This window comes from Streptodolium elevatio (assembly GCF_053592165.1).
Window position 1 is genome coordinate 57,213 of sequence record NZ_JBSFVE010000016.1, and the last position, 56,699, is coordinate 113,911.

The following is a 56,699-nucleotide window of genomic DNA, read 5'->3' on the forward strand; positions in this document are numbered from 1 at the left end:
CGCGACGCCGACCGACGGCCGCATCAACACCGTGATGGACGCGATCCGGGCCGGTGCCACGCCCGAGGAACTGTTCGAGTCCACCCGCATCGACCCGTGGTTCCTCGACCAGCTCTACCTGGTGCACGAGGTCGCGGGCGAGGTCGCCGAGGCGCGCGAGCTGACCCCCGAACTGCTGCGCCTGGCCAAGCGGCACGGGTTCTCCGACGCGCAGATCGCCGCCATACGGGGACTGCGCGAGGACGTCGTCCGCGAGGTGCGGCACGCGCTGGGCGTACGGCCGGTCTACAAGACGGTCGACACCTGTGCCGCCGAGTTCGCCGCGAAGACCCCGTACCACTACTCGTCCTACGACGAGGAGACGGAGGTCGCGCCGCGCGAGAAGGCCGCGGTGATCATCCTCGGCTCCGGGCCGAACCGCATCGGGCAGGGCATCGAGTTCGACTACTCGTGCGTGCACGCCGCGTTCGCCCTCGCCGACGCCGGCTACGAGACCGTCATGGTCAACTGCAACCCGGAGACGGTCTCCACCGACTACGACACCGCCGACCGCCTGTACTTCGAGCCGCTGACGCTGGAGGACGTCCTGGAGGTCGTGCACGCCGAGGAGGCGGCCGGACCGGTCGCGGGCGTGCTCGTGCAGCTCGGCGGGCAGACTCCGCTCGGGCTCGCGCAGGCGCTCAAGGACGCGGGGGTGCCGATCGCGGGCACCTCGCCCGAGGCGATCCACCTCGCCGAGGAGCGCGGCGCGTTCGGCCGGGTGCTGCACGAGGCCGGGCTGACCGCGCCCAAGCACGGCACGGCGTTCTCGTTCGAGGAGGCCAAGGCCATCGCGGACGAGATCGGCTACCCGGTGCTGGTGCGGCCGTCGTACGTGCTCGGCGGGCGCGGCATGGAGATCGTGTACGACGAGGAGTCGCTCGCGACCTACCTGGAGCAGAACGCCGGCCTCGTCTCCGACCACCCGGTCCTGGTGGACCGCTTCCTCGACGACGCCATCGAGATCGACGTCGACGCGCTCTACGACGGCGAGGAGCTGTACCTCGGCGGCGTCATGGAGCACATCGAGGAGGCCGGCATCCACTCCGGCGACTCGGCGTGCGCGCTGCCGCCGATCACGCTGGGCGGCTTCGACATCAAGCGGCTGCGCACCGCCACGCTCGGCATCGCCGAAGGCGTCGGCGTACGCGGGCTGATCAACATCCAGTTCGCGCTGGCCGGGGACATCCTCTACGTGCTGGAGGCCAACCCGCGCGCGTCGCGCACCGTCCCGTTCGTCTCCAAGGCAACCGCGGTGCCGCTGGCGAAGGCCGCCGCGCGCGTCTCGCTCGGCGCGACGATCGCCGAACTGCGCGCCGAGGGCCTGCTGCCCGCCGAGGGCGACGGCGGCACGCTGCCGCTGGACGCGCCGATCGCGGTCAAGGAGGCGGTCCTGCCCTGGAACCGCTTCCGCGACGAGTACGGGCGCGGCGTCGACACCGTGCTGTCCCCGGAGATGCGCTCGACCGGCGAGGTCATGGGCATCGACGCGTTCTTCGGCACGGCGTACGCCAAGTCGCAGGCCGGCGCGTACGGCGCCCTGCCCACCAAGGGCCGCGCGTTCGTGTCCGTCGCCAACCGCGACAAGCGCTCGATGGTGTTCCCGGTCAAGGCGCTGGTGGACCTCGGGTTCGAGATCATGGCGACGCAGGGCACCGCCGAGGTGCTGCGCCGCAACGGCGTCACCGCCACCGTGGTGCGCAAGCACAGCGAGGGCCCCGGCCCGAACGGCGAGCCGACGATCGTGCAGCTGATCCACGAGGGCGGCGTCGACCTCATCGTCAACACGCCGTTCGGCACCGGCGGCCGCCTCGACGGCTACGAGATCCGCACCGCCGCGGTCACCCGCGGCATCCCCAGCATCACCACGATCCAGGGCTTCGCCGCCGCGGTGCAGGGCATCGGCGCACTGGTCGCGGGCGACATCGGGGTGCGGTCGTTGCAGGAGCACGCGGAACACCTGATCGCCGCGCGAGAGAGCTGACCTGATGGCGCAGGGGTCCTCCGGAGAGTCGTCTGGGGGACCCCTTCGCATGCCGCCGTCCGACCGAACGCCCGTGCACCGTACGTCCGTCCGCCGGACGCCGGTCCGCGGCACGCCCGTTCCCGCGCCGCTTCCCCCGACGAGGACCCCGAGGCCATGAGCTACCCCCTCTTCTTCAAGTACGTCTTCCGCAACCTCGACCCCGAGCAGGCCCACCACCTGGCCTTCGGGGCGATCCGGGCGGTCGGCCGGGTGCCGGGCGGCCGCGCCGCGACCGCCAAGCTGCTGGCGCCGCGCGACCCGGCGCTCGCGGTGCGGGCGTTCGGCATCGACTTCCCCGGCCCGTTCGGCCTGGCGGCCGGCTTCGACAAGAACGCGGTCGGCATCGACGACCTGGGCGCGGTCGGCTTCGACTTCGTCGAGATCGGCACGGTCACCGCCCAGGCCCAGGCGGGCAATCCGAAGAAGCGGCTGTTCCGGCTGGTGGAGGACCGCGCGATCGTCAACCGCATGGGCTTCAACAACGACGGTGCCGCCGTGGTCGCGGCCCGGCTGCACGCGCGCGGCCCGCGGCGCCCCAAGCGGCCGACCGTGCTGGGCGTCAACATCGGCAAGACCAAGGTCGTCCCCGAGGAAGGCGCGGTCGCCGACTACGTCGCCTCGACCGAGAAGCTCGCCCGGTACGCCGACTACCTCGTCGTCAACGTCTCGTCGCCCAACACCCCGGGGCTGCGTGACCTCCAGGCCGTCGGCCACCTGCGCCCGCTGCTGGCCGCCGTACGCGACGCCGCGGACCGCACGGTCATGTCGCGCCGCGTCCCGCTGCTCGTCAAGATCGCGCCGGACCTCGCGGACGAGGACATCGACGCGGTCGCCGACCTCGCGGTGGAACTGGGGCTCGACGGCATCATCGCGACCAACACCACGATCGGCCGGAGCGGCCTGGCGTCGGCGCCCGAGGAGGTCGAGGCGTGCGGCGCGGGCGGCCTGTCCGGTGCGCCGTTGAAGGCCCGGTCCGTCGAGGTGCTGCGCAGGCTGCGGGCGCGCGTCGGCGACGGCATGGTGCTGATCGGCGTCGGTGGCGTCGAGACCGCGGACGACGTGTGGGAGCGCCTGGAGGCCGGCGCCACGCTGGTGCAGGGCTACACGGGGTTCATCTACGCGGGGCCGTTCTGGTGCCGCACGATCCACAAGGGGCTGTCCGCGCGGCTGCGCGCGTCGGGGCGTACCTCGCTGGCCCAGCTCACTGCCGCGGCACGGTGAGCCGAACCCCGCGGTCGGCGGGGATTTGCGAGGATCCGCGGGATTACGCTGCCAAAAGCGGCAAAAACCTCAATCTGAAGGTCGACTCGAGAGTGAGACTTTGATGGTGCAGCCCTTCGGCGCCCGCCTGCGCGCCGCGATGGACGAACGCGGCCCGCTGTGCGTCGGCATCGACCCCCACGCGGCGCTCCTCCGGGGGTGGGGCCTCGACGACGACATCGACGGGCTGGAGGCGTTCACCCGGACCGTGGTCGAGGCGCTCGCCGGCCAGGTCGCGGTCCTCAAGCCGCAGAGCGCGTTCTTCGAGCGCTTCGGCAGTCGCGGCATCGCGGTTCTGGAGCGCGCCGTCGCCGAGGCACGCGCCGCGGGGGCACTGGTGATCATGGACGCCAAGCGCGGCGACATCGGCTCGACCATGGCCGGCTACGCGGCGGCATACGTCGACAAGAACAGCCCGCTCGCCTCGGACGCCGTCACCGTCAGCCCGTACCTCGGCTACGGCTCGCTGCGCCCGGTCCTCGACCTCGCCGAGGAGCACGGCGCCGGCGTCTTCGTCCTCGCCCTGACCTCCAACCCCGAGGGCAGCGAGGTGCAGCGCGCGACCGCGGCCGACGGGACCAGCGTGGCGTCGGTGATGCTGCGCCACATCGCCGCCGAGAACGCCAACGCCCCGGTGCTCGGCTCGGTCGGCGCCGTCGTCGGCGCCACGCTCGGCGACGTCGGCGTGGACCTCGACATCCACGGCCCGCTGCTCGCCCCCGGCATCGGCGCCCAGGGCGCCACCCCGCAGGACATCCCCACGGTCTTCGGTGACGCCGCACGCAACGTCGTGCCGAGCGTCAGCCGCGAGATCCTGCGCCACGGGCCGTCCCACGAGGCCCTGCGCGAGGCCGCCCGCCGGTACGCCGACGAGTGCCGGGCCGCCATCGGCTGAGAGTCCCGTCCGCGGATTCGGCACGGCGTGGGCCCATCGTGGGCTCAGGACGGGCTCAGAAGCGCCCGTCGGGGTCGCGGCGCACGACGGCGAAGCCCACCCCGGCCACCGCGACCGCGGCGATGAGAGCGCCACCGGAATAGAGGATCAGGTTCGTGCCGTCGGTCGCCCCCGAGGCGGCCTGCGACTTCGAGGGCCACAGGCCCCGTCCGGACGTCGCCGCGGCCGGGCTCGGGGCGCCGGAGCCGGTCGAGCCGGCGGCGAGGCCGGCGGTGCCGCGCGACGACGTGTCCCCGACGGTCCCGGAGTCCGCCCCGGACGCCCCGGCGGCCGCGGTGTCCGTCGCGGTACGGGCGTCCGGCACGGTCCGCGGGTTCGCGGGCGCCGGCGCCGCGGGCACCTCGATGCGGCCGCTCTGGTTGCCGTAGCGCATGTCGACGTACGGGTGCCCGTCATCGACCAGCAGGTAGTGCCAGCCCGACGTCGGGCTGGCCAACGGCCCGTTCCGGCCCGGTGCCAGCACGCCCACCCAGCCGCCGCCGGCCGTGCGGATCGTCGCCGAAGGGCTTCCGGCCTCCGACGAGACGGTGATGTTGTCGTCGTACTCGGTCACGTAGACGCTCTTGCCGGGCGCCGACGACACGCGTTTGGCGCCCAGTTCGCCGGGGGACCGCGTCGGCTGCTCCGCGACGGCGCTCTCGTCGGCAGTCGCGGTGGAGGACGGCGCCGCGGTTGCCGCCACGGCCGGAGCCGGCGAAGCGTCCACCGCGCTCGAAACCGCGACCCCGGTCGAAGGAGTCGACGCGCCCGCGGTCGGGGCGGTCAGGAACACGGCCGCCGACATAGCCGCGGCCGCTCCCGTCGTCGCCGCAAGCCGGGCGGCGATACGGCGGCTGCGCTGCGGCGACATGGTGCCCTCCCGAGGGGGTGACGCGGCCCGGTGCCGCGGCGACGCCTCGACGGTACGGGCCGCGAACCACCCCGAAACGCGCTGCGACCAGGGCGATTCGCGACTGCCGGAAGGCCGATGGGCGGCTGTTACACGACCGACGCCTTGCTGACGCATATGGGCGCACCGAGGCGACAAATGGCGATATTCGGTCATGATGTGACACGTGATGATGCGCTCCAACGCCCGCCGGAGACCGCCCTCCCGGCCCGCGTCCCCGCCGCGCGCGGGACGTCCCCGCACCTCCCGGTCGCGTGTCCGCGCGACCGTCGCGGTGGTGCCCGCGGTCCTCGCGGCGGGCCTGTTCGCGGCCGCCTGCGGCGACGGCACCGGCGTCGTCGACGCGGGTGAGGCGCGCAAGGTGGTGCCGCCCCCGACCGCCCAGCCGCTGTGGGCCGACCAGACCGTCCCGGTGCCGCCGCAGGAGCCCGCGGCCACACCCTCCCCGGGGGCGACGACGCCGGAGCGGCCCGCGCCGACGCCCGTGCCGGTCGCCGTACCCGCGGGGGACGACGTTCGCGGACTCGACGCCCGCGCCGTCATGACGGCCGACCCCCTGGTCGACACCGACGCGAAGACAGAGGTGCGGCGCTGCCCGGACGCGTGCGGATTGCGCCCGCCGGTGTACCGCGACCTGACCGGGGACGGGCGGCCGGAGCTGATCACCTCGGTCACCGACCGGCGCGGCGGGACCGGCACGTACGCGTACACCATCGCGGGCGGACAGATTTTCGACATCTTCTGGTACTTCGGCGACCACTATGCCGTCGACGGCCTCGGCGAGGACCTGGTCGTCCGACAGGCGGTCGCCGCACCCGGCGACGCGCGCGAGAACCCGAGCCTGCTGTACCGCACCCGCTTCCGCTGGAACGGCCGCGAGATGGAGCCGATCGGCACCGAGACCGAGTTCCGCCGGCAACCGCCCCTGGTGTCCAACGGCGGTAGCCCGTCGGCGAGTCCATCGGCCACCACGACCCCGGGAAGCACCCCGTGAACGACGCCCCCGGCGACCCCCGCGTCCTCCTCGCCGAGGACGACGACGTCATCCGCGAGGCCACCGCCCTCGCGCTGCAGCGGTACGGATTCCAGGTCGGCACCGTCGCCGACGGCCTGACCGCCCTGGAGGTCTTCCGCACCGATCCGCCCGACGTGGTCGTCACCGACGTGATGATGCCCGGCCTCGACGGCGTCGGGCTGACCCGGCGGATCCGGGAGAGCAGCACCGTCCCGATCATCATGGTCACCGCCCGCGCCGACCCCATCGACATGGTGTCGGGCCTGGAGGCCGGCGCCGACGACTACATCACCAAGCCGTTCGAGAGCGCCGTCCTCGTCGCCCGGATCCGGGCCGTCCTGCGCCGCGTCGGACCGTCGTCGGCCGCCGCCGGTGCGTCCGACCCGGCGCCGACGACTGCGGAACCCCCGGAGCAGGCGCCGCGGCCACCGTCGGGAGTGCGCGTCGTAGGGGACCTGGAGGTCGACACCGACGCCCTCCACGTGCGCGTCGACGGCAGTCCCGTACAGCTCACCCCCACCGAGATGCGCCTGCTGCTGGAGTTCAGCGCCGTTCCCGGCATCGTGCTCGACCGGGACACGCTGCTCGAACGCGTATGGGACTACCAGTGGGGCGGCGACACGCGCGTGGTCGACGTCCACGTGCAGAGGCTGCGCGGCAAGATCGGCGCCGACCGCATCGAGACGGTGCGCGGCTTCGGCTACAAGCTGCGGCGATAGCGGTGCCCGACGACATGGCCGACCGCCGGTCGCGGCGGCCGATCCGCGGCTTCCGCCCGTCCATCCGGCTGCGCATCGCGGTGGCGATCGCGGCCGTCTCCTGCGTGGTCGCCTCCGTGCTCGGCCTGCTCGTGCACGAGACCTCGCAGCGGCAACGGCTGGACCGGGGGCGGGACATCGCGCTGGCACGGTTGGACGCGGCGCTCAGCGCCTACGGCCGCACCGGCCAGGTCAGCGGCCCCGGCGCCGCGGTCGACGACCCCGAACTGCCGGCTGCGCTGCGCCGGGTGCTGGCCAAGGGCCACCAGGGCACCGTGCTGGTCCGGGGGCCGGTCGGCCAAGAGGTCTGGGCCGCCGCGCCGGTCGAGGACCACGTGGTCTCGACGCGGCTCGAATACGCCCTCGTCGCCGGCTCCGGCGCCGACCTCGACCGGGCGATCGTCGCCTCCGCGCTGTTCGCGGTCGGGGTGACGGTGCTCGTCGGCGTGGCCGCGTCCGCCGGCATCAGCCGTCGCCTGCGGCACGTGCAGCGCACCTCGCGGCGCATCGCCGACGGCGACCTCGACGCGCGCGTCGGCCGGATCGGCGGGCGCGACGAGGTCAGCGACCTGGCCGCGTCGGTGGACCGCATGGCCGAGGCGCTCCAGGAACGCCTCCGGTCCGAGCAGCGCTTCACCGCCGATGTCGCGCACGAACTGCGTACGCCCCTGACCGGCCTGGTCACCGCCGCGGAGCTGCTGCCCGCGTCCCGCCCGACCGAGCTGGTCCACGACCGCGTGCGTGCACTCCAGGCGCTGGTCGAGGATCTGCTGGAGGTGTCGCGGCTCGACGCCGCGGGGGAGACCGCCGAGGTACGCGCCTTCCGCCTCGGCGCCGCGGTCCGCCGCGTGGTCGCCGCCGCGGAGGCGGCCGGCGCCGGGCCGACCCGGTTCGAGCTCGTCGAGGACGCCGTCGTCGAGACCGACGGCCGCCGCCTGGACCGGATCCTCGGGAACCTCGTGGTCAACGCGCACCGGCACGGCGCGCCCCCGGTCGAGGTCGTCGTCGGCGGGCACACCGTGACCGTGCGGGACCACGGGCCCGGCTTTCCGCCCGACCTGCTGGACCACGGGCCGCAGCGGTTCCGCTCGGGCCACCGCGAGCGCGGGCGCGGTACGGGCCTGGGCCTGACGATCGCGATCGGGCAGGCCCGGGTGATCGGCGCGGAGCTGGACTTCGGCACGGCCGTCGGCGGCGGGGCGCTCGCGGTGCTCGTGCTGCCGGGCCCGCAGGACGACGGCCCTGCCCCGGAATCGGGAGAGAAGTATCCGTAGTGCGTCGCCGTCGCGTCCCGTCGCGTCGTCGGTGAGTGGTTCCACAGGTTAAGGACCGCTCGCAGTTTTGTTCCTTTTATTGCGAAGTATCGGTTCTTCAAGGCCGAACGTGCTGTCGATTCGTCCGCCAAAGATGCCCTGGGGTGGTCTTTTCGGCAGATTCGGACGACGCGGCGCGTTCCGCGGACTAGGCTCCCTCACAAGCTCACTCGGTCGAGCGTTTCGCGTTGCCGCGGGCGCTGTGACCAGCTAGGTTCCACAGTTGCGGTGGCCCAAGAGGGGCAACCGCGGCCCATAACCATCCGGTGTATCGAAGTCCGAGGTGACACGGCGTGGCTCTTCCGCCCCTGACCCCCGAACAGCGCGCAGCCGCGCTCGCGAAGGCCGCTGAGGCTCGGCGGGAGCGTGCCGCGGTGAAGAACCGCCTGAAGCACTCCAACGCCTCGCTGAGCGAGGTGATCAAGGAGGGCCAGACCAACGACGTCGTCGGGAAGATGAAGGTCTCGGCTCTGCTCGAGTCCCTCCCCGGCGTCGGCAAGGTGCGCGCCAAGCAGCTGATGGAGAAGCTGAACATCTCCGAGACCCGTCGCGTGCGGGGCCTCGGGTCGAACCAGATCGCGTCGCTCGAGCGCGAGTTCGGCGGGAAGTAGTCCCCGCTGTGGGACCACGTCCTTCCGGGCCCGGCACATCGCGACCGGCCTCAGCAGAACGGCACTGAGAACAGCACCATGCACGACTCACAGCAGCAGCGTCGGCTCACCGTGCTCTCCGGCCCCTCCGGGGTCGGCAAGAGCACGGTGGTCGCGCATCTCCGCGGCCAGCACCCCGAGGTGTGGCTGTCGGTGTCCGCGACCACCCGCAAGCCCCGGCCCGGTGAGATCGACGGTGTGCAGTACCACTTCGTCGACGACGAGCAGTTCGACAAGCTCGTGGCCGCCGACGAACTCCTGGAGTGGGCCGAGTTCGCGGGGAACCGCTACGGCACGCCGCGCCAGGCGGTCCTGGACCGCCAGGAGGCCGGCGTCGCGACCCTGCTGGAGATCGAACTCGAGGGGGCCCGGCAGATCCGCCGGGCGATGCCGGACGCACTCCTGGTCTTCCTCGCGCCGCCTTCCTGGGACGAGCTGGTCCGCCGGCTGGTCGGACGCGGCACCGAGTCGCCGGAGGTCATCGAGCGCCGCCTCGCGCAGGCGAAGGTGGAACTGGCCGCGGAGTCCGAATTCGACGTGACACTCGTGAACACGTCCGTCGAGGATGTCTCACGCGAACTGCTAGCCTTGATGAACGTTTCCTGAATCGATAGAGATCCCTGTCGTCGTGTGGTGCACGCCCACGGCCGAGGGTCGTTAGGGAAGGCCCCCGCCTTGTCAGTCACCTCCTCCGCGCCCGAAGGCATCATCAACCCGCCGATCGACCAGCTCCTCGAGGTCACCGACTCGAAGTACAGCCTGGTCATCTACGCGGCGAAGCGTGCGCGGCAGATCAACGCGTACTACTCGCAGCTCGGCGAGGGCCTGCTGGAGTACGTCGGCCCGCTCGTCGACACCCACGTGCACGAGAAGCCGCTCTCGATCGCCATGCGCGAGATCAACTCCGGCATGCTCACCGCGGAGCCCATCGAGGGCTGAGGCCCTCCGCGGCCCGCGAGGCCGCCCGGTTCACCGCCGCGCCCGGTCCGCCCCTATGTGGGCAGGCCGGGCGCGACACGTTTCGGGATCGGCACGGCACCCGCTCTTGACCCCGTCGCCTGCCTGCCCTATTCCTGACGGCATGTCAGATCAACGGGCGCTACCCGTCGACACGCTGCTGGACGTCCCGCTGCACCAGGCCGCCGAGCGTTCCCGGGAACTGCGCGACGCGGGCTTCGACGGGGTCTTCACCTTCGAGGGGCCGCACGACGTCTTCCTGCCGCTGGTGCCCGCGGCGGCCGAGGGACTCGACGTCATGACCAACATCGCCGTGGCCTTCCCGCGCAGCCCGGTGCACCTCGCGCACGCCGCGTACGACCTGCACCTTGCCTCGCGGGGCCGGTTCCGGCTCGGCCTCGGCACCCAGATCAAGGCACACGTCGAGCGCCGCTACGGAGCGGTCTGGTCGCGGCCGGTCGAGCGCATGGCCGAGACGCTGCGCGCGGTGCGCACCGTGCTCGACTGCTGGCAGACCGGGGAGCGCCTGGACTTCCACGGCGACTTCTTCGACCTGACCCTGATGCCGCCGACGCTGTCGCCCGGGCCCAACCCGTATGGCACCCCGCCCCTGCTCGCGGGCGGCGTCGGGCCTCGCATGCTGCGCATGGTCGCCGCGACCGCGGACGGCCTGCTCGTGCACCCGTTCAACACCGACGCGTACCTGCGCGGACACCTGCTGCCGTCGGTCGAGGCCGGACTCGGCGAGGCCGGGCGTACGCGCGACGACTTCGCGGTCGTCCTCGACGTCATCGTGGCCGCGGCCCGGACCGAGGAGGAGCACGAGCGCGCGGTGGCCGGGGCGCGCGCGATGGTCGCGTTCTACGGATCGACCCCCGCGTACCGGCCCGTTCTCGAAGCCGAGGGGTACGGCGACCTGCAACCCGAACTGCACGCCCTGGTCAAGGCCGGGCGCTGGGCGGACATCCCGGCGGCCGTCGACGACACCCTCCTGCACCGCCTCGTCGCGGTGGGCACGCCGACCGAGGCGGCCCGCATCCTCGGTGAGCGGGCCGCGCTCGCGGGTGCCGACCGACTCGGCTTCTACCTGCCCTACCGCGCGGATTCGGAATGCGTCGCCGAGGTACTGGACGCGCTGCGCAAGCCCGGCACGTGACGGCGCACGCCTCGAAGAGCCCGCGGCGCGGCGGGCAGCGTCCCTGAACGAATCGGCTGCCCAAGCCGCTCGGCTGCCGAAACGGCTCGGCTGGCGAAACGGCTCGGCTGGCGAAACGGCTCGGCCCCGCCGCCCGGGACAAGTCCGGGAGGCGGGGCCGAGCCGTTCACCTGATGCGCCGCACCGCCGGTCAGTCGAGCGCGCGGACCGTGCGGCCCAGTCGGGCCAGGTCGCGCAACCGGCGCTCGTACGTCCAGCCCAGCAGGATGAGCAGCGCGCCGGCGCCGGCGAAGATCCCCCAGCGCGGGAGCGCGTGGTACGCGGCCAGCACCGGGGACGTCAGCTGGAACACCGCCAGGACCGCGAGCGTGCCCACACCCATGAGCAGCGGGGCCTGGAGCCGGAAACGGGCCCCGACGACCAGGCTCGTGAGCGCCGCGGCACCGAGCAGCGCGGGCCGCAGTGCGGCGTCGTCCGAGATCGCGAGCGGCAGGGACGGCAGCAGCGTGAGCGCGAGGCCCGCACCGTACGCCGCCCACGAGTGCAGCTCGGGCCTGCGCCCGCGCAACCACCGGCCGCCCGCGAGCAGCAGCACGCCGGGCAGGACCGTGTACGGCTCGGGCTCTGCCACGCCCGCCGTACCGAGCCCCGTCCAGTACGCCGCGAGCAGCAGCGCCGCCCCCGTGCCGGCCGAGGCCCGGCGCAGGTCCGTCATCCCCGGCACCCGGGACGGGACACCGCCCGCGAGAACCCCCGCGGCCCCGGTGACCAGCAGCGCAAACCACGCCAGTTCGGGCCTGGTGCCCACGACGCCGAAGAACCCGGCGCCCGCGGAGCACACCAGCACCACGACCACGGCGACCGGCAGCGGCACGATCGACGCGCGCAGGTGCGGGACGAGGACGTACGGCGCCGACGCGACGCACACGACGAGCAGCGCGACCCGGCTGTCCGGCGCATCCGCGGCCATGGCCGCGAACACCGTCGTCAGCACCAGCAGCGCGGCCAGGACCGGCGGCCACAGACCCGGCGCGGCCGAACGCCGGGCCGGCATGCGGCAGGCGGCGGCGAACGCCGCGACGGCCACCGCCACCGTCCGGGCGCGCTCGTCGCCGAGCGAGTTGAGTACGGCGGCCGTCAGGCCGAGCGCCGCAAGCGCCTCGACCGTTCCGGCCAGGAGCACGCGGTCGGGGACGGCGCCCTTCACCAGGGACACGCGGCGGGTGTGCGCCGACGGGCCCGCGGCCAGGATGAGCCCGGCGGTCGCGGCTGCCGCGACGGCCGACCACGAGGCCGACGCCCCGGCCGCGTACGCGCCGACGGCCGCGGTGGAGACCGCCCCGGCGGCGGCCGCCCCGGCCCACGTGGGCCGGCGTTCGGCCGCGTCGGCGAGCACACCCACCAGCGCCGCCGCGGTGACCGCGCCCCGCGCGGTCACGAACGCCCGCTCGTCGGGATGCGCCATCGCGGCGGCGCCGAGTGCCCAGGCGCCCGCGACGCCGACGACCGGCCAGCCCAGGGCCGGCCGCCGCCGCGCGACGGGAACCCCGGCCGCGACCAGCGCCGAGGCCGCGACCGCCAGACCCGCCGCGATCACCGGACCGTCGACACCGCGCCAGGCCGCGGCCATCGCGGCGTCGGTGAACAGCATCGCGGTGGCCGTCCCGGCCAGGGCGGGCCGCAGTGTCGCCGGAACCGCGGCCGCCAGCCCGACGAGCACCAGCGCCCCCGGCCCCCACACGGCGACCGAGACCGCCTCGTCCGCCAGCGACCAAACCGTGCCGAGCGCCACCAGGGCGAAGCCCGCCGCCCGCGCGGAATGCGCCTGCCAGGCGATCGGGAACAGCCGGCCCGCCGCGGCGGTGAGCCCGGCACCCGCGACCACCTGGTACGCGATCGCGACCGGCATCGGAACGTCGAACACGAAAGGCGCGACCACGAGTTCGGAGACCACCGTGATCAGCCCGAGCATGCGCCACCAGGCCCGGCGTCCGAGCTGGTGTGCCGCGACGCCGACGGTCAGCGCCACCGCGACGATGATCACCGAGGGAGCGGCACCCGGTTCCCAGTGCCCGGACGGCGTCAGGACGTCCCGGGCGCCGGTCCAGCCCCCGTCCTCGGCCGACCACGGGTGCGACAACCAGGAAACGGGTCCGAACAGCGCCGAGGCCACGGACACCACGGCCGTCACCGCGCCGACCGCGAACGGCAGCGAGAGCACCACCAGCGGGCCGGCCCGGTACGCCCGAGGCACCGCGTGGACCAAGGCCACCAGCACGAGCATGAACACCGACAACGCCGCGACGGCCCATCCCGTGGAGATGTCGGAGCCCGAACCGTCGTCGTCCGTCAGGGCCGCGCTCAGCAGGAGCGTCGCGCAGAACGCCACCGTGGCCGCACCCGAGGCGACGTGCCGGATCGCGCCGAACGCGCGCATCACCCGCGCCACGAAGCCGGCTGTCACGGCCACCGTGACCATGGTGATCGCGGCCGGGCCGCGGCCCGCCTCGGACACCGCCAGCCCGAACGCCGCAAGCCAGTACGCCGCCGAGGCCAACAGCGCGGTGCGAACCGCGGGCGACTTGGGCAGCGAGCGGGCCGGGGCGGCGTGGCCGTCGGCCTTCACCGCGGCGTCGACCGGCGTACGGAACGCCCAGTGCAGCAGCGCCACTTCGGCCGCCGCCTGGGCGGTGAACCCGATTGCCAGAGGCAGCAGCGAATCGCGCGACTCGCCGATGTGCCCGGCCAGCAGCGGAACGGGTGCCTGCAGCAGCAGAGCAGCGGACACCCGCAAGGTGCGAAGGCCCAGGACCATGCTTCCGGCCAGGGCCGCGCCGCCGACGGCGGCCACGGTCACGGCGGAGACCAGCAGACCCCCCGAGCCGCGTACTCCTCCGAGGTCGGCGGCGTAGGCCGCGTAACCGTCGAGCAGGCCCAAGGCCACCGCGACCACGCCCAACGCCTCCGCGGTGAGGGGCAGGTCGCGGCGCTCGGCGACGGCCGTACCGGCCGCCGCGGCGACCAGCATCAGCGCCATCACGATCGCCCGCCCGCCGGTGCCGGTGCGCTGCCAGGTCATCGCGACGAAGACGATCGCCGCGATGATCAGGAACAGCACGCCGGTGCCCAGGATGAGACGTGCGACCCGGCGGCGCCCGACCTCGACGGCCGGGGCGGAGCCGGGGGCGGCACCCGGACCGGCACCCGTCCCGTGCGCGGCCGGGGGCCGGGCCGCACTGCGGTTCCACGGCGCTTGGCCGGACGGCCGAGGCGGAGCGGCGGCCGGACTCAGAGCCGCGGCGGCCGCCGCGGCCGCCTGAGCGGTCGGCGCAGTAGTAGAGGCAGTAGCAGAGGCAGCAGTAGGTGTCGTGGTGCCGGCGGCCGCGGTCGCCGACGCGCGGGTCACCGGCAGTGCCCCGAACACCTCGCGCCGCCACCGTCCGCCGCGCTGCGCGGTGGGCACCGGCTGCACCGGCGGGTGTGTCGCGGTGCCGACCGGCATGCGCGGCGGCCCAGAGGTCCCCGCGGCGTCGTCGCCTGTCCCTGCGCCCGCCCCCACGGCAGGCGGGGACGCGGGCTTGGGCACCGGGACGGTGGCGGCACGCATGCGGCGCAGGATCACCGTCCGCTTTTCCAGCAGCCGCTTGGCGTCAGTGCTGACGGTCCACAGCTCCGCGGCCAGCGGGCCGGTCAGCGGAAGCGCGCAACGCTCGCACATCGACGGCCTTGGCGCGGGCAACGGGCCCGTGCAATCCGGGCATCTCGCGGGATCCGCGAGCAAATTGATGTCGATCATCGAAGTCTCCCCCGGTACGCACGCGGGTGTGTGCGCACGCTGGTCGCGGTCGTCGGACCCTTCTCGCGGGCGATCGACCGCGCCCGAAAACGGAGTTCCCCGCTCCGTGCCCCCAGCGTCGCGCGGCACGCGACGCCGGGCCATCCGCGTTCGTACTCAGAAGCGGTACTCGGTGTTCCTGCCGGATTCCCCCCGACGACATCTGCGACGCACCCGCGAGCCCGCCGGTTCGCCGGGCGCATCCGGGCGTCGCTACGCTCGAAAGCCGTAGGCACGGACAACATGCATGAACCCACCGGCCCCGTGCGCGGCAGATGCAGGAGAAGCGATGACCCAGCAGCGTCCCCGTGTGGTCCTCGGCGTCGCCGGCGGCATCGCCGCGTACAAGGCGTGCGATGTCCTGAGGCGGTTCACCGAGTCCGGGCACGAGGTACGCGTCGTGCCGACCGCGAGCGCGCTGAAGTTCGTGGGGGCGCCGACCTGGGCGGCGCTCTCCGGGCAGCCGGTGGCCACCGACGTGTGGGACGACGTGCACGAGGTGCCGCACGTGCGCATCGGGCAGTCCGCGGATCTCGTCGTCGTCGCCCCGGCGACCGCGGACATCCTGGCCAAGGCGGCCCACGGCCTGGCCGACGACCTGCTCACCAACACGCTTCTCACGGCACGCTGTCCGGTGGTGTTCGTGCCCGCGATGCACACCGAGATGTGGGAGCACCCCGCGACCCGCGAGAACGTCGCCACGCTGCGCCGGCGCGGCACGATCGTGCTGGAGCCCGCGGTGGGCAGGCTCACCGGCAAGGACACCGGCAAGGGACGCCTGCCCGAGCCGGAGGAGATCTTCCGGACCGCCCGGCGCGCGCTGCTGCGCGGCAACCAGGCGCCCGACCTGGCAGGGCGTCACATCGTCGTCTCGGCGGGCGGCACGCGCGAGCCGCTCGACCCGGTCCGGTTCCTCGGCAACCGATCGTCCGGCAAGCAGGGGTACGCGCTGGCCCGCACCGCCCTCGCCCGCGGTGCCCGGGTCACCCTGATCGCCGCCAACGTGGGCCTCCCGGACCCCGCGGGCGCGGACGTCGTGCCCGTCGGCACCGCCGTCGAACTGCGCGAGGCCGTCGTGAAGGCGGCCGCCGACGCGGACTGCGTGGTGATGGCGGCGGCGGTCGCCGACTTCCGGCCGGTCGCGTACGCCGGCGGCAAGATCAAGAAGACCGATGCCGAGCCGGACCCCATCGCGCTGGTCAAGAACCCGGACATCCTCGCCGAGATCTCGCGCGAGCGCGCCCGTCCCGGCCAGATCGTCGTGGGCTTCGCCGCGGAGACCGACGACGTGCTGGCGCACGGCCGCGCGAAGCTCGCCCGCAAGGGCTGCGACCTGCTCGTGGTCAACGAGGTGGGGGAGACCCGTACGTTCGGCGCCGACGGCAACGAGGCGGTCATCCTGGGCGCCGACGGCGGCGAGGCCCCGGTGCCGTTCGGCCCCAAGGAGGACCTGGCCGACGCGGTGTGGGACCGGGTCGCCGCGCTGTTCGGCCCGCCGGCGGGCTGATCCGGCGTCGCGGGCGCCGCGGCACGCCCGGCCCGCTGTTCGGCGCGGCTCCCGGTCTCCGTCGGCCCCGCGTGCTTGGCGGCCGCTGCCGACAGGGAGTGAGGAACGCCACGTCATCCACGTGGCTGGACGGCTGCTACGTCGGCGCCCCCCTTCGGGCTACACTCGGGCCAGAATTCCGGCGGCACGTGCTCCAACCTGCGCGTAGTCGTCAGCCAGCAGCCGCTGCAAACCTCAGGGAGCGAAGTGTCCCGTCGACTGTTCACCTCGGAGTCCGTGACCGAAGGTCACCCGGACAAAATCGCCGACCAGATCAGCGACTCCATCCTGGACGCGCTCCTCAAGGAGGACCCCAAGTCCCGGGTCGCCGTCGAGACGCTGATCACCACCGGCCAGGTCCACGTCGCCGGCGAGGTGACCACCAAGGGCTACGCGGACATCCCCACGATTGTCCGCGACCGTGTCCTGGAGATCGGCTACGACAGCTCGAAGAAGGGCTTCGACGGCGCATCGTGCGGCGTGTCGATCTCCATCGGCTCGCAGTCCCCGGACATCGCGCAGGGCGTGGACGACGCCTACGAGGCCCGGGTCGAGGGCGACGAGGACGAGCTCGACCGCCAGGGCGCGGGCGACCAGGGCCTGATGTTCGGGTACGCGTGCGACGACACCCCCGAGCTGATGCCGCTGCCGATCACGCTCGCGCACCGCCTGTCGAAGCGCCTGTCCGAGGTGCGCAAGAACGGGACCATCCCCTACCTGCGCCCGGACGGCAAGACCCAGGTCACCATCGAGTACGACGGCGACCGCCCGGTCCGGCTGGACACCGTGGTCGTCTCCTCGCAGCACGCCGCCGACATCGACCTCGAGTCGCTGCTCGCCCCCGACATCCGCGAGTACGTCGTGGAGCCGGAACTCGCGAACCTCGGCATCGAGACCGAGGGCTACCGCCTCCTGGTCAACCCCACCGGCCGCTTCGAGATCGGCGGCCCGATGGGCGACGCCGGGCTGACCGGCCGCAAGATCATCATCGACACGTACGGCGGCATGGCCCGGCACGGCGGCGGCGCCTTCTCGGGCAAGGACCCGTCCAAGGTGGACCGCTCGGCGGCGTACGCGATGCGCTGGGTCGCCAAGAACATCGTCGCGGCCGGCCTCGCCCGCCGCTGCGAGGTCCAGGTCGCGTACGCGATCGGCAAGGCCGAGCCGGTCGGCCTCTTCGTCGAGACCTTCGGCACCGAGACCCTTCCGGTCGAGAAGATCCAGACGGCCGTCACCGAGGTCTTCGACCTGCGTCCCGCCGCGATCATCCGCGACCTCGACCTGCTGCGCCCGATCTACACCGCGACGGCGGCGTACGGCCACTTCGGCCGCGACCTGCCGGACTTCACCTGGGAGCGCACCGACCGCGTCGACGCCCTGAAGGCGGCGCTCGGCCGATAGGCCCCGCCCCCCGGTAGGCCCCGGCCCCGGAACCCACGTTCGCGACGGCAACCCGCCAAACCATCACCTGGTCTGGCGGGTTGCCGTCGTTTGGCGTATACCGGCAGGTGACCCGCCCAACGCAAGGCGCAGGGTGCCACGCGCGGACTTCCCCGCGCGGATTGGACAGCGCGAGGCAGCAGTCTCCCCAAGTGTCCGGCCGTCGGCCGTAGTCGCGTGCACCGGTGGTGTACCTGTGGTGGAGGGACGCTTGAGCGGCGGACGCGCGTTGCTGGAGCGTCGGAGCAAGCATCGCTCGAATCCCCTGAAGGCAATCCGGCGTTAACATCCGGGGCCGAGAACGGCCCTTGACTCAAGCTACGATTCCCGGCATACGCTTCGTGCCGTGACCAACTTTCGGGGGAAAGATGACGACACCCGGCACCGGGAGACCGCCGCAAGACGCCTGACCGCCACGGCGTCCAATTCGCGGGCGGCATAAGGGCCGTCCAGGGGTGCTCCGCCCCGGAATCCGAAACACCGACGATCCGCGGTCGCCGCATGCGCGCGCTGCCGCGGCCGGTCGGCATGCGGGGTCGTGATGCGCTGAACCGCTACCGCGTCCAGGTCCGACCTGGTGGGCCGTGACCCTGCCGCCACCCCGAACTCCGTTACCCCAATGGCGTGTTGCGACCGCCCTATGTGACGACGATGTCGAGAAGGCGAAGGCTCTCATGGAATTCGGTGTGCTCGGCCCGCTGCGGATGACCGCACAGCGCATCTCGTACGTCCCCACCGCACCCAAACAACGCCAACTGCTGGCGTTGCTCCTGTTCAACGCCAATCAAGTGGTCTCCACGAGCTCGTGCATCGAGGAGTTGTGGGAGTCCGCACCTCCCGCGAGCGCGCTCTCGACGCTCCAGACGTACGTGCTCCAACTCCGCCGCGCCCTGCGCGGCGTGCCGCACATCGGCAGTCTCCAGGACGCCCGCAAGACCCTGGAGACCCGGGACGGGGGCTACCTCCTCGTGGTGCACCCGGGCGAGCTGGACCTGCACGTGTTCGAGCGGCTGGTGAGCCACGGGCGGACGGCGCTCGACCACGACGACGACCGTACGGGCTCCCGCTTACTCGGCGAGGCACTCGGCATGTGGACGGGCGCGGCGCTGGCGGATGTCCAGACCGGGCCGATCCTGCAGAGCTACCTCACCGGCCTTGAGGAACAACGCATCTGCGTCCAGGAACAGCGCATCGAGGCCGACCTGCGTCTCGGCCATCACCACGAACTGCTGGGCGAGCTGAGTGCGTTGGTCACCCAGAACCCCACCCACGAGAACCTGCACGCGCAGCTGATGCTAGCGCTCTACCGGTCCGGGCGGCCCGCCCAGGCCCTGAGCGTGCACCGCCGGCTGCGCCAAGTCCTGCACGACGAACTGGGGTTGGAACCCTCGCCGCGCATGCGCCGGCTGCACCAGGCGGTGCTGGCGTGCGACCCGGTGCTCGACATGCCCTCGCAGGCCCGCGGGCGCCTGTCGCTCGACCTCCCCGCCCGGGCCGGCTGACGGGTCGTGCCGGACGGCCCCGCGGTTCGGACCGGGCCGTCCGGCCCCGCCTCGAGCGGGGTTCCGGCCAGCCTCCAGGGCTCGTTGCCAGGCTCGACCGCAGGTGCCGCGCCGCGGCGCCGGAGCCCCAGGGAGGAGAACCATGACGCAGACCGCTCCGAGCGCGGTCCGGCCGGCGGTGGTGACGCCCGAGCTGTATCTCTCGGTCCAGCAGTTCTACGCACGGCACATGCAGGCCGTCGACGACGATAACGCCGAGGTGTGGGCCGACGACTACACCGAGGACGCCGAGTTCGACACCGACGCGCTGCCCGCGCCGTTGTTCGGCCGCGGGACGATCCTCGCCCGGCTCGCGAAGGCCGGCGCCGCCCTGGCGGAACAGGGCGTCACCAGGCGCCACTTGATGAGCATGCTGACGGTGCATCCCGAGTCCCCGGACAGCGCCGAGGGCGACGTCGGCGCGGACGCCGGGGACGGCGCGGACGGCGGCGAGCCGGTGGTCCGGCAGGTGCGCACCCGGTCCAGCTTCCTGGTGCTGCACAGCAGCCCCGGTACGCCGACCACGGTGTTCCGCAGCGGAATCTGGGAGGACACCCTGGTGCGCAGCGAGGGCGGCCCGTGGCGGATGCGCCGTCGCCGGGTCGCCGGCGACGGGGCGGCGCACGGCGCGGAGCGCGGCGTCGCGTACGGCAGCGCCGCGGTCGGGCCGGCGCAGGGGTCGACACAAGGGCCGGCACGGTGAAAGGCCCCCGCCCCAACCTGAGTTCCGTGCCGCCGGACACGGTGCCCGGGCCGCTGCCCAGGGCGTGCGTGGACCCGGCGTCCACCGCGCCGCTGCTGGACGCCGCCCGGGTGGTCGCCGCGATCGCCGCCCGGCACGCGGCCGCCTCGGACGTCCGGCGCCGCCTGCACCCCGAGGTCGTCGAGGCACTCGTCGAGGCGGGCTTTGCCGCGCACTTCGCGCCGACCCGGTGGGCGGGCCGGGCGGGGTCGTTCGGCGAACTCACCGCGGCGGTGGCCGTGGTCGGCGAGGGATGCGCATCGGCTGCGTGGACCGCGTCGCTGTGGGCATACACGGCCCGGTTCGCGGCGTACCTGCCGGCCGAGGGACAGGCGGAGATCTGGGAGAAAGGCCCGGACACCTGCGTGGTCAGTGCGCTCGCCCCGACCGGCGACGTGCGCGCGGTGCCAGGCGGCTGGCAGTTGTCGGGGCGCTGGCCCTACACCAGCGGCGTGGACTTCTCCGACTGGGCGCTCGTACGCGGTCCCGGTGTGCCGGGCGGCGATCCGGGCCGCTTCTTCGCGCTGCCGCGCGACGCGTACGACATCCAGGACACGTGGCACAACGTCGGCATGCGTGCCACCGGCAGCAACACGCTGGTCGTCGAGGACGTGTTCGTGCCCGAGCAACGCAGCTTCCTGGTGGCCGACATGGTGGGCGGACAGGGCTCCGACTCGCCGGCCCGCTGCCACAACGTGCCGCTCCTCGCCGTCAACGGGCTCACCTTCGCGGCGCCGGTGCTCGGGTCGGCGCGCGGGGCGCTGGTGTCGTCCGCGCGGTGGCTCGCCGACAAGCAGGACGTCCACGGCCGACCGGTGGGGCGCTCGCCGGCCGTCCAGACGGCGGTCGCCCGCGCGGCGGGCGAGATCGACATCGCGGAGATGCTGCTCGGACGGATCGCCGCGGGGGCGGACGACGACGCGGCGGTCACCGGGGCGCAGGTCGCGCGCAACGGCCGCGACGCGGCGCTGGCGGTGGAGCTGATGACGTCGGCCGTCGACCGGCTCTTCCGCAGCGGCGGCACGCGCGCCCAGTCCGACTCGCACCCGTTGCAGCGGGCCTGGCGGGACGTGCACGCGGCGGGAAGCCACGTCGCGCTCCAGTTCGACTCGGGCGCGGAGGCCTTCGTGGACCATCTGCTGGCGTCGGTGTGAAGACGCGTGCGGGGTGGCGGGCCGCGTCGGCCCCGCCACCCCGCACGCACGTCCGCACCCGGTCAGCGCGAAGGCAGGTCGTCCCGTACGACGGTGCGCGACCGGCTGGCCAATTCACCGTCCACGCGAACGAGTTCGTCCTCGACCACGCAGGTCGGCTCCCACCGCGTCGAGCCGTCCGAGGCGGTGATGCTGATCGCCGCGTAGTAGTTCGTGCGGATCCCGCCGTCCGCCTCGGGCGTCACCCGCAGCATGTCGAACCAATGCCTCGGCTGGGCCCCGTCGAACCGGTCGGAGGCGGCCTCGGACGCCTTCGCGATGATCTCGCGCCCGCACACCTCGGCCCGGCCGCCCGCCGGACGGAAGACGCCGTCCGGCAGGAACGTGCCGGCGAAGCCCTCGAAGTCCCCGTCGTCCAGCATCGCGATCTGTCGTGCGTAGAACATCTGGACCTCCACGTACAGGTCCCCGCTGACCGCCGCCATCGTGTGCCTCCTCGGCTCGCGCCCCGCCGACTGCGGTGGCATCTCCGGCGAGCCTGCCGGGTCGGCCTGGAAACGTGCTCGAATCCCGAGCGACGCCCGACGGACGGGCTCCATCCGCGCTCCAGCCCCGCTCCACCCGCGCCGATGACAGTGGTCCGCGAGCCGTCGTCGCCGAGGAGGCACGCGCATGACCACGTACGAGACCGAGCACCGGATCACCGTCGCCGCGCCACCCGACACCGTGTATGCACTGCTCGCGGACGTCGCGGGCTGGCCCCTGGTGTTCGGCCCGACCCTGCACGTCGAGGTGCTCGAACAGCAGGGCACCAGCGAGGAGTTCGCGATCTGGGCGACCGCCGGCGGCGAGGTGGCGCAGTGGACGTCGCGCCGCACGCTCGACCCGGTGGCCCGGCGCATCCGCTTCGACCAGCAGACGCCGCGCGCCCCGCTCGCCGCGATGGGCGGCGAGTGGATCGTCGAACCCGAGGGCGACGGAACGCTCGTGGTGCTGACGCACGACTTCACGATGCGCCCGGACGCGGCGCTGGGACCGGACGCCGTGCATGCCGTCGTCGACGCCAACAGCGAGGCCGAGCTCGCGGCGCTGCGCCGGCACGCGGAGCAGGACGAAGCCGCCGACCTGCTCCTGGAGTTCGAGGACACGGCGGACATCGACGGGTCCGCCGAGGCGGTCCACGACTTCCTCTGGCGCGCCGAACGGTGGCCCGACGCCCTTCCGCACGTCGTCGCACTCGAACTGGCCGAGGACGCCGACGGGGTGCAGACCATGGACATGGACGTACGGAACCACCGCGGCGAACAACACTCGCTGCGTTCCATCCGCATCGGCCGCCCCGGCCACCGCATCGTCTACAAGCAACTCGTCCTGCCCCCGGTCGCCACCGCCCACTTGGGCGAATGGACCGTGACCGGCACGGCACACGGCGCCCGCGCGGTCGGCCGGCACCGGATCGTCCTGGAGCCGGCGGGAATTGCCACGGTCCTCGGCCCCGACACGGACCTCGCGGCGGCCAAGGCCGCGGTCCGCGAGGCGATCGGCGGGAACAGCCGCACCACGCTGCGGCGGGCGAAGGAGACCGTCGAGTCCCTGGCACGGGCCCCGCGGGTCTGAGCGCGAACGCGCTCGTGCGCGGGAGTGGAACGACCCATCACGACCACCGACCACCGACCACCCGTCACCGATCACCGATCACCACCACCGGTCGCCCGCTCGGCGACCGGTGGTCACCACCGAGAGGAATCCGCCGTGGGACTCGACAACAGCGCGCTCGCCCCGCCGCGAACGGAGGAAGTCGCCGACGGGGTATTCGCGTACGTCCAGCCCGACGGCGGCTGGTGCGTCAACAACTGCGGGATCGTCACCGATGGAGGCGAGACCGCGCTCATCGACACCGTCGCCACCGAGGAACGCGCGGTACGCCTGCGCAAGGCCGTCGCCGACGTGGCCGGGGGCGGTCCCGGCGTCGTGGTGAACACCCACCACCACAGCGACCACACCTTTGGCAACCATCTCTTCGCCCCCGACGCGCTGTTCGTCGCGCATGAGCGCACCCGCACCGAGATGACCGCCGCGGGACTCGGCCTCACGCAGTTGTGGCCGGACGTCGGATGGGGCGACGTACGCGTGACCCTGCCGTCGCTGACCTTCCGCGACCGCGCGACGCTGAACCGCGGGGGCATCGGCATCGAGCTGATCCACTTCGGCACCGCGCACACCACCAACGACGTCGTGGTGTGGATCCCGGACCGCGGCGTCCTGTTCACCGGGGACATCGCAATGTCCGGTGTGACGCCCTACTGCCTCATGGGGTCCATCCAAGGTTCCCTGGACGTGCTGGCGCAGATGCGGGCCCTCGGCGCGACCACCGTGGTGCCGGGCCATGGACCGGTCGGCGGCCCGGAGATCCTGGACGCGAACGCCGCGTACCTGAGTTGGATTCAAGAGGCGGCCCGCGCCGGGGCCGCCGCCGGGATGAGCCCGCTGGAAGCCGCCCGGGCGGCCGAGCCCGGCAGCTTCGCCGAACTCCTGGACCCGGAGCGACTGGTGGGCAACCTGCACCGGGCGTACGTCGAACTCGCCGGCTCCGAAGGGCCCGAGCTGGGGACGCCATTGGACGTCGTCGCCTCCTTCATGGAGATGGTCGAGTTCCACGGGCGCCTGCCGGACTGCCATGCGTGACTCGGCGGCGCGCCCGGTCGTGCTCATGCTCCCCGGGCAGGGGGCCCAGTACGCACGCATGGGCGCCGGACTCTACGGCAACGACGGCGGCTTCACGGCCGCGCTGGACCGCCTGTTCGAGGCATACGCGACGGCCGGCGGCGACGCGGAGCGCCTGCGCGCCGTGTGGCTGGCCGCCGATCCGGCCGACGCCCCGGCTGGCGCGATCCACGAATCCGCCTGTTCGCAACCGCTGTTGTTCGCCGTCGGGTACGCCCTGGGCGAGGCGCTGCGGGCCTACGGAGTCGTCCCGCACGCTCTCCTCGGGCACAGCGTCGGCGAGTTCGCCGCCGCGGGCCTGGCCGGGGTCTTCGACGTCGCGGCCGCGGGCCATCTGCTCGCGAGCCGCGGTGACGCGCTCGCCGCGATCGGCCCGGGCGGCATGGTGGCCGTTGCGGCATCGGCGCGCGAACTCGCCCCGTACACCGGTACGGAGGTGGTCGTGGGCGCGGTCAACGGCCCTCGGCAGAGCGTCCTCGCGGGTGCCCGGGGCCCGTTGGCGGAGGCCGCGTCGCGACTGCGCAAGGACGGGCTCGTGTGCCGGGCGGTGGCGGGCGACCTGCCCTTTCACAGTCCCGCGGCGGCCGAGGGCGCACGGGTGTTCCGCGAGGCGTTCGCCGGCATCGAGTTGAGGTTGCCGAGCGTGCTCGTCCAGTCCACGGCCACGGGCCGGCCGGTCGGCGCCGAGGACGCTCTGCGGCCCGCCTTTTGGGCGGACCAGATCGCGGCGCCGGTGCTGTTCTGGCCCGCCCTGGACGCGCTGCTGTCCACCGGCGACTTCACCCTCGTCGAGGCGGGCCCGGGACAGCAGCTGGTCGGCTGGGCGAAGCGGCACCGGGCGGTGCGCTCCGGGGCGTCCGCGACGCTCCCGCTGCTTCCCCCGCAGCCCGGTCCCGCGGACCGCGACCGGGCGGTGTTCGACGCGGCCGTCGCGGCGCTGTCCGCCGACGGGGTCGCGAAGGCCGGTTGAACACGGCGACGGCCGGGTCCCCGAATTCCCCCGGGGCCCGGCCGTTCGTGCGTGCCGCGGCGTCGTCGGCGCGGTCGCACGGTTGCGCCGTCCTCACAGTGCGGCGGCCCGCACCACCAGCGCCGAGTTGAAGCCCCCGTGGCCGCGCGCCAGAACCAGCGCCGTCGTCAGCCGGGCCTCCCTGGGCCGGTCCCTGACCAGGTCGAGCCGGCAACCGGGGTGCAGTTCGGGGACGTTGACGGTCGGCGGGATCACCTGGTCGCGGATCGCGAGCAGCGCCGCGGCGATGTCCACCGGCGGGCCGCCCGCAAGCATGCGGCCGGTCATCGTCTTCGGCGCGGTGACCGGGACGCCCTCCGGCCCGAACAGCGCGGTGATCGTGTCCGCCTCGACGCGGTCGGCCTCGGGGATGCCGGCCGCGTCGGCGAATACCACGTCGATGCCGTCCGGCGTCAACCCCGCGTCGACGATCGCCAGTTCGGCCGCCCTGCGCAGCGCGGGAGGCCGCCCGGTCTGCGGCAGCGGGTCGAACGTCGCGGCGTACCCGGCGATTTCCCCGTAGCACCGCGGGGCCCCGCGCTCGCGCGCGGAGGCCGCGTCCTCGGTCACCAGGATCGCGCCGCCTTCGGCCGGGACGAACCCGTCCGCGTCCGGCGAGAACGGCATGTACGCACGCTCCGCGACCCGCGCCCGGCTCAGCTTGCCGTGCGACATCTGCGCCACCATGGCGTACGGATTCAGCGGGGCCTCCATGCCGCCGGTGACCACCAGCGGTGTCCCGCGCCGGATCTGCCGCCGGGCATGGCCGACCGCGTCGAGCCCGGCCGCCTGGTCGGCCACCAGGACGTCGCCAGGTCCGCGCATGCCGTGCCGGATGGAGATCTGCCCGGTGTTGACCGCGTAGAACCACGCGAAGCTCTGGTACGCGCTGACGTGGGCGGGACCCTTCGTCCACAGGTTCTGGATCTCGCGCTGGGTGAAATAGAAGCCGCCCGAGGCGTTCGCGGTGACGACACCCATCCCCAGGTCGTCCACGCTGCCGGGGGCGATCCCGGCGTCGGCCACCGCCCAGTCGGAAGCCGCGACGGCGAACCGCGTCAGCGGATCGGTCTGCGGCATCAGCCGGCTCGGTACGTGCTCCGTCGGGTCGAAGTCGACGACGTCGCCCACGAAGCGGCAGGGGTAGCCCGACCCGTCGTATTCGGTGATCGGCGCGATCCCGCTGCGCCCCGACAGCGTCGCGGACCAATACGCCTCGGTGCCAAGTCCGTTGGGTGCCAGCACGCCCAGACCGGTGACGACCGTCGTCCCGGCCGGTGCGCCGACGGCTGTGGACACGGCCGTCACGACCGCACCCCCTCGGGCCGACGCAACACCATCGCGCTCTGGAAGCCGCCGAACCCGCTGCCCACCGACAAGGCGACGTCGACCAGTTGCTCGCGCGCGTGCAACGGCACATAGTCCAGGTCGAGTTGCTCGTCGCGTTCGTGGAGGTTCGCGGTCGGCGGGACCACGCCGTGTTCGATCGCCAGGGCGCACGCCGCGATCTCGATCGAGCCGATCGCCCCGAGGGAGTGCCCGATCATGGACTTGATCGAGCTGACCGGCGTGCGGTACGCGTGCGCGCCGAGCGCCCGCTTGAACGCCGCGGTCTCGTGGATGTCGTTCTGCTTGGTCGCCGAGCCGTGCGCGTTCACGTAATCGACCTGGGTCGGGTCGGTACGGCCCTCGTCCAGCGCGACGCGGATCGCCTCGGCCATCTCGATGCCGTCCGGCTTGAGGCCGGTCATGTGGTATGAGTTGGACCGCGACGCGTAACCGGATATCTCGGCGTAGATGTGCGCGCCCCTGGCCCGGGCGTGCCCGTACTCCTCCAGGACGAGCATGGCCGCACCCTCCGCGAGTACGAAGCCGTTGCGGGTCCGGTCGAACGGCCGGGACGCGGTGGTCGGTTCGTCGTTGCGCGGCGAGGTCGCCTTGATCACGTCGAAGCAGGCGACCGCGAGCGGCGAGATCGGCGCGTCCGTGCCACCTGCGAGCACCACGTCGGCGGTGCCCTCGGCGATGAGGTCCCGCCCGTAGCCGACCGAGTCCAGGCCCGACGTGCAGCCCGACGACACCATCGTCACCGGGCCCTCGGCACCTGCCGCCCAGGCGACCTCGGCGGCGAAGGAGCTGGGGACCAGGTGGGCGTACAGCTCGGGGACCGCGTAGTCGTGGTCCAGGACCCACTTGCGGCCGGTGTCGCTGAGGACCCGGTACTCGTTCTCCAGGCCGGTCGTCGCGCCGACCGCGCTGCCGAGGCTGACCGCGACGCGCGCGGGGTCCAGGCCGGACAGTTCCAGGCCGCTGTCCGCGAGGCATTCGCGGGTGGCGACGACCGCGAACTGCGCGGCGCGATCCATGCGGGCGACCTCGCGGTGGCTCAGCCCGTGTTCGGCCGGGTCGAAGTCGATCTCGCCGGCCATCTGCGAGCGGTACGCCGCGGCGTCGAACAACGTGATCGGGCGCGTCGCGGTGCGGCCCGAGGTGATCAGATCCCAGAAGTCCTTGGTCCCGACCCCTCCCGGCGCCACCACCCCTATGCCGGTGACGACGACGCTGCGGCGGCTCATGCCGCCACCCCGCTTCGCTCGGCGGCCGCATTCGCGAAACGCATCCTCTTGTTGATTCGCTCGCTCCGCTCACTCATGCCGCCACCCCGCTTCGCTCGGCGGCCGCATTCGCGAAACGCATCCTCTTGTTGATTCGCTCGCTCCGCTCACTCATGCGGGGAGCCTCTCGTTCAGGTAATCGATGAAACCGCGGGGAGTCTTGAGGTCGTCGATGGCGTCGTCGGGGATGGCCACCTTGTACTCGTCCTGGAGCTTCGTGGCGATCTCGTAGACCAGCAGGGAGTCGAAGCCGAGATCGGTGAACTCCGTGTCGATGATGTCGCCTTCGAGGTCGGAGTGGCCGTCCAGGCCGGTGCAGTCACGCAGTGTCGCCCGGAAGTCTTCCAGGGTGTATTTGGGCATCGTTGGCTTCCCATCGCCGCGGGGACCGGTGTGTCTCCACGGTCGTGGACGGTGCTCCATCGCGGCTGGAGAACCACTGGACCACCGTGACCCCTGCCGCTGCCCCGAGCCGTGCTCGACCGGGGCTCGGGGCGCGGCGGTGAGGGTGGCGGAAGGCAGGCCGTGCCGGCGGGCCGCGGACGCGGCTTCGCCGACGGCGGTAGCGAGAGGTGGGATCCGATGAAACGACTCGAAGGACAGGCCCCCGTGCGGTACGCGCGCATCCTGGGCGTCGGCGCGTACCGCCCGGAGCGCTCGGTGGACAACGCCGAGGTCTGCGCGCTCATCAACTCGTCCGACGCGTGGGTGCAGTCGCGCTCCGGTATCCGCACGCGCCGCTTCGCGGGGCCGCACGAGACGCTCGAGATGATGGCGGCCACCGCGGCCGGAAAGGCGTTGGCCGCCGCCGGGATCGAACCGGCAGACGTGGACTGCGTCCTGGTGAGCACGATCTCGCACCTGCGCCAACTCCCGGGAATGGCACCCGACCTCGCGGTGCGGATCGGCGCCGGCGGAGCGGGGGCGTTCGACATCTCGGCGGCCTGCGCGGGCGGCTGCTACGGACTCGCCCTCGCGGACTCGATGGTCCGCGGGGGCAACGCCCGCCACGTCGTGGTGGTCGGCGCCGAGCGCATGCGGGACATCATCGACGCCGAAGACCGGTCGCTGGCCTTTCTGTTCGCCGACGGCGCGGCGGCGTGGGTGGTGGGGCCCTCCGACGAGCCCGGTATCGGGCCCGTGGCGTGGGGGAGCGACGGCGAGGCGCTCGACGCCCTGACCATGACACGCACCTGGGGGGAGTTCCGCGACGACCCCGAACTGCCGTCGCCGGTCCTCTACATGGACGGCCGCAGGGTGTTCCGGTGGACCGCCGGGGAGATCGCCAAGGTGTGCCACACGGCGCTGGAGAAGGCCGGGGTGACGGCCGCCGACCTGGGGGCGTTCATCCCGCACCAGGCGAACCTGCGGATCACCGAGGTGCTGGCCCACGACCTGCGGCTGCCGGAGCACGTGGCGGTCGCCGACGACGTGGTCACGTCCGGCAACACCTCCTCGGCGTCGGTGCCGCTGGCCATGGAGGCGCTGCTCGCGTCCGGGCGGGCGTCGTCGGGCGACCTGGCGCTGCTCGCGGGTTTCGGTGCGGGGCTCGCGTACGCGGCCCAGGTCGTGGTGCTGCCCTGACGGCGGAAGGGCGTGCGGACGGCATCGGGCCCCGGCGCGAAGTGCGCCGGGGCCCGATGCCGTTGGCGGGTCCGGCTCAGTAGTTGCCCAGGCCGCCGCAGACGTTGATCGCCTGGGCGGTCACCGCGGCCGCGGCGTCCGAGGCCAGGTACGCCACCATCGCGGCGACCTCCTCGGGTGCCGTGTAGCGGCCGAGCGGAATCTTGGCCTCGAAGCGGGCGAGCACGTCCTCTTCGGTGGTGTCCCAGGCCGCCGCGTAGCCCTGCCGCACCTTCGCGGCCATCGGCGTCTCGACGAACCCCGGGCACACCGCGTTGACGGTGATGCCGGTGCGGGCGAGTTCGAGGCCCAGCGCCTTCGTGAAGCCGACCACGCCGTGTTTGGAGGCCGAGTACGGCGCGGCGAGCACCACGCCCTGCTTGCCGCCCGTGGAGGCGATGCTGATGACGCGCCCCCAGGCACGCTCGCGCAGTCCGCCGCCGGTCAGCACCTCGCGGGTGACCCGGAAGACGCTGTGGAGGTTGGTGTCGATGACGTCGAACCACAGCTCGTCCGGGAGTTCGGCGGTCACCCCGCCACCGCTGCGGCCGGCGTTGTTGACCAGGATGTCGACCGGCCCGAACCGGTCCACCGCGGCGGCCACCATGTCCCGGACCGACGCGCCGTCGCGTACGTCGCACGCCGATCCGGCGGCCTCGACGCCGGCGTCGCCGAGGTCCTTGACGGTGCGCTCGACGTTGTCGGCGTCGCGCGCGGAGATGAACACGCGGTCGCCGGCCGCCCCGAGCGCCTGGGCGACGGACAGACCGATGCCGCTGGTCGCGCCCGTCACCAGTGCGGTGCGCGGGGCGCGGGCGGATGCGGGCGAGGACGGAGCGGTGCTCATACGGAACCTCCCGGGTCGTGGGGATCGGCCGCCAGGAACTGCGCCACGAAGGCGGTGTCGTGCTTGGCGTGCCGGAACAGCGGATGGTCGATCACCTCGCGCAGGAACGCGGCCGTGGTGTGCACGCCCGGCCCCGTGATGTGGAACTCGTCGAGCGCGCGCTGCATGCGGGCGATGGCCGCGGGGCGGTCCGGCGCCCAGACGATCAGCTTGGCGAGGAGGGAGTCGTACACCGCGGGCACCCGGTAGCCGGGGTAGCCGTGTGTGTCGACGCGTACGAACGGACCGCCCGGCGGCTCGAACCGGGTCAGCACGCCGGGCGCGGGCGCGAAGTCCCGCCGCGGGTCCTCGGCGTTGAGCCGGCACTCGATCGCGACGCCGCGCACCGCGACGTCGTCCTGCGTGAACGCCAGCCGGGCTCCGGCGGCGACCCGGATCTGCTCGCGCACCAGGTCGATGCCGGTGACCATCTCGGTGACCGGATGCTCCACCTGGATACGGCAGTTCACCTCCATGAACGAGAACGAGCCGTCGGGCGCGACCAGGAACTCGAAGGTGCCGGCGCCGACGTACCCGGCCGCGAGCGCGCCGCGGACGGCGGACTCGCCCATGCGCTCGGCCAGTCCGTCGGGCAGCGCGGGGGCGGGGGCCTCCTCGACGAGCTTCTGGTGGCGCCGCTGCACCGAGCAGTCGCGCTCGCCGAGATGTACGCCGTTGCCGTACGCGTCGCACAGGATCTGGATCTCGACGTGCCGCGCCGAACCCAAGTAGCGCTCCACGTACACGCGTCCGTCGCCGAACAGGGTCTGCGCCTGTGCCCGCGTCTCCTGGTACGCGCGGGCGAACGCGGCCGGCTCCGGCACCACCCGCAGGCCGCGCCCGCCGCCCCCCGCGGCGGCCTTGATGATGACCGGGTACCCGATCGAGTCGGCCACCGCGAGGGCCTCGTCCGCCGTACCGAGCGCGTGCAGACTGCCCGGCAGCAGCGGCAGCCCGGCCTCGTGCATCAGCGCCCGGGCGGCGGTCTTGTCGCCGAAGCGCTCGATGACCCCGGGCGGCGGCCCGATGAACACGATGCCGTTGGCCGCGCACTCCTCGGCGAGGACCGGGTCCTCGGAGAGGAACCCGTAGCCGGGATGGACCGCGTCCGCGCCGGTGCGCAGCGCCGCCTCGACGATCGCGGGCACGCTGAGGTAGCTGTGCCGGGCGGCCGCCGGGCCGATCTGCACGGCCTCGTCGGCGAACCGGACGACCGCGGAGTCGCGGTCCTCCGTCGAATGCACGGCGACCACGCGCAGGTCGAGTTCCTTGCAGGTACGCGCGACGCGCAGGGCGATCTCGCCCCGGTTCGCGATCAACACGGTGGAGAACATGCGTCCCTCATTCCGCGGCGGCGTCCAGCGCGACGAGCGGCTGGCCGTACTCGACGGGCTCGTTGTCGTCGACGAGGAACCGTGCGATACGCCCGGCCCGGTCCGCGTGCACCGGGATCATCAGCTTCATCACCTCGACGATGCCGACCTGGCGGCCGGGGGCGACCAGGTCGCCTTCCGCGACGAAGGGCGGCGCGCCGGGTTCGGGGGAGCGGTAGAAGGTGCCCACGCTGGGTGCGGCGATGGTGCGTTCGCCGGGGGGCCCGGCGGCGCGGGTGTCGGGCGGCACGGGACCGGCGGGAGCGTTCGCCGTCGCGGGGGTGGAGGAGGGGGCGGTCGGCGCGGGGTGGTCGGGTGCGACGGGTGCGGCGGACTGCCACTCCAGTTCGACGAGGACGTCGCCGGCCCGTACGCGCACGGCGGACGGTGCCGTGCTCAGGTCGACGATCAGGCGGGTCGCGTGCTCACGCACCGCGCCCACCAGATCGATCAGTTCGGCGGCGGTGTCGGGGGCGAGGTCGTGGACGGGCTGTTCCGGGGCGAGGGTCACTGGTCCTGCTCCTCTGCGGTCGGATGCGGGGGCGCGCCCACGGGTGCGTCCGGGGACCTTTCCGGGGATGTGTCCGAGGGCGTGTCCGCCGTCGTGTCCGCGGTCGTGCTCGGGGCGCCGGTGGGCGCACCGAACGCGCGGAATTTGGCGAGGCGTTCGGCCATCAGACGCTCGCCGCCGAGCGGTACGAGCGCGTCGAGCGCGGCGCCGACGACGGCGGCGAGGTCGGCCGCCATCCGCGCGGGGTCGGCCTGCGGTCCGCCTTCGGGAACCGGGACTACGCCGTCGACCGCGCCGAGTGCCAGGAGTTCACGTGCGTCGAGGCGAAGGGCGGCGGCCGCGTCGGCGGCGCGCGCCGGGTCGTCCCACAGGATCGCGGCGCAGCCCTCGGGACTGATGACCGAGTACACCGCGTCCGCGAGCATCACCACGCGGTCGGCGACGGCGAGCGCGAGGGCGCCGCCGCTGCCGCCCTCGCCGGTGACCACGCTGACGATCGGCACCGGGAGCGCGGCCATGAGGCGGATGCTCTCGGCGATGGCGACGCACTGGCCCTGCTCCTCGGCCTCGATGCCCGGGTATGCGCCCGGCGTGTCGACGAACGTCAGTACGGGCGCCCGCAGCTTCGCGGCCAGCCGCATCAGGCGCATCGCCTTGCGGTAGCCGGCCGGCGTGGCCATGCCGTAGTTGCGCGTCGCCAGTTCGGCCAGGCTCTCGCCCTTCTCGTGGCCGATGGCGACGACCGTGCGTCCGGCGAACCGGGCGGTGCCGCCGACGATTGCCGGGCAGTCGCCGTGCGCACGGTCGCCGCGCAGCTCCTGGAAGTCGTCGAGGAGGTGCGCGAAGTAGGAAAGGGTGCCGGGTCGTTCGATCGCTCGGGCGGCGCGGACCGTCGCCCAGGGGTCGCGTGGCGGCAGGAGCTCCGGATCACGGACGAGCGGGTCCGGCGGGCCTGGCTTCAGGGCGTCGGCGGCCGACGGCTCCGGTGGGGCCGCGGCGGTCAGCAACTTGGCCAGTACCGAGCGCAGTTCCGCGCGTTTGGCGACGACGTCCACGATCCCGTGTGCCAGCAGGAATTCCGCCCGCTGGAAGCCCGGCGGCAGTTCCTGGCGGATCGTCTGGGCGATCACCCGGGGGCCGGCGAACCCGAGTCGGGCGCCGGGCTCGGTGACGATGACGTCGCACAACGTGGCGTAGGACGCGGCCACCCCGCCGAACGTGGGGTCGGTGACCAGCGACACGGTCAGGACGCCCGCAGCGTCCAGCCGGGCCAGGGCGCCGCTGGTCTTGGCCATCTGCATGAGCGCGACGATGCCCTCTTGCATGCGGGCTCCGCCCGACGCGCACACGAGCAGCAGCGGTACGCGGTCGTGCAGCGCGGATTCGGCGGCCTCGGCGACCAGTTCGCCGACCGCGCCGCCGAGGCTGCCGCCCATGAAGCGGAAGTCCATGACCGCGGCGACGACGGGTCTGCCCTCGATCGTCCCGCGTACGCACACGACGGCTTCGTCGAGCCCGGTCGCGGCCCGGGCCTGAGCCACCCGTTCGGGGTACGGTCTGGAGTCGGTGAACCCGAGCGGGTCAGCGGTGTACGCGGCGCCACCGACCCGCGACACGCTTGCGGCGTCGAAGAGTTGGCCGATGCGCTCGTCCGCGGTCAGGGGATGGTGGTGGCCGCAGTCGGGACATACCCGGTGGGCGGTCGCGAACCGCTTCGCGTACACCAGCGAGCCGCATCCCCGGCAGGCGAGCCATCGGGGCGGCGCCGTCGGGTCGGCGATCGCGGCGACACTCGTGCTCATGCCGGTTGCTCCAGCAGCCCGTTCACGAGGCCGATGAACATCCCTGGTGTCCTGGCCTCCTGCACGGCCTCGTCGGCGATCGCGATCCCGAACTCGCGTTCCACGATGGCCGCGACCTCCAGCAGTGCGAGCGAGTCGTAGCCCAGGTCCGCGAACGCGACCTCGACGATGTCCCCTTCGAGGTCGACGTCCTCCTCCTCGCCGGCGGCGCGGCGCAGGATGTCGGTGAACCCCCCGAGCGTGAGCTGATTCATCGTGATGCCCCTTGATCCGATGGTGTGTTCGAGACGACTGCACCAGCGTTCGGGGCACGTCTGGAGCCTCACTGGAGCCCGACAAGGGCGCGGGGCGAACGGCCGGCGCACGGCGCGGTACGAGTCGGCGCGAGGCGGAGCGGGCCGGGTCGAGACGCGAACCCGCGGCGCGGCAGCCGTCGTTCCGGTTGTCGCAAGGTCACCAATCGTTTACATGGAGTGCCTTATCGGAACAGACTGCTCCGACTAGCATCCGTCGAGGACGACCCCGGAACCCGGAGGCGTGACAGATGCGATTCGCGATCCTCGGCCCGCTGCGCATGACCGGCGTGGGCGCGCCGACGGTCCCCAAGGCGCCGAAGCAGAGACAATTGCTCGCGCTGCTCCTGCTGAACGCGAACCAGGTGATCCCGGTTGGCGTTTGCATCAAGGAGCTGTGGGACGACCAACCGCCGGACAGCGCGCTGTCCACGTTGCAGACATACGTGCTGCATCTCAGACGCGTGCTGTGCGGCGTACCCGAGATCGGCACGATGCGCGCGGCCAAGCAGGTACTTGCGACGGCCGAGCGCGGGTACCGCTTCTCGGTGCCGGACGGCAGTCTCGACCTGCACCTCTTCGACGAGGGGGTACGCAAGGCCCGCGACGCGCTCGCGGACGGCGACGACGCGCGCGGCTCGGCGCTGCTCGCCCGCGCCTTGGACATGTGGGAGGGTCGGGCGCTCACCGGCGTCCAGGCCGGGCCCGTGTTGCGGGCGCATGCGGCGATGCTGGAGGAGTACCGGCTCAGCGTTCAGGAGACCCGGATCGAGGCGGATCTCCGGCTCGCCCGGCACCACGAACTGATCGGTGAACTGAGCGCGTTGGCGACCCGCCATCCGACCAACGAGAACGTGCGGGCGCAGTTGATGCTCGCGCTGTACCGGTCCGGCAGGCAGGCGCACGCCGTGGAGGCGTACCAGCGCCTGCGGCGCACCTTGAGCGCCGACCTGGGCTTGGACCCGTCTCCGCGGATGCGGCGCTTCCTCCAGGCGATGCTGGAGAACCACCCGAGCCTGAACAGCCCCGCGGCGGCGGGCGCGGGCGCCGCGGGGGACCGTTCGGCCTGAGGCGCCGGTCTGGCGTGCGGGGACGGCGGTCACTCCGGCGGGAGTTCGTCCGCCGCTTCGTACCTTGCTTCGTGCGCGGCTTCGTGCGCGGGCCCGGGCGCGGACTCGGATCTGGAGCGGAGCTCGGACCCGGCCTCGGCCTCGGCCGACGGTGGCGGGGCGAACGCGCCGATCCAGCGGCGCTGGTAGTCCGCCCAGGTCGGGGCCGGGCCCGGGAGCGAGCCGGCCGGTGCCCGCAGCCCGTCCAGAGCCAGGGCCACCAGCCGCTCCCGAGCGTGGAGTTCCTCGGCGAGCAGCTCGGCGGGATGGTCGCCGTCCAGGGGGAACGAACCCGGATAGCGGCCGAACAACTCGATGAGGCGCTGGATGTCGACGAGCGAGACGTCGCCGCGCAGCCCGCCGCCCACCCGGGCGCGGTCCACGACCGCCTGGAGCAGGGTGCTCGCCCGGTCACTCGTCTCGATCATGTCCGGGGTCACCGGAATGGTCCCGGCGACGATGGACACCGCACCGGCGCGGAGCCGGATGCAGCGCTGCACGAACCGCGCGAACGCCCCCCAGGGATCCGCGTCGTCGGCGAGCGCCGCCTCCGCCTCGGCGATCATCTGCTCCATCGTCAGGCGGCAGAGGGTCTGGATCAGCTCGGTCTTGCTGCCGTACCGGCGGTAGAGGGTGCCGACGCCGACGCCCGCGCGGTGCGCCACCGCGGCGACGGTCGCCTGGGCACCGCGCGTGGTGAACACGTCGCGGGCGGCGGCTAGTACGAGGAAGTCGTTGCGTTCGGCCTCGGACTGGCGGCCGCGTCCCAGCGGGGGCCGGCGTACGGCGGCCCCCAGCACGTCGGCCTCGTCGGTGCACACGGGGTGCGCTGCGTCGCTGCGATGATGTCGGGTCACGTGGCCGTCTTCTGGCGGGCCGTCAGGGACTGGCGGCGGGACGGGTACGCCGGTCGAGCAGGGCCGCCGCGGCGATGAGTCCGGCGGCCAGGACCATCCACCCGAGCAGTACGGCCAGTGGACGCGCCGCGCCGTGCCCGTCGAAGAACGCGGTGGACCGCAGCAGGCTACCGCCGGCGCCCGGCGGGAGGAACTGTCCGAAGGCTCCCCAGGGTTGCGGCAGCATCTGCGGGCCCGCGGCGACCCCGGACAGCGGATTGCCGACCAGGAACATCAGGACCGCGCCGACCGCCATGCCGGGGCGTCCGAACACCGCCGCGAAGCCGATGATGGTCACCCCGATCGCGAACATCATCGCGGCGAGGACCGCCGCGTTGAGCGCGAACGGCCCGCGGATCGCCTCCACCCAGCCCTGCATCAGCCCTGTCGCGCACACCCCGCCCACCAGGGAGAACGCCGCCGCGGCCACGACCCGCCACCGTACTTGCGAGACCAGCAGGGTCAGCAGGATGCCGCTGAACATCCCGGTGAGGACCAGCGGCAGCATGCCCGAGTTGAGGCCCGTGCCGCGCGGGTCGCCCGACGCGGGCGGCACCAGGTCGTCGACCGGGACCGGCCGGCCTCCGTTCGCTCCCGCCGCGACCTGTTCGAGCAGTTGCGCGACCGGCACACTCGCTCCGGACGCGACCAGGACGCGAGGCCCCTCCGGGCCGACCACGAGCGCACCGTAGTCCTTGCGGTCCAACACCCGGTCGCGGGCGGCCGCTTCGTCCTCGGCGACGTGCACCTTGAACGCTCCGGGGTCCGCGCGGCGCAGCCCCTCGACGATCTGCGCGACGGCGGGCGGCGGCCCGGACACGGAGATCGGCACGTCGCGCGGGTGCAGCCGGGCGTTGGGCCACGCGAACAGCACCAGCATCCCGGCCTGGATCACCACCAGGGCGCCCGCGACCAGCGCGGCGATCCGGCGCGGGGGAAGGTTCACCGGGCCGGCGTGCGCGCGGTGCGCGGCGGCTTCGGGTTCGGCGTGCGGCGTACTAGCCGAGGACATGGACACTCCCTGCCGGTCGGATGGGTCGAACGGATCGAACGGATCAAGCGGTTCGAACATGGCCGAACGGGTCGGACGACGACGCGGCGCGAACTCCGTGGCGATGTCGGGCCGCAAAAAGAAGAACGCTCGTTTTATTATTCTGGCATGCCCAAAGTCGCGCAGGCCCATCTCGATGCCCGTCGCCGCCAGATTGTGGAGGCGGCCCGGCGCTGCTTCGCCCGGAACGGCTTCCACCGCACGTCGATGCAGGACGTGTTCGCGGAGTCCGGGCTGTCGGCCGGAGCCGTCTACCGGTACTTCGCCGGCAAGGACGAATTGATCGCGGACATCGCCGCCGGGGCGGTCGGCCAGGTCCGCGCCTCGGTGCGGGCACTGCTCGACAGCGGCCGCGACCTCTCCCCGGCCGACACGCTGGCCCGGCTCATCGACGACCTCGGCGCGTTCCGCGACCCGGACGGCACCGGCCGCCTCATGATCCACGCGTGGGGCGAGTCGCTCGGCGACCCGGCGCTGCGCGAGGTCATCGCCGCCCTCAACCGCGAGATGCTGGACGAGCTGGCCGAGGTCGCGGACGGGTTCGTCGGTGCCGGGCACCTGCCGCCCGACGCCGACCGCCGCGCGGTCGCGCACACCCTGCTGTCCCTCATGCAGGGGTACGTCGTGCAGTTCCACGTGACCGGCGACCTCACCCCCGAGCGATACCTCGTCGGCCTGCGCGACCTGCTGGGGTGACGCCCGCGCGGCCCCGCCGACTCGGGCGGCGAGCCCGGGAGAGGGGCCGGGAGCGGGCCGCGGGCAGTCCAGGAAGAGACCGGAAGACGCCCCGAAAAGTGGGGCTAGCCCCATGGGCACACCCGATCGGCGTGCCTAGCCTCGGAGTCATGCTGAGGCAACCGGCCATGCGGGCTTCCGACGTCGACCGCGAAGCGGCGGTCGAACTCCTGCGGACACATCACGACCAGGGTCGCCTGACGCTGGACGAGTACACCGACCGCATCGGTGCCGCGTACTCCGCGGTGACCCTGGGGGAACTGGCCCAGCTGCTCAAGGACCTGCCGCCGCCCGAGCACCTGGAGTACGACGTCGAGGTGCTGCGCGCGGCCTGGCAGCGGTCCGCGGCGGTGCAGCCGGTGGCCCCGCCGTCCCCGAGACCCACGCGCGCGGAACCGCCCGTTCCGCCGCCGGTCCCTGTCGCCGTCCCTGTTCCCGTCCCGGCGCGGGCCCGGCAGGCGCGCGAGGAACGCGAGGAGCGTCGGCGCGGGGTGAGCGCACGGAGCGTCCTGCGCGGCCTGTGGACCGCGGTGCTCGCGGTGACCGCGGTCAACGTCGCCATCTGGCTGCTGGTCCTGGTCACCGAGCAGCCGGTCTACTTCTGGCCGATCTGGGTGTTCGGCCCGCCCGCTGCGCTGCTCGGTGCGGCGGAGCTGTGCGTACGGCGGCACAGCGGGCCCGGCTCCTGACCACCCGCGCCGGCGCGGGGTGCTCCGGGGCGTGGCCTGCCCCGGCTCTGTCGCCCTGATCTGGGAAGATGCCCGGGTGGGTGAGCACTGCGCGGGGGACCGGCCGGACGACGACTCCACTGCTCCCGCCGAGCAGTTGGAGATCGCCGTCGCCGCCGCGCGCAAGGCCGCCAAGTCCGCCAAACCGCGCAAGCCCCCGGCCCTCGCCGCCGAACTGCCGGTCGCCCGCGTCGTCGTCGACAAGGCGCTGTCCCACCTCGACCAGTACTTCGACTACGCCGTGCCGGAGACCATGGCGGAGACCGCCCAGCCGGGCGTGCGGGTGCGCGTACGCTTCGGCGGCCACGCCGCGGGAGACCGGCGCCGCGGTGGCGGCCTGATCGACGGAATCGTCGTCGACCGGCTCGCGGCGAGCGACTACTCCGGGCCGTTGGCCCGCATCGAGCGTGTGCTGTCGCCGGAACCGGTGCTGCCCGCCCGCATGTTGGACCTCGCCCGCGCGGTCGCCGACCGCTATGCGGGCACCCTGGCCGACGTCCTCTCGCTCGCGCTGCCGCCCCGACACGCGCGCGTCGAGACCGAGCCCGCCACCGATCCGCTGCCCGCACCCGGCCGCCCCGAGCCAGGCAGCTGGGCGCGGTACGCCGACGGGCCGCGGCTGCTGGAGGCGCTGGCGACCGGGGAGTCGCCGCGTACCGTCTGGACCGCGCTGCCCGGCCCGACCTGGCCGGGGGAGATCGCGCTGCTGCTGGCCGCGGTGCTCGCGTCCGGGCGCGGCGGGATCGTCGTGCTGCCGGACGGCAAGGCCGTCGCGCGCGTCGACGAGGCCATGGAGCAGTTGCTCGGGCGGGGGCACCACATCGCGCTCACCGCCGAGGTGGGTCCGGAAGAGCGCTACCGCCGCTGGCTTGGCGTCAGCCGGGGGACGGTCAAGGCCGTCGTCGGCACGCGCGCGGCGATGTTCGCGCCGGTCGCCGACCTGGGGCTGGTCGCCCTGTGGGACGACGGCGACACCGCGCACTCGGAACTGCACGCGCCGCAGCCCCACGTGCGCGAGGTGCTGGTGATGCGTGCGCTGCGCGAGCAGGCGGCGTTCCTCGTCGGCGGGCTGACGACCTCGGTCGACGCCGCGCAGCTGGTGCGCTCCGGATGGGCGCAGCCGGTCGAGGCCGACCGGGCGCGCGTACGCGAGGCGGCGCCCCTGCTGCGCACGGTCGGCGACTTCGACCTCGCCCGGGACGACGCCGCGCGCGTCGCACGCCTGCCGACGATGGCCTGGGACGTCGCCCGCCGAGCACTGGAGTCCGGGCCCGTGCTGGTGCAGGTGCCGCGGCGCGGGTACGTGCCGCACGCCGCGTGCCTGCGCTGTCGGGCGTCCGCCCGCTGCACCGCGTGTGTGGGACCACTCGAACTCACCAGCTCCGAAGGGGCGTTGGTGTGCTCGTGGTGCGGGCGGCACGAGGTCGGCTGGCGGTGTGCGGAGTGCGGCGGGGCCAAGTTGCGGGCGAACGTGGTGGGTGCGCGCCGTACCGCCGAAGAACTCGGCCGGGCGTTCCCGCGCGTGCCGGTGCGCACGTCGGGGCGGGACGCGGTGCTGGCGACGGTGCCGGACGTCCCCGCACTCGTCGTCGCGACCCCCGGCGCGGAACCGGTCGCGGCGGGCGGATATGCCGCCGCCCTCCTCCTCGACGGCTGGCTCCTGCTCAACCGGCCCGACCTGCGCGCCGGCGAGGAAGCCCTGCGCCGCTGGCTGGGCGCCGCGTCCCTGGTCCGCCCGGCGTCGGAGGGCGGCGCGGTCGTGATCATCGCGGAGCCGACCCTGCGCGCGGTGCAGGCCCTCGTACGCTGGGACCCCCAGGGCTACGCCCGCACCGAACTCGCCGAACGCGCCGAGTTGGGCCTGCCGCCCGTCTCGCGCATGGCCTCGGTCACCGGGTCGCCCACGGCCGTCGCCGAGCTGATGCGCCTGGTACGCCTGCCCGAGGGCGCCGAGACCCTCGGCCCGGTCCCGGCCCCGCCGCCGAGGAGCCCGCAGGCACCGGCGAACACCCGTACCTCCCGGGCACGTACCAAGTCCGCCGCGGCCCGCGCGGCCATAGATCGCCCCCCGGCCCCCGCGTCCGACGCCCCCGGCCTGTGGACCCCGGGCCGGCAGGCCCCCGAGCCGCCGCCCGAGGAACGCCGCGAACGCCTTCTCATCCGCGTCGCCCCCGGCCGAGGCGCGGAACTCGCCGCGGCGCTCAAATCCGCCCAAGCGCTGTGGATGTCCAGAGGCCCCGCCGAGACCGTCTGGGTCCGCATGGATCCCCTCGACATCGGCTGAACCCAGCCGGACCGCCGAGCCCGTATGTGCGGGGCGGCGGTTGGCCGGGAGGTTGTCTCGGCCGGGGAGGGGGGTGGGGCGTCGGTAGACTGGGCGGGTTGAGGGGGTGCCGCCCCTTGGTCGTGTCCTCCGTCTCCGGTCGAACGGGAGTTCTTCTGTGGCAGTTCAGCCGATCCGCCTTTTCGGTGATCCGGTGTTGCGTACCGCGGCGGACCCGGTGACGGTCTTCGACAAGGAGCTTCGGGTCCTGGTCAAGGACCTGACGGACACGATGACGGACGCGCCCGGGGCGGGGCTGGCGGCTCCGCAGATCGGGGTGTCGCTGCGGGTCTTCACCTACTTCGTGGACGGCGAGATCGGGCATCTGGTCAACCCGGACCTGGACCTGTCCGACGACGAGCAGGACGGCCCCGAGGGGTGCCTGTCGCTGCCGGGGCTGGCGTACGACACCAAGCGCGCCTTCGGGGTCGTGGCCAAGGGCTTCAACATGTACGGCGACCCGGTGACGATCGAGGGCACCGAGCTGCTCGCCCGGTGCATCCAGCACGAGACCGACCACCTCGACGGCATCCTCTTCATCGACCGGCTCGACCGCGAGCAGCGCAAGGCCGCGCTCCGGGCGATCCGCGAGGCCGAGTGGTCCGGTCAGGCGCCCCCCGCCGTCAAGGTGTCGCCGCACGGGACCTTCGGAAAGGCGCTCTGATTCCGATGCGTCTGGTTTTCGCGGGGACACCCGAGGTCGCGGTCCCGTCGCTGGAGGCGCTGATCGCCTCGCGGCACGAGGTGGTCGCGGTGGTCACACGTCCGGACGCCCCGGCCGGCCGGGGGCGCAAGCTGCGCCCGTCACCGGTCGCCGAGCGGGCCATGGAGGCGGGCATCGAGGTGCTGCGCCCGGCGCGGCCGCGGGAGCCTGAGTTCCTGGCGCGGCTGGCCGAGATCGCGCCGGACTGCTGCCCGGTGGTGGCGTACGGCGCGCTGCTGCCCAAGGCGGCGCTCGACATCCCGGCGCGCGGCTGGGTCAACCTGCACTTCTCCCTGTTGCCCGCGTGGCGCGGCGCGGCCCCCGTGCAGCACGCCGTCATGGGCGGCGACGACGTGACCGGCGCGTGCACCTTCCAGATCGAGGAAGGCCTCGACTCGGGGCCGGTCTACGGGTGTGTGACCGACGACGTGCGCCCCACGGACACCAGCGGCGACCTGCTGGAGCGCCTGTCGCGGTCCGGCGCGCGCCTGCTCGCGGCGACCATGGACGGCATCGAGGACGGCCAACTCGTGGCCGTGCCGCAGCCGCCCGACGGTGTGTCGCTCGCCCCCAAGGTGACCGTGGCGGACGCCCGGGTGGACTGGACGACGCCCGCGCTGCGCGTGGACCGCGTCGTCCGCGGCTGCACGCCCGCGCCCGGCGCGTGGACGACGTTCCGCGGCGAGCGCGTGAAGCTCGCACCGGTACGCCTGCGCGCGGGCGACTCCGAACTCGCCCCCGGCGAGATCGCGGTCGAGCGCAAGGTCGTCCGGGTCGGCACCGGCAGCCACGCCGTCGAACTGACCGAAGTGCAGCCCCAGGGCAAGCGCATGATGGCGGCCGTGGACTGGGCCCGGGGCGTGCGTCCCGAGTCCGGCGAGCGCTTCGGCGCGGAAAACGCCGCCGCGAGTGGAGAAACCGAGTGACCCGTCCCGTCACCCCCGGCCGGTCGCCGCGCAGCCCGGGAGGCTCCGGCGGCAAGGCGTCCCGCACCTACCGGCGGCCGAAGCCCGACGCCGCGCGCCGTGCCGCGTTCGACGTGCTGCGCGCGGTCGACGAGCGGGACGCGTACGCCAACCTGGTTCTCCCCGGGCTGCTGCGCGACCGCCGCATGACCGGCCGCGACGCCGCCCTCGCGACCGAGCTGGTGCACGGGACGCTGCGCCGCCAGGGCACGTACGACGCGATCCTGGACCGCTGCGTGGACCGCCCGATCGGCGAGGTGGACCCGCCGGTCCTCGACGTGCTGTGCCTGGGCGCGCACCAACTGCTCTCCACCCGGATCCCGACGCACGCCGCCGTCTCCGCGACGGTCGAACTGGCGCGCGGCGTCCTGGGCGACGGCCGGGCGAAGTTCGTGAACGCGGTGCTGCGCAAGGTCTCCGCGCGCGACCTCGGCGAGTGGCTCGACGAGGTCGCGCCGCCGTACGACGAGGACGCCGAAGGCCACCTGTCCGTCGTGCACTCGCACCCGCGCTGGGTCGTGGGCGCGCTGTGGGACGCCCTCGGCGGCGGCCGCGAGGGAATCGAGGCACTGCTCGCCGCGGACAACGAGCCCCCGGCCGTGACGCTCGTGGCGCGCCCCGGCCGCTCGACCCTCGACGAGCTGTACGCGGCCGGCGCCGAGCCGGGGCGCTGGTCACCGCTGGCCGCGGTGCTCCCCGAGGGCGACCCGGGAGCCATCGCCGCGGTCCGCGACGGGCGGGCCGGCGTGCAGGACGAGGGCAGCCAACTCGTCGCGCAGGCACTCGCCGAGGCCCCGGTCGCCCCCGTCGACGGCGGTGAGCGGCGCTGGCTCGACCTGTGCGCGGGCCCCGGCGGCAAGGCCGGCCTGCTCGCCGCGATCGCGACGCAGCGCGACGTGTCGCTGCTGGCCGTCGAGCGCCGCCACCACCGCGCCCGACTGGTCCGCAACGCGATCGGCTGGAACACGAACCACCAGGTCGTGACCGCCGACGGCACGCAACCGGCATGGGAGCCGGGCGTGTTCGACCGGGTCATCGCCGACGTGCCGTGCAGCGGACTCGGCGCGCTGCGCCGCCGTCCGGAGTCGCGGTGGCGCCGCCGCCCCGAGGACATCGCCGAACTGGGGCCGTTGCAGAGGCAGTTGCTCGGGACCGCGCTGGATGCGGTGCGCCCGGGCGGAGTGGTGGCGTACGTGACCTGCTCGCCGCACAAGGCCGAGACCCGTGCCGTCGTGGACGACGTGCTCGCGACGGAGGCGGGGGAGGGCTTCGAACTGGTCGACGCCCGCGAGCTGTTCCCCGGCGTCACCGACCTCGGTGCGGGGCCGGACGTCCAGCTGTGGCCGCACCTGCACGGCACCGACGCGATGTACCTCGCGCTCCTGCGCCGCACGGTCTAGTGCTGTGGCCGGGAAGGTTTGCCGGTTCCTGGTGTTCGGTGCCGTGCATCGCAAGGCGCAGGCCCGAAGCTCGTACTCGGTCGTACTCGCGAGGGTCTGCAACGCGGCGAGGTGGGGTGCCGGGCGCCGGGAACCGGTGAACCTTCCCGGTCACAGCACTAGCGGCGCCGACCGGTTGCGCCGACGATTGGTCGTCGGCGACCGGTCGCGCGGGCTGCGCGCGTGCAGGCTCGACCGGCGCCCGTCCTAGGCCGCCGCGCGCTCCAGGACCAGTGCGGGCGCCAGTTCGCGCCACTCGGGGCGGGGGAGCGCGGCCGGGTCGGCGGTGAGCACCTGTACGCAGACGTGGTCGGCACCCGCGTCGAAGTGCTCGCGGACCCGGCGGCGGATCGTGTCGGCGTCGCCGTACGCGACGATCGCGTCCACGAGGCGCCGACTCGGGACGCCGGCGATGTCCGCGTCGCCGAAGCCGAGCCGACGTACGTTCGCCTCCTGGTGCGCCGCCTGGCCGACGTACCCGGCGACATGCGCGGTGGCCAGTTCGCGCGCGCGGACGAGGTCGGTGTCGAGGATGACGGCCTGTTCGACGCCGAGGAACGCGTCCGGTCCCAAGATGTGGCGGGCTCGCGCGGTGTGTTCGACGGAGACGAAGTACGGGTGCGCGCCCCACGCGCGCTCGGCGGCCAGTTCCAGCATCTTCGGCCCGAGGGCGGCCAGCACCCGGCGCGGCGCCGGTCGGGGGTCGGGGCCGTGCGCGGGGACCGCGTCCATCGAGTCGAGGTACCCGCGCATCGTGGCGACCGCGCGGCCCCGTGCGGGCATCGGGTAGCCGTCGAGCTTGTGGACGGTGTCGTCGACGCGGTGGCCGCCGAGGCCGAGGATGTAGCGGCCGGGGAATGCCTCACCGAGCGTGCGAGTGGCGGTGGCCGTGGCGATCGGGTCGCGGAACGCGATGTTCGCGATGCCGGACGCGACCGTGATCCCGCGCGTGGCGTTCAGCAGCAGGGCCGCCTGGCCGAAGGTGTCGCGGCCGAACGCTTCGCCGAACCAGATGGCGGTGTAGCCCAACTCTTCTGTTTCCGCGGCGGATTCGCGGACCAGGGTGGCGGGCTGCGGATCGAACGCGAACGTCCAGATGCCCACGCCGCCGAGGGTCGTACGGGTTTCGTCGTGCACGTGGTGCTCCCATGCGGAGATGACCGGCAATAAGCGGAGAGGTTCTCCGCTTGCTCTCGGGATAAGATACGGAGAACCTCTCCGTTTGGCTAGCGGGCCGGTCGGCGGGACTCGGCTCGGGACTCGGCTCGGGACTCGGCTCAGGGATGGAGCGACGGTGGCGAAGACGGGCAGGACGGCAACACCCGTGGGGCAGCGCGCCGACGCGCGCCTGAACCGCGAACGCATCGTGGCGGCCGCGCGCGAGGTGTTCGCGGAGGACGGTCCCGACGCGTCCCTCAACGAGATCGCGCGCCGCGCGGGGGTGGGGCCGGGGACGCTCTACCGTCACTTCCCGAACCGCCGCGCGCTGGCCGCCGCGGTCGTCGTCGAGCGGGTCGAGATTCTCGTCGCGCACGCCGACCGCCTGCTGGCCACGGACGTCACCGATGTCACTGACGCTGCGCATGCCCGGGGTTCCGTGCATGCCCCGGACGCCGCGCATGTTCCGGACGCCGCGCATGTCGCGGACGCCGCGCATGTCGCGGACGCCGCGCATGTCGCGGACGCCGCGCATGTCGCGGACGCCGCGCATGTCGCGGCCCACGCAGGGGCCGCCGACCCGGCCGCTGCTGCGGCGGCCGCGGCCGCGGACGCGGCACTCGTCGAGTGGTTCCGCGCCTTCCTCGCACACGCCCGGCTCCACCAGGGCACCGCGGTGGCGGCGATGGCCGAGGAGTCTGCGGACGGGGAGGCGGACGGGCTCGGCGTCGACTGCCACCGCCTCATCACCGACGCCGCGGCCGCGCTGCTCGCCCGAGCCCAACGCACGGGCGCGGCCCGCCCCGACGTCGCATCCGACGACCTGGTGCAACTCGTCGTCGGCATCGCCCTGTCGGCCGGCCTCGGCGGCGACGACGAACAACCCGAGCGCCTGCTCGCCCTGGTGCTGGACGGTGTCCGCGGCCGATGACGTGCGCGGGCCTGTGGCCTTGCCGCTGAAAACCTCCCTCCCCGGGGCTGTTCCCCACCCGGGCGCGCGGCCAGCATGGGTACATGCCTGCCTCTCGTGATCCCGCCCCGATCCCGGACTCCCTGGCCGCCGAACTCGCCACGCCCGCCTACCTCGACGCGGCGCGGGCCGCGGGAGTCGGGGTGGGCGCCACCCTCCTCGAACGCCTCGCCGGCGCGCTCGGCAAGGCCACCGCGGCGTCCGCGGTGTTCGGCGAACCGGTCACCAACGGCGGCGTCACCGTCGTCCCGGTGGCCACCGCCCGGTTCGGGTTCGGCGGCGGCGCGGGATCCGGACGGCAGGACTCCGCGCTCGGCGAGGGCGGCGGAGGCGGGGGCGGCGCGACGGTGACGCCGACGGGGTTCATCACGATCGCCGACGGCCAGGCGACGTTCACCCGATTCCGCGACCCGTGGACGGACATCGTCCTGCCGGCCGCGGCGGCCGTATTGCTGTCGGTGGGCTCGGCGGCCGCCGCGCAGATCCTCCGGCGCGGACGCCGCGGCCAGTGAGTGCGGCCGCTGTCGGGCCTGCCCGGGGTCGTCCGTTCCGGTGAACCTGGCGCCTGTCCCGCGGGAAACTCGAACGCCGCGAGATAACCCAGCTGATCAGGGCATACCGGTGTAATCCGCCAAGCATCGACGGCGGCCCACCCCGGAGACCCCCCGATGCCCGACGCGCCGCCCCCGCTACGCCGCCGGAGCGCCACCGCGCGTACCGGCGCCGCGCTCAAGGGCGAGTGGCAGCGCGTCATCGCCGTGCCCTTCGCGGAAGTGCGGCGCCGCGGCCCGCGCGCGATCCCGCTGGCGCTCGCCTCGACCGCGCTGGTGGCTTTCTTCCATGCGGTCCAGCAGTTCGACTGGGGCGCCGACACCACGCGCGTGCTGGGCGGCGTACGCGCGGACCTGCCGTGGTGGCCGGCTCTGCTCCGCACGCCCGTCTCGCTGTTCGTGCCCGCCCCCGACCTGCCGGTATGGGGTGCGCTCGCACAGGTGCTCGTCGTCTTCGGGTTCGCCGAACTGGTCCTCGGGCGCGCCCGCACGCTCATGATCGCGTACCTCGCCACACTCGCGGGCACCATGGCCGCCCGCGCCATGATCGCCCTCGGGCCGGACCGCTTCCTCGGGATCGACGACAGCCTGGGACACGTTCTGGACACCGGCCCCTCGGCAGCGGTCGTCGGCCTGGTTGTGGCCCTCGCCTGGGTCTGCCGCGCGCCCGTGCTGATGGCGCTCGTGTGGGGGCTGATGATCGCCGAGGTCGCCTGGAAGCCGAACCTGGCCGGGCGCGAACACCTAATCGGCATGGCCGCCGTGCTCGTCTACGTCGCGCTCGGCGAGACGTGGCGCCGCGGACGCGAAGTGCGCGACGGCGCCGAGTGGGTCGCGGGCACCGACGAGGCGAAGGAGCGTACCGCCGCCCGTTTTTGACGCCTCCGGCAAGGGGCCGCACCGAACGCCGAGCACGAACGCCGAGCACGGACGCCGAGCACCGCCGCGGAGACTCGCTCAGATGGAGCGGCCGCAGGGGTGCCCGGCGTTCGGTGTTCCGCGTGCGACGTTCGGCGCTTGGTTCAGTGGGCGCAGGCCCAGGGGGCCGCCGACAGGGACTGAGCGGCGAGCGCGCGGAGCCTGTCCACCGCCGCGCCCGGGTCGCGGCCGTCGTACACCGCGGAGCCCGCCACGAAGACGTCGGCGCCGGCCTCGGCGCAGCGCTCGATCGTCTCGGCCGAGACGCCGCCGTCGACCTGCAGCCACATGTCCAGGCCGTGCTTGCCGATCAGCTCACGGGTGCGGCGGATCTTCGGCAGCATGATGTCGAGGAACTTCTGGCCGCCGAAGCCCGGTTCGACGGTCATGACGAGGATCATGTCCAGCTCGGGCAGCAGGTCCTCGTACGGCTCGATCGGCGTGGCCGGCTTGAGCGCCATCGACGCGCGGGCACCGGCCGCGCGGATGCTGCGGGCCAGCCGCACCGGCGCCGCGGCCGCCTCGACGTGGAAGGTGACGCTGCCCGCGCCCGCCTCGGCGTACGCCGGGGCCCAGCGGTCCGGGTCGGCGATCATCAGGTGGGCGTCGACCGGGGTGTCGGACGCCTTCAGGATCGACTCGACCACGGGCAACCCGAGGGTCAGGTTGGGCACGAAGTGGTTGTCCATGACGTCGACATGCAGCCAGTCGGCGTTCGCGACCTTCGCGGTCTCGTCCGCGAGGCGCGCGAAGTCGGCGCTGAGGATGCTCGGGTTGATTTGCGGCTTGGCCATGAGGACAGACTGCCATCCCGAGGGCCCGCATCGGGAATCAGGGGCGGCTTGCCCGGATCCGCCCGGCGAAGCGCCTCAACCTCGTCGACACCCGGCCCCACCAGCCAACTGACGGTTCGTCAGGTAGCCGCGTGCTCGCGCTCTGTGCGCGTGATGGAACACACAGAAGCGGCAAGGTCAAGGACGTGGCGCGTCGTGGCACACTTCCAGGTGTACGAATGTCACGTACGCGCGCTCCGGGGTCGGTGAAAATCCGAACCGGCGGTAAAAGTCCGCGAACCGGTTGACGCCCTCCGACCCGGAGGCGCCGGCCGGCCGAACCGGTGGAATTCCGGTGCCGACGGTGAAAGTCCGGATGGGAGGCAGCGCGCGGCGGGTGGCTTGTTCGGCGTGCCGGCATACCCTGCCATGCGCCCGAGCCGCTCCGTCCTGCCTTCCTGCGGCATGCCCGCAAACCCCCACCCCGGTCCACGCGTCCGCGACGACGTCCATGTCATGTCGCGTCGATGCGGAGGAGACCGGGTGTCCGGCGAGGTGGCCCCCCAGGGGTTCGAGGCGGAAACGCACATGCGGCGCGCGATCGCGCTCGCCGCGCGCGGCCTCGGCACCACAAGCCCCAATCCCGTCGTCGGCTGCGTCGTCCTCGACGCACACGGCGAGGTCGCGGGCGAGGGCTTCCACGAGGTCGCCGGCGGCCCGCACGCCGAGGTCGGCGCGCTGCGCGAGGCCGAAGACCGGGCGCGCGGCGGAACCGCCTTCGTCACCCTCGAACCCTGCGCCCACACCGGCCGCACCGGGCCCTGCGCCCAGGCGCTGATCGACGCCGGGATCACCCGCGTCGTGTACGCCGTCTCCGACCCGAACCCGCAGGCCGCCGGCGGCGCCGAAGTGCTGCGCGCGGCCGGCGTCGACGTCACCGGAGGCGTCCTCGCGGCCGAAGCCGCGCGCGGCAACGAGGCCTGGCTGACCGCCACTCGCCTCGGCCGCCCCTTCACCACCTGGAAGTACGCCGCCACCCTCGACGGCCGCATCGCCGCCGCGGACGGCACCAGCCGCTGGATCAGCTCCGCCGCCTCGCGCGCCGACGTGCACGCCCTGCGCGCCTCGGCCGACGCGGTCGTGGTCGGCTCCGGCACCCTGCTCGCCGACGACCCGCACCTCGCGGTCCGCGGCGACGCCGCCCGCCCCCGTGACCGCCAGCCGCTGCGCGTCGTCGTCGACACGTCCGCGCGCATCCCCGCCGACGCCCGCGTACTCGACGACGCCGCCCCGACACTGCTCGCGGTCGCCGACGACCTGCCCGCCGAGACCGCCGCCGAGCTGGCCGAACGGGTCGCCGGACGGGCCGAGATCGTCGCGCTGCCGCGTACCGCCGGGGGCCTCGACCTGCACGCGCTCGGCAAGGAGCTGTACGTGCGCGGCGTGCGCTCGGTGCTCCTGGAGGGCGGCCCGACGCTGGCCGGCGCGTACGCCGCGGCCGGTCTGGTCGACAAGGTCGTCGGCTACCTCGCGCCCGTCCTGCTCGGCGCCGGACCCGCCGCCCTGGGGCCGGCCGGAATCAGCACCATCACCGAAGCGTTGCGCCTGACCGTCGAGGAGGTGGCGGACGACCGGTTCGGCGGCGATCTGCGGATCACCGCGCGTGCCGCGTCGCACGACCGCCTCGCCGACGGCCAGGGCACGGGCGACACCCACGGTACGAACGGCACCACCGGTGGCGCGCACCGTCCCGCGCGGCCGGACCAGTCCCGAACCGCGCCGCCCCAGGCGGCGGACCACCCTGTGAAGGAGTCCTGACGTGTTCACCGGAATTGTGGAGGAGCTCGGCGAGATCGTCTCGGTCGAGCATCTCGGTGACTCGGCCCGATTGACCGTGCGCGGCCCCGTCGTCACGGCGGGCGCCCGGCACGGCGACTCCATCGCGGTCAACGGCGTCTGCCTGACGGTGGTCGACGAGAAGATCGACCCGGCCGAGGCCAGCTTCACCGCCGACGTCATGGCCGAGACGCTGCTGCGCTCCAGCCTCGGCGCCCTCGAACCGGGCTCGCGCGTCAACCTCGAACGCCCGATGGCGCTCGGCGGCCGGCTCGGCGGGCACCTGGTCCAGGGCCACGTCGACGGCATGGGCGCGATCGTGTCGCGCACCCCGGGCGAGCACTGGGAGGTCGTCAGGATCTCGCTGCCCGGCGACCTCGCCCGCTACGTCGTCGACAAGGGCTCCATCACGGTCGACGGCATCAGCCTCACGGTCGTCGAGGCCGGGCCGGACTGGTTCACGGTGAGCCTGATCCCCACGACGCTCGCGCTCACCACGCTCGGCGTGAAGCAGGCCGGGGACCCGGTCAACCTGGAGGTCGACGTGATCGCCAAGTACGTCGAGCGGCTCCAGACGTACGGCGACAACGGCCGAGACAACGGCCGTGGCGACGGAATCGGCAACGGTTCCGGCAACGGAATCGGCAACGGGCACGGCAGCGGCGCCGCGGAACGCGAAGGTGCGGGCGACCGGTCATGACCACCTGGGACGCCGCGACGGAGTGGCTGCGCGAGCCCGCGTTCACCGTGTTCGACCAGAGCGTCGTACGCGGTGACCTGCTGGGCAACGTCTTCGCGCTGGCCACCGTCGGGCTCGCGATGCGCCGCACGATCTGGGCCTGGCCCGTGCAGATAGCCGGTTCGCTGCTGCTCATGGCGGTGTACTGGTCCTACCACCTCGGCGGCAGCTTCTCGCGGCAGATCCTCATCATCGCGATGGCGTCGTACGGCTGGGCGCGCTGGAACCGCGGCAAGCGCGAGACCGGCGGCATCGCCGTGCGCTTCGCCACCAACCGGGAACGGGCGGGCCTGCTGGCCGCGATGGTGCTCGGCACCGCGGCGTTCGCGCTCATGCTCGCCGAGTGGGGCGTGGTGTGGGACCACCGCTGGTGGATGATCGCCGCCGACGCGTACATCTTCGTCGGCACCGCGGTCGCCACCGTCGCGCAGGCGCGCGGCCTGGTGGAGTTCTGGGCGGTGTGGATCGCCGTCGACCTGGTCGGCGTCCCGCTGACCTTCTACAACGGCCTGGTGTTCTCCGGGCTTGTGTACGGGATCTTCCTGGTCATGGTCCTGGCCGGACTGCGCGACTGGTGGCAGCGCTCCACCGCCGCGAAGCGGGCCGCGGGACCGGCGCACGGAGGGCAGGAATCAACCGCCGCGGGGGCGCGGCAACTGGAAGGGGCACGGGCGTGAGCACGATCAACCAAGAGGACGCGGCGAGCCCGGCTCAGGACCCGGGGGCGGACCTGACCCTGGACTCCATCGAGGACGCCATCAAGGCGTTCGCGGACGGCCAGGCCATCGTGGTCGTCGACGACGAGGACCGGGAGAACGAGGGCGACCTGATCTTCGCCGCCTCGCTCGCGACGCCCGAGCTGATGGGCTTCATGATCCGCTACAGCTCCGGCGTGGTGTGCGTGCCGATGACCGGCGCGGACCTCGACCGGCTCAAGCTGCCGCCCATGACGCAGGTCAACGAGGACAAGAAGGGCACCGCGTACACCGTCTCGGTGGACGCCAAGGACGGCATACACACAGGGATCTCGGCCGCCGACCGCACCCGCACGGTGCAGCTCCTCGCGGACGCCGGGACCACCGCCGACCAGCTCAGCCGCCCCGGCCACATCTTCCCGCTGCGGGCCGTCGAAGGCGGCGTGCTGGTACGTCCCGGCCACACGGAGGCGACCGTCGACCTCGCGCGCCTGGCCGGGCTGCCGCCCGCCGGGGCGATCTGCGAGGTCGTCAACGACGACGGCTCGATGATGCGGCTGCCGCAGCTCGTGCCGTTCGCGCGCGAGCACGGCCTGAAGATCATCTCGATCGCGGACCTCATCGCGTACCGCCGCCGCACCGAGCAGACCGTCGAGCGCGCCGCCGAGACCCGGCTGCCCACCGCTTTCGGCGACTTCCGCGCAATCGGCTTCCGCAGCACCCTCGACGGCGTCGAGCACATCGCGCTCGTCGCGGGCGAGGTCGGGGCGGGCGAGGACGTCCTCGTCCGGGTGCACTCCGAGTGCCTCACCGGCGACGTGTTCGGCTCGCTGCGCTGCGACTGCGGCCCGCAGTTGGCCGCGGCGCTGCAGACGGTTGCCGACGAGGGCCGGGGCGTCGTGCTCTACATGCGCGGTCACGAGGGGCGCGGCATCGGCCTGCTGCACAAGCTCCAGGCGTACCAACTGCAGGACGACGGCCACGACACCGTGGACGCCAACCTCGAACTCGGCCTGCCCGCCGACGCCCGCGACTACGGAACCGGCGCGCAGATCCTGTCCGACCTGGGCGTGCGCTCTATGCGGCTGCTCACCAACAACCCGGCCAAGCGCGCGGGGTTGGAGGGGTACGGCCTGGAGATCATCGAGCGCGTCCCGCTGCCTGTGCACGCCACCGCGGACAACTTGCGCTACCTGCTGACCAAGCGCGACCGCATGGGGCACGACCTGCCGTGGCTCGAGCCGTTGGAGCCTGCCGACATCACACCGCACGGCGTGAGCTGACCCGAGCCGAACGGTCTTGAGTCGACCTTGCGCCGAGGGTCTTGCGCCGAACGGCGTGTGTCGGACGGTCTTGCGCCGAACGGCGTGAGTTGGACGGCACGAGTTGACCGGCATCGGTTCGTACTGCAATGAGTTGAAGGGCATGGGCTGAGGCGGGCGGCGTGGGTGGCGGGCGGTCCGCGAACGCCCTCCGCTTCAGCCGCGTCCGCCCCGCGCCGGCCCGGCGTCGGTCCCGGCGTCGGCCCCCGGGCCGACCACGAGACCAGCCGCGATTCACCCAGCTCGAACCAGTACATACCCGCCAATTCCCGTCAATCCTCGTCCATCTCAATTCATCTCAATTCATCTAAATCAATCTCTTTCCATCCCCACGAGAACCGGGACATCAAGCGATCATGAGTGGTAGTGGAGCCCCCGAGATCACCGTCGACGGCAGCCGGGGCCTTCGGGTCGGCATCGTCGCCGCGCAGTGGCACGCCGCGGTCATGGACGGCCTGGTCGCCGGTGCGCTCGCCGCGCTCGACGAACTGGGCACCGCCGAACCCACCGTGGTCCGCGTCCCCGGCGCGTTCGAACTCCCGGTCGTGGCCAAGGCGCTCGCCGACTCCGGCCACGACGCCGTGGTGGCGCTGGGCGTCGTGATCCGCGGCGGCACCCCGCACTTCGAATACGTCTGCGCCGCCGCCACCGACGGGCTGACCCGGGTGGCGCTCGACACCGGCGTACCGGTCGGCTTCGGGCTGCTGACATGCGACGACGAGCAGCAGGCCCTGGACCGGGCGGGCGTCGAGGGGTCGAAGGAGGACAAGGGCCGGGAGGCCGCCACCGCGGCCGTCGCGACCGCCGTCGCGTTGCGTAAAGTTGCCACGCCGGGGCGCTGAGCGGCGCCGACCGGCCGCGTCACCGTGCGTACACCCGCACCGACCCCCACCGACCCACAGTGAGAAGCCGAACCACTCGATGAAGACGTTTGAGCAGCTCTTCGCGGAGCTCCAGGAGAAGGCCGCCTCCGGGCAGACCGGATCGCGTACCGCCGAACTCGTCCAGCAGGGCGTGCACAGCATCGGCAAGAAGGTGGTCGAGGAGGCCGCCGAGGTGTGGATGGCCGCCGAGCACGAGGGCGCCGACCGCTGCGCCGAGGAGATCTCGCAGCTTCTCTACCACCTGCAGGTGATGATGGTCGCTCGTGGCATCACGCTCGAGGACGTATACGCTCACCTGTGACATCTGAGCGACGCCCGCGTCGCCCGACGCCGCGCGCGACTCCCGCGCGCGGCGGGGTCAACCAAGTCGTCAGAGTCCCCGGCACCGGTCGGCGCCTTGCCCGCGCGCACCGGGGCCGGGGATTCGCCCATGGAAGTAGGTTCCCGTCATGCTGCGCATCGCCGTCCCGAACAAGGGTTCGCTCTCGGAGCCTGCGTCGGCGATGCTCCATGAGGCCGGATACCGCCAGCGCAGCAACAGCAAGGAACTGGTGCTGGTCGACCCGGACAACAACGTCGAGTTCTTCTTCCTGCGCCCGCGCGACATCGCGGTGTACGTCGGCTCCGGCCGCCTCGACGCCGGCATCACCGGCCGCGACCTGCTCCTCGACTCCGGTGCGGAAGCCGAGGAGGTGCTCGAACTCGGGCTCGGCGCGGCGACGTTCCGCTGGGCGGCACCCGTTGGGGCGTACAGCACGGCGAAGGACCTCCAAGGCGCGCGCATCGCGTCGTCGTACGTCGGCCTCGTCGAACGCCACCTCGCCGAGCAGGGCATCGAGGCCGAGGCCGTGGTCAAGCTCGACGGCGCCGTGGAGACCGCGATCCAACTCGGCGTCGCCGACGTGATCGCCGACGTCGTGGAGACCGGCACCACGCTGCGCCAGGCCGGCCTGGAGATCTTCGGGGACCCGATCCTGGAGTCCGAGGCGGTGCTGATCCGCCGCACGGGCGCCGAGGCGTCGGCGGCCGTGGACCAGCTCGTACGCCGCCTCCAGGGCGTCCTGGTGGCACGGCGCTACGTGATGATGGACTACGACATCCGCGTCGAGCGCGTCGAGCAGGCCGTGGCCCTCACCCCGGGCCTGGAGTCGCCCACCGTCTCCCCCCTGCACAACGAGGGCTGGGTCGCGGTGCGCGCCATGGTCCCGCGCCGCGACGCCCAGCGGATCATGGACGACCTGTGGGAGATCGGCGCCCGCGCCATCCTCGTCACCGGCATCCACGCCTGCCGGCTCTGACTTCCGGCCACCGACCGATCGTCCCGGCCCCGCCCGTCTCCCGGGCGGGGCCGGACCGCTTTCCGGCGCCGTCCGTCCGCCGTCCCCGACGCCGCGCGCGACGCCCTCGGCCGCGGCATCCCGCCGGTGGAGACCTCCGAGCGAAGACGTAGGCTCGTCGAGGCCGCGAATCCCCGGCCCATGGACGACCATCGCGAGGGTGACCCGCACACCATGGAGCAGACCGCTGTGACCGGCAACAACCCCGCCCCCGGCGCCCACCCCCCCGGCGCCCCCGGGCTGCCGCGCACCTGGTACCCGTCCCGCAGCCGCCTGATCACCCGCGTCGTCGGCCTGGTGATCCTCGTCGGCCTCACCATCCTCGCCGTGGCCCTCCCCGAGGACGGCGGCTGGAACCTCGGCTCCCGCGCCGGCGTCGTCCTCACCGGCGTCTTCGGCCTCTGCTTCATGCTCGCGCTTGGCCGCCCGAAGGTCGTCGCGACCGACGAGGGCGTCACCGTCGTCAACATCCTGCGCGTCCACCACCTGTCCTGGCCGCAGATCGTCCGCGTCCAACTCCGGCAGGGCGACCCCTGGGTCTTCCTGGACCTCTCCGACGGCGAAACCCTCGCCGCGATGGGCATCCAAACCTCCAACGGCCGCGACCGCGCCATCAAAGCCGCCACAGAACTCCGCGACCTCGTAGACCGCTTCGGCGGCGTAGAACCCGGCCGCAACTGACCCACCCCCCACCCGAGCGACCCTCGTCCGAGTGAATTTCGACGTCGGTCTGGGTAGGTTCCGCCCGTCAGTTTCGGGCATCGAGCGCCGCGCCCAGACGCTTTTGCGGCATCCGTCGGGTTCTTGCGCTCACCGACAAGGGGGATCTGTGAACACAACCGAAACACCGGACCCGCAGGCCTGGTTCACCAGCTCCGCGTCGAACCAAGGCTCCTGCGTCGAGACGGCGCGGGTGAGCGGCGGGATGCTGGTACGTGACTCCAAGGTCGTGGGGTCGGCGCGGATCGCGTTCGGCGCCGCCGCGTGGGAGACGTTCCTGCAGTGCCAGTGCCCGGACGACGGAACCGGGCGCCGCTAGGTCGTGCCTCATTCCCGCCGGGCCCGCGAACCTGGCAGGCTCCGGGCCTGCGCCGGGCCCGGCGGCCCTCCATCGCCCTTCCAAGTCGCTGCGTTACGAACCTTGCCGCCGGGCCCGGCGCGCACGCACCACGGGCCGGGCTGTCCGGCAGGCACCTGAAGAAACCCCCTCAGGCGATGGGTCCTCCGACTCCGCGGTCCGTCCGCGGGTCAGGCTGGGGGAGTGGGGGTCAGGAAGTTGAGGATGGCGGCGGTGGTTTCGGTGGGGAATTGGGCGTGGGGGTAGTGGCCTGCGGCTTCGATCATGTGGAGGCGGCCGCGGGTGGGGGGCATGGCGGCGACGATGGCTTCGCCCTCGGCTCGCGGGTCGGGCCAGTCGGGGTCGAGGGTGCCTTCGATGATGAGGGCCGGGCAGGT

54 protein-coding genes, 1 pseudogene and 1 riboswitch (2 of these 56 cut by a window edge) are annotated in these 56,699 nt (G+C 73.3%); of the genes and pseudogenes, 39 read left to right on the top strand and 16 right to left on the bottom strand.

The features are described 5' to 3' along the window. The 3 genes from carB to pyrF all read left to right on the top strand — a co-directional run. Positions 1-2,023, top strand: partial view of a carbamoyl-phosphate synthase large subunit gene (gene carB, locus ACWD12_RS26845; protein WP_358363707.1) — the 3' portion only. 1,289 nt of this gene lie to the left of the window's left edge; the window shows 2,023 of its 3,312 coding nt (coding positions 1,290-3,312); its start codon lies beyond the left edge, outside the window; the stop codon is at positions 2,021-2,023. A 156-nt stretch (positions 2,024-2,179) separates the two neighbouring features. Then, on the top strand, positions 2,180-3,286 hold the full coding sequence (locus ACWD12_RS26850; protein ID WP_450101681.1) for a quinone-dependent dihydroorotate dehydrogenase: 1,107 nt from the start codon (positions 2,180-2,182) through the stop codon (positions 3,284-3,286). Between the two features lie 100 nt (positions 3,287-3,386). Further along, positions 3,387-4,220 (top strand): orotidine-5'-phosphate decarboxylase, encoded by an 834-nt coding sequence (pyrF, locus tag ACWD12_RS26855; RefSeq protein ID WP_450101682.1) that lies wholly within the window; start codon positions 3,387-3,389, stop codon positions 4,218-4,220. Positions 4,221-4,275: 55 nt separating this feature from the next. Here the strand turns inward: pyrF and ACWD12_RS26860 are convergent, their stop codons facing one another. Continuing rightward, positions 4,276-5,130: a hypothetical protein gene (locus tag ACWD12_RS26860; RefSeq protein WP_450101683.1), complete on the bottom strand. Its 855-nt coding sequence runs from the start codon at positions 5,128-5,130 to the stop codon at positions 4,276-4,278. Between the two features lie 316 nt (positions 5,131-5,446). On the opposite strand from ACWD12_RS26860, the gene ACWD12_RS26865 reads away from it, so the two are divergent. From ACWD12_RS26865 to ACWD12_RS26895, 7 genes are all read left to right on the top strand, one after another. Continuing rightward, positions 5,447-6,163, top strand: a complete 717-nt coding sequence (locus ACWD12_RS26865) for a hypothetical protein (RefSeq protein WP_450101684.1) — start codon at positions 5,447-5,449, stop codon at positions 6,161-6,163. Next, positions 6,160-6,903: a two-component system response regulator CseB gene (gene cseB, locus ACWD12_RS26870; protein ID WP_450101685.1), complete on the top strand. Its 744-nt coding sequence runs from the start codon at positions 6,160-6,162 to the stop codon at positions 6,901-6,903. Before ACWD12_RS26865 ends, cseB begins: the two co-directional genes overlap by 4 nt. 2 nt (positions 6,904-6,905) lie before the next feature. Further along, entirely contained in the window at positions 6,906-8,216 is a 1,311-nt protein-coding gene (locus ACWD12_RS26875) for an ATP-binding protein (protein ID WP_450101686.1), read from the top strand. Between the two features lie 332 nt (positions 8,217-8,548). Then, positions 8,549-8,866: an integration host factor, actinobacterial type gene (gene mihF / locus ACWD12_RS26880; RefSeq protein WP_358363720.1), complete on the top strand. Its 318-nt coding sequence runs from the start codon at positions 8,549-8,551 to the stop codon at positions 8,864-8,866. 78 nt (positions 8,867-8,944) lie between these two features. After that, a complete protein-coding gene (gene gmk, locus ACWD12_RS26885) occupies positions 8,945-9,511 on the top strand; it encodes a guanylate kinase (protein ID WP_450101687.1) in 567 nt (188 codons plus the stop codon). Positions 9,512-9,580: 69 nt separating this feature from the next. Next, positions 9,581-9,844, top strand: a complete 264-nt coding sequence (gene rpoZ, locus ACWD12_RS26890) for a DNA-directed RNA polymerase subunit omega (protein WP_231777208.1) — start codon at positions 9,581-9,583, stop codon at positions 9,842-9,844. Positions 9,845-9,986: 142 nt separating this feature from the next. Then, positions 9,987-11,018 carry a TIGR03617 family F420-dependent LLM class oxidoreductase gene (locus ACWD12_RS26895; protein WP_450101688.1) on the top strand — a complete coding sequence of 344 codons (1,032 nt, stop codon included), beginning with the start codon at positions 9,987-9,989 and terminating at the stop codon, positions 11,016-11,018. A 190-nt stretch (positions 11,019-11,208) separates the two neighbouring features. On the opposite strand, the gene ACWD12_RS26900 is transcribed toward ACWD12_RS26895, so the two are convergent. Next, positions 11,209-14,736 (bottom strand): SCO7613 C-terminal domain-containing membrane protein, encoded by a 3,528-nt coding sequence (locus ACWD12_RS26900; protein ID WP_450101689.1) that lies wholly within the window; start codon positions 14,734-14,736, stop codon positions 11,209-11,211. Positions 14,737-15,142: 406 nt separating this feature from the next. Here ACWD12_RS26900 and coaBC point away from each other — a divergent pair, with 406 nt between their 5' ends. The 5 genes from coaBC (at position 15,143) to ACWD12_RS26925 (ending at position 21,276) form a co-directional block, all read left to right on the top strand. Continuing rightward, positions 15,143-16,360, top strand: coding sequence for a bifunctional phosphopantothenoylcysteine decarboxylase/phosphopantothenate--cysteine ligase CoaBC (gene coaBC, locus ACWD12_RS26905; protein WP_450101690.1), 1,218 nt, complete (start codon positions 15,143-15,145; stop codon positions 16,358-16,360). A gap of 246 nt (positions 16,361-16,606) precedes the next feature. Beyond that, a complete protein-coding gene (metK, locus tag ACWD12_RS26910; protein ID WP_358360027.1) occupies positions 16,607-17,800 on the top strand; it encodes a methionine adenosyltransferase in 1,194 nt (397 codons plus the stop codon). A gap of 713 nt (positions 17,801-18,513) precedes the next feature. Further along, on the top strand, positions 18,514-19,341 hold the full coding sequence (locus ACWD12_RS26915) for an AfsR/SARP family transcriptional regulator (RefSeq protein ID WP_450101691.1): 828 nt from the start codon (positions 18,514-18,516) through the stop codon (positions 19,339-19,341). A gap of 142 nt (positions 19,342-19,483) precedes the next feature. After that, a complete protein-coding gene (locus ACWD12_RS26920; protein WP_450101692.1) occupies positions 19,484-20,083 on the top strand; it encodes a nuclear transport factor 2 family protein in 600 nt (199 codons plus the stop codon). A 26-nt stretch (positions 20,084-20,109) separates the two neighbouring features. Further along, positions 20,110-21,276, top strand: coding sequence for an acyl-CoA dehydrogenase family protein (locus tag ACWD12_RS26925; RefSeq protein ID WP_450101693.1), 1,167 nt, complete (start codon positions 20,110-20,112; stop codon positions 21,274-21,276). 62 nt (positions 21,277-21,338) lie between these two features. Here ACWD12_RS26925 and ACWD12_RS26930 read toward each other — a convergent pair whose 3' ends face one another. Beyond that, positions 21,339-21,761, bottom strand: coding sequence for a nuclear transport factor 2 family protein (locus tag ACWD12_RS26930; RefSeq protein WP_450101694.1), 423 nt, complete (start codon positions 21,759-21,761; stop codon positions 21,339-21,341). Between the two features lie 187 nt (positions 21,762-21,948). Here ACWD12_RS26930 and ACWD12_RS26935 point away from each other — a divergent pair, with 187 nt between their 5' ends. The 3 genes from ACWD12_RS26935 to ACWD12_RS26945 all read left to right on the top strand — a co-directional run bounded on the left by ACWD12_RS26935 (position 21,949) and on the right by ACWD12_RS26945 (position 24,970). Next, the gene (locus ACWD12_RS26935; RefSeq protein WP_450101695.1) at positions 21,949-22,893 is read left to right on the top strand and encodes an aromatase/cyclase; all 945 of its coding nucleotides are present in this window, start codon (positions 21,949-21,951) and stop codon (positions 22,891-22,893) included. A 135-nt stretch (positions 22,894-23,028) separates the two neighbouring features. Then, positions 23,029-23,961 carry an MBL fold metallo-hydrolase gene (locus ACWD12_RS26940; protein WP_450101696.1) on the top strand — a complete coding sequence of 311 codons (933 nt, stop codon included), beginning with the start codon at positions 23,029-23,031 and terminating at the stop codon, positions 23,959-23,961. After that, positions 23,954-24,970, top strand: coding sequence for an acyltransferase domain-containing protein (locus tag ACWD12_RS26945; RefSeq protein WP_450101697.1), 1,017 nt, complete (start codon positions 23,954-23,956; stop codon positions 24,968-24,970). Before ACWD12_RS26940 ends, ACWD12_RS26945 begins: the two co-directional genes overlap by 8 nt. Before the next feature lie 93 nt (positions 24,971-25,063). Here the strand turns inward: ACWD12_RS26945 and ACWD12_RS26950 are convergent, their stop codons facing one another. From ACWD12_RS26950 to ACWD12_RS26960, 3 genes are all read right to left on the bottom strand, one after another. Continuing rightward, positions 25,064-26,317, bottom strand: a complete 1,254-nt coding sequence (locus tag ACWD12_RS26950; protein ID WP_450101698.1) for a ketosynthase chain-length factor — start codon at positions 26,315-26,317, stop codon at positions 25,064-25,066. Next, on the bottom strand, positions 26,314-27,585 hold the full coding sequence (locus ACWD12_RS26955; RefSeq protein ID WP_450101699.1) for a beta-ketoacyl-[acyl-carrier-protein] synthase family protein: 1,272 nt from the start codon (positions 27,583-27,585) through the stop codon (positions 26,314-26,316). Before ACWD12_RS26955 ends, ACWD12_RS26950 begins: the two co-directional genes overlap by 4 nt. Positions 27,586-27,735: 150 nt before the next feature. Beyond that, on the bottom strand, positions 27,736-27,987 hold the full coding sequence (locus ACWD12_RS26960) for an acyl carrier protein (RefSeq protein WP_450101700.1): 252 nt from the start codon (positions 27,985-27,987) through the stop codon (positions 27,736-27,738). 219 nt (positions 27,988-28,206) lie between these two features. Here ACWD12_RS26960 and ACWD12_RS26965 point away from each other — a divergent pair, with 219 nt between their 5' ends. Further along, positions 28,207-29,208: a beta-ketoacyl-ACP synthase III gene (locus tag ACWD12_RS26965; protein ID WP_358360056.1), complete on the top strand. Its 1,002-nt coding sequence runs from the start codon at positions 28,207-28,209 to the stop codon at positions 29,206-29,208. 76 nt (positions 29,209-29,284) lie between these two features. On the opposite strand, the gene ACWD12_RS26970 is transcribed toward ACWD12_RS26965, so the two are convergent. The 5 genes from ACWD12_RS26970 to ACWD12_RS26990 are packed head-to-tail and all read right to left on the bottom strand — an operon-like array spanning position 29,285 to position 34,073. Beyond that, positions 29,285-30,094 carry an SDR family NAD(P)-dependent oxidoreductase gene (locus ACWD12_RS26970; protein WP_450101701.1) on the bottom strand — a complete coding sequence of 270 codons (810 nt, stop codon included), beginning with the start codon at positions 30,092-30,094 and terminating at the stop codon, positions 29,285-29,287. Next, on the bottom strand, positions 30,091-31,467 hold the full coding sequence (locus tag ACWD12_RS26975) for an acetyl-CoA carboxylase biotin carboxylase subunit (RefSeq protein ID WP_450101702.1): 1,377 nt from the start codon (positions 31,465-31,467) through the stop codon (positions 30,091-30,093). The genes ACWD12_RS26970 and ACWD12_RS26975 overlap by 4 nt, the downstream gene beginning before the upstream one ends. Positions 31,468-31,474: 7 nt before the next feature. Then, the gene (locus ACWD12_RS26980; RefSeq protein ID WP_450101703.1) at positions 31,475-32,017 is read right to left on the bottom strand and encodes an acetyl-CoA carboxylase; all 543 of its coding nucleotides are present in this window, start codon (positions 32,015-32,017) and stop codon (positions 31,475-31,477) included. Further along, positions 32,014-33,819: an acetyl-CoA carboxylase, carboxyltransferase subunit beta gene (gene accD / locus ACWD12_RS26985; RefSeq protein WP_450101704.1), complete on the bottom strand. Its 1,806-nt coding sequence runs from the start codon at positions 33,817-33,819 to the stop codon at positions 32,014-32,016. The genes ACWD12_RS26980 and accD overlap by 4 nt, the downstream gene beginning before the upstream one ends. Beyond that, positions 33,816-34,073, bottom strand: coding sequence for an acyl carrier protein (locus ACWD12_RS26990; RefSeq protein WP_358360068.1), 258 nt, complete (start codon positions 34,071-34,073; stop codon positions 33,816-33,818). The genes accD and ACWD12_RS26990 overlap by 4 nt, the downstream gene beginning before the upstream one ends. A 290-nt stretch (positions 34,074-34,363) precedes the next feature. Here ACWD12_RS26990 and ACWD12_RS26995 point away from each other — a divergent pair, with 290 nt between their 5' ends. Continuing rightward, positions 34,364-35,182 carry an AfsR/SARP family transcriptional regulator gene (locus ACWD12_RS26995; protein ID WP_450101705.1) on the top strand — a complete coding sequence of 273 codons (819 nt, stop codon included), beginning with the start codon at positions 34,364-34,366 and terminating at the stop codon, positions 35,180-35,182. 29 nt (positions 35,183-35,211) lie between these two features. Here ACWD12_RS26995 and ACWD12_RS27000 read toward each other — a convergent pair whose 3' ends face one another. After that, positions 35,212-36,078: a TetR/AcrR family transcriptional regulator gene (locus ACWD12_RS27000; RefSeq protein WP_450101706.1), complete on the bottom strand. Its 867-nt coding sequence runs from the start codon at positions 36,076-36,078 to the stop codon at positions 35,212-35,214. A gap of 22 nt (positions 36,079-36,100) precedes the next feature. Next, a complete protein-coding gene (locus tag ACWD12_RS27005; RefSeq protein ID WP_450101707.1) occupies positions 36,101-37,129 on the bottom strand; it encodes an ABC transporter permease in 1,029 nt (342 codons plus the stop codon). A 147-nt stretch (positions 37,130-37,276) separates the two neighbouring features. On the opposite strand from ACWD12_RS27005, the gene ACWD12_RS27010 reads away from it, so the two are divergent. The 6 genes from ACWD12_RS27010 to ACWD12_RS27035 all read left to right on the top strand — a co-directional run bounded on the left by ACWD12_RS27010 (position 37,277) and on the right by ACWD12_RS27035 (position 44,022). Next, complete coding sequence (locus tag ACWD12_RS27010; RefSeq protein WP_450101708.1) at positions 37,277-37,864, top strand: TetR/AcrR family transcriptional regulator; 588 nt, start codon at positions 37,277-37,279, stop codon at positions 37,862-37,864. 149 nt (positions 37,865-38,013) lie between these two features. Beyond that, entirely contained in the window at positions 38,014-38,592 is a 579-nt protein-coding gene (locus ACWD12_RS27015; RefSeq protein WP_450101709.1) for a DUF1707 SHOCT-like domain-containing protein, read from the top strand. A 76-nt stretch (positions 38,593-38,668) separates the two neighbouring features. Then, entirely contained in the window at positions 38,669-40,915 is a 2,247-nt protein-coding gene (locus ACWD12_RS27020; RefSeq protein WP_450101710.1) for a primosomal protein N', read from the top strand. A gap of 157 nt (positions 40,916-41,072) precedes the next feature. Next, positions 41,073-41,618 carry a peptide deformylase gene (def, locus tag ACWD12_RS27025; protein ID WP_450101711.1) on the top strand — a complete coding sequence of 182 codons (546 nt, stop codon included), beginning with the start codon at positions 41,073-41,075 and terminating at the stop codon, positions 41,616-41,618. A gap of 5 nt (positions 41,619-41,623) precedes the next feature. Then, complete coding sequence (gene fmt, locus ACWD12_RS27030; RefSeq protein WP_358360094.1) at positions 41,624-42,583, top strand: methionyl-tRNA formyltransferase; 960 nt, start codon at positions 41,624-41,626, stop codon at positions 42,581-42,583. Next, complete coding sequence (locus ACWD12_RS27035; RefSeq protein ID WP_450101712.1) at positions 42,580-44,022, top strand: RsmB/NOP family class I SAM-dependent RNA methyltransferase; 1,443 nt, start codon at positions 42,580-42,582, stop codon at positions 44,020-44,022. The genes fmt and ACWD12_RS27035 overlap by 4 nt, the downstream gene beginning before the upstream one ends. 246 nt (positions 44,023-44,268) lie before the next feature. Here the strand turns inward: ACWD12_RS27035 and ACWD12_RS27040 are convergent, their stop codons facing one another. Further along, on the bottom strand, positions 44,269-45,198 hold the full coding sequence (locus ACWD12_RS27040) for a TIGR03620 family F420-dependent LLM class oxidoreductase (RefSeq protein WP_450101713.1): 930 nt from the start codon (positions 45,196-45,198) through the stop codon (positions 44,269-44,271). Positions 45,199-45,355: 157 nt separating this feature from the next. Between ACWD12_RS27040 and ACWD12_RS27045 the strand changes: the two are divergent. The 4 genes and pseudogenes from ACWD12_RS27045 to ACWD12_RS27060 all read left to right on the top strand — a co-directional run. Beyond that, positions 45,356-45,607: pseudogene (locus ACWD12_RS27045) on the top strand (helix-turn-helix domain-containing protein); the annotation flags it as partial. 51 nt (positions 45,608-45,658) lie between these two features. Beyond that, positions 45,659-46,150: an SbtR family transcriptional regulator gene (locus ACWD12_RS27050; RefSeq protein ID WP_450101812.1), complete on the top strand. Its 492-nt coding sequence runs from the start codon at positions 45,659-45,661 to the stop codon at positions 46,148-46,150. 83 nt (positions 46,151-46,233) lie between these two features. Further along, the gene (locus ACWD12_RS27055; protein ID WP_450101714.1) at positions 46,234-46,701 is read left to right on the top strand and encodes a spore germination protein GerW family protein; all 468 of its coding nucleotides are present in this window, start codon (positions 46,234-46,236) and stop codon (positions 46,699-46,701) included. Positions 46,702-46,857: 156 nt separating this feature from the next. Beyond that, on the top strand, positions 46,858-47,619 hold the full coding sequence (locus ACWD12_RS27060; protein WP_450101715.1) for a hypothetical protein: 762 nt from the start codon (positions 46,858-46,860) through the stop codon (positions 47,617-47,619). 143 nt (positions 47,620-47,762) lie between these two features. Here the strand turns inward: ACWD12_RS27060 and rpe are convergent, their stop codons facing one another. Then, positions 47,763-48,452 carry a ribulose-phosphate 3-epimerase gene (gene rpe / locus ACWD12_RS27065; RefSeq protein WP_450101716.1) on the bottom strand — a complete coding sequence of 230 codons (690 nt, stop codon included), beginning with the start codon at positions 48,450-48,452 and terminating at the stop codon, positions 47,763-47,765. 227 nt (positions 48,453-48,679) lie between these two features. Then, a riboswitch (FMN riboswitch) is annotated at positions 48,680-48,823 on the top strand. Positions 48,824-49,019: 196 nt separating this feature from the next. Between rpe and ribD the strand changes: the two genes are divergently transcribed. From ribD to ACWD12_RS27110, 9 genes are all read left to right on the top strand, one after another. Continuing rightward, on the top strand, positions 49,020-50,249 hold the full coding sequence (gene ribD / locus ACWD12_RS27070; RefSeq protein WP_450101813.1) for a bifunctional diaminohydroxyphosphoribosylaminopyrimidine deaminase/5-amino-6-(5-phosphoribosylamino)uracil reductase RibD: 1,230 nt from the start codon (positions 49,020-49,022) through the stop codon (positions 50,247-50,249). 1 nt (position 50,250) lies between these two features. Beyond that, positions 50,251-50,967, top strand: a complete 717-nt coding sequence (locus tag ACWD12_RS27075; RefSeq protein WP_450101717.1) for a riboflavin synthase — start codon at positions 50,251-50,253, stop codon at positions 50,965-50,967. After that, positions 50,964-51,683, top strand: coding sequence for a nicotinamide mononucleotide transporter family protein (locus tag ACWD12_RS27080; RefSeq protein ID WP_450101718.1), 720 nt, complete (start codon positions 50,964-50,966; stop codon positions 51,681-51,683). Before ACWD12_RS27075 ends, ACWD12_RS27080 begins: the two co-directional genes overlap by 4 nt. A gap of 5 nt (positions 51,684-51,688) precedes the next feature. Next, positions 51,689-52,984 (top strand): bifunctional 3,4-dihydroxy-2-butanone-4-phosphate synthase/GTP cyclohydrolase II, encoded by a 1,296-nt coding sequence (locus ACWD12_RS27085; RefSeq protein ID WP_450101814.1) that lies wholly within the window; start codon positions 51,689-51,691, stop codon positions 52,982-52,984. A 395-nt stretch (positions 52,985-53,379) separates the two neighbouring features. Continuing rightward, positions 53,380-53,865 (top strand): 6,7-dimethyl-8-ribityllumazine synthase, encoded by a 486-nt coding sequence (gene ribH, locus ACWD12_RS27090; RefSeq protein WP_450101719.1) that lies wholly within the window; start codon positions 53,380-53,382, stop codon positions 53,863-53,865. A 79-nt stretch (positions 53,866-53,944) separates the two neighbouring features. Then, positions 53,945-54,208: a phosphoribosyl-ATP diphosphatase gene (locus ACWD12_RS27095; RefSeq protein ID WP_358357578.1), complete on the top strand. Its 264-nt coding sequence runs from the start codon at positions 53,945-53,947 to the stop codon at positions 54,206-54,208. A 148-nt stretch (positions 54,209-54,356) separates the two neighbouring features. Then, the gene (hisG, locus tag ACWD12_RS27100; protein ID WP_358357580.1) at positions 54,357-55,205 is read left to right on the top strand and encodes an ATP phosphoribosyltransferase; all 849 of its coding nucleotides are present in this window, start codon (positions 54,357-54,359) and stop codon (positions 55,203-55,205) included. Positions 55,206-55,418: 213 nt separating this feature from the next. Then, entirely contained in the window at positions 55,419-55,925 is a 507-nt protein-coding gene (locus ACWD12_RS27105; RefSeq protein ID WP_450101720.1) for a PH domain-containing protein, read from the top strand. A gap of 148 nt (positions 55,926-56,073) precedes the next feature. After that, positions 56,074-56,283 (top strand): DUF397 domain-containing protein, encoded by a 210-nt coding sequence (locus ACWD12_RS27110; protein WP_450101721.1) that lies wholly within the window; start codon positions 56,074-56,076, stop codon positions 56,281-56,283. Between the two features lie 209 nt (positions 56,284-56,492). Here ACWD12_RS27110 and ACWD12_RS27115 read toward each other — a convergent pair whose 3' ends face one another. Further along, positions 56,493-56,699, bottom strand: partial view of an alpha/beta fold hydrolase gene (locus tag ACWD12_RS27115; protein WP_450101722.1) — the 3' end only. The gene runs 630 nt beyond the window's last position; 207 of the gene's 837 nt are visible here — the last part of the coding sequence; the start codon falls outside the window, past its right edge — the gene reads right to left on this strand; it ends in the stop codon at positions 56,493-56,495.

Coding starts and splice junctions, on each gene's coding strand:
- ACWD12_RS26850 (WP_450101681.1), top strand. CDS start 2,180: ATGAGCTACCCCCTCTTCTTCAAGTACGTCTTCCGCAACCTCGACCCC.
- ACWD12_RS26860 (WP_450101683.1), bottom strand. CDS start 5,130: ATGTCGCCGCAGCGCAGCCGCCGTATCGCCGCCCGGCTTGCGGCGACG.
- gmk (WP_450101687.1), top strand. CDS start 8,945: ATGCACGACTCACAGCAGCAGCGTCGGCTCACCGTGCTCTCCGGCCCC.
- ACWD12_RS26895 (WP_450101688.1), top strand. CDS start 9,987: ATGTCAGATCAACGGGCGCTACCCGTCGACACGCTGCTGGACGTCCCG.
- ACWD12_RS26900 (WP_450101689.1), bottom strand. CDS start 14,736: ATGTGCGAGCGTTGCGCGCTTCCGCTGACCGGCCCGCTGGCCGCGGAG.
- coaBC (WP_450101690.1), top strand. CDS start 15,143: ATGACCCAGCAGCGTCCCCGTGTGGTCCTCGGCGTCGCCGGCGGCATC.
- ACWD12_RS26915 (WP_450101691.1), top strand. CDS start 18,514: ATGGAATTCGGTGTGCTCGGCCCGCTGCGGATGACCGCACAGCGCATC.
- ACWD12_RS26920 (WP_450101692.1), top strand. CDS start 19,484: ATGACGCAGACCGCTCCGAGCGCGGTCCGGCCGGCGGTGGTGACGCCC.
- ACWD12_RS26930 (WP_450101694.1), bottom strand. CDS start 21,761: ATGGCGGCGGTCAGCGGGGACCTGTACGTGGAGGTCCAGATGTTCTAC.
- ACWD12_RS26935 (WP_450101695.1), top strand. CDS start 21,949: ATGACCACGTACGAGACCGAGCACCGGATCACCGTCGCCGCGCCACCC.
- ACWD12_RS26945 (WP_450101697.1), top strand. CDS start 23,954: ATGCGTGACTCGGCGGCGCGCCCGGTCGTGCTCATGCTCCCCGGGCAG.
- ACWD12_RS26955 (WP_450101699.1), bottom strand. CDS start 27,585: ATGAGCCGCCGCAGCGTCGTCGTCACCGGCATAGGGGTGGTGGCGCCG.
- ACWD12_RS26960 (WP_450101700.1), bottom strand. CDS start 27,987: ATGCCCAAATACACCCTGGAAGACTTCCGGGCGACACTGCGTGACTGC.
- ACWD12_RS26965 (WP_358360056.1), top strand. CDS start 28,207: ATGAAACGACTCGAAGGACAGGCCCCCGTGCGGTACGCGCGCATCCTG.
- ACWD12_RS26970 (WP_450101701.1), bottom strand. CDS start 30,094: ATGAGCACCGCTCCGTCCTCGCCCGCATCCGCCCGCGCCCCGCGCACC.
- ACWD12_RS26975 (WP_450101702.1), bottom strand. CDS start 31,467: ATGTTCTCCACCGTGTTGATCGCGAACCGGGGCGAGATCGCCCTGCGC.
- accD (WP_450101704.1), bottom strand. CDS start 33,819: ATGAGCACGAGTGTCGCCGCGATCGCCGACCCGACGGCGCCGCCCCGA.
- ACWD12_RS26990 (WP_358360068.1), bottom strand. CDS start 34,073: ATGAATCAGCTCACGCTCGGGGGGTTCACCGACATCCTGCGCCGCGCC.
- ACWD12_RS26995 (WP_450101705.1), top strand. CDS start 34,364: ATGCGATTCGCGATCCTCGGCCCGCTGCGCATGACCGGCGTGGGCGCG.
- ACWD12_RS27005 (WP_450101707.1), bottom strand. CDS start 37,129: ATGTCCTCGGCTAGTACGCCGCACGCCGAACCCGAAGCCGCCGCGCAC.
- ACWD12_RS27010 (WP_450101708.1), top strand. CDS start 37,277: ATGCCCAAAGTCGCGCAGGCCCATCTCGATGCCCGTCGCCGCCAGATT.
- ACWD12_RS27015 (WP_450101709.1), top strand. CDS start 38,014: ATGCTGAGGCAACCGGCCATGCGGGCTTCCGACGTCGACCGCGAAGCG.
- fmt (WP_358360094.1), top strand. CDS start 41,624: ATGCGTCTGGTTTTCGCGGGGACACCCGAGGTCGCGGTCCCGTCGCTG.
- ACWD12_RS27055 (WP_450101714.1), top strand. CDS start 46,234: ATGCCTGCCTCTCGTGATCCCGCCCCGATCCCGGACTCCCTGGCCGCC.
- ACWD12_RS27060 (WP_450101715.1), top strand. CDS start 46,858: ATGCCCGACGCGCCGCCCCCGCTACGCCGCCGGAGCGCCACCGCGCGT.
- rpe (WP_450101716.1), bottom strand. CDS start 48,452: ATGGCCAAGCCGCAAATCAACCCGAGCATCCTCAGCGCCGACTTCGCG.
- ribD (WP_450101813.1), top strand. CDS start 49,020: ATGCGGCGCGCGATCGCGCTCGCCGCGCGCGGCCTCGGCACCACAAGC.
- ACWD12_RS27080 (WP_450101718.1), top strand. CDS start 50,964: ATGACCACCTGGGACGCCGCGACGGAGTGGCTGCGCGAGCCCGCGTTC.
- ribH (WP_450101719.1), top strand. CDS start 53,380: ATGAGTGGTAGTGGAGCCCCCGAGATCACCGTCGACGGCAGCCGGGGC.
- ACWD12_RS27095 (WP_358357578.1), top strand. CDS start 53,945: ATGAAGACGTTTGAGCAGCTCTTCGCGGAGCTCCAGGAGAAGGCCGCC.
- hisG (WP_358357580.1), top strand. CDS start 54,357: ATGCTGCGCATCGCCGTCCCGAACAAGGGTTCGCTCTCGGAGCCTGCG.
- ACWD12_RS27105 (WP_450101720.1), top strand. CDS start 55,419: ATGGAGCAGACCGCTGTGACCGGCAACAACCCCGCCCCCGGCGCCCAC.